Consider the following 57,671-nt stretch of genomic DNA (forward strand, 5'->3'; position numbering starts at 1 on the left):
CGAGTATGCTTCTAAATAACACAGGTGGCGCGATCGCTCGTTATCCAAAGCCTCAGCAGCATCGCTTCCCATGTAAAATTCCCCGCCCGGAATTTCAATCGCCGACGAATCGGTAATTGGGCATCGGGAATTGGGCATTGGGAATTGGGCATTGGGAATTGGGAATTTCTGCTGCTTGATTCCTCTGTGTTGTAGAGAATTAATCCGTGTATCCGTGTCCAAATCCGTGTCGTGCCTTGCTTCCTTCTTCCTGTGCATTTGCAACACGAAAGCAACAGTTTCGCAGTGCTGGCTTTCGTGCTGAATAATAAACCGCCAGAGGCGTTCTTGCTCGTCGATCGGCGCTACTTCCAAATAATCTAACACCTTTTTTCTCACCGCGTCCAGATATAATTCAACTTCAGGTAAAGTCGGCAGAAAAACCCGTTGTTTTTTAGGCAAAATATCAGCAGCAAACAGTTGGTGATACTGAGGCAAGACAGGTTTCAAGCCAGCACATCGTTGCAACAGCCACAAATCTTCAGTATAAGCAATGTGACCTAAGTGCCAGCCAACAGGACTGAAATCAGGATGAGCTTGGCGGCAAAAAGTATCATAATCGATGTCTGCAAATAGCTTGAAAGTGCCGCGGCGACACTGCTGCAAATCGCGATAAATTGCCTCTCTACAAGATTGGATAGATTTGGATATCACGATCTACTCCGGTACTGATAATGCTCTGGACTGGACACTCGTGCCAATTGCCAGGAAATAAAGGTTCAGAAGCAATGACGACAGAATCCGGGAAATTCAAATCGTCTCGCAGCCAATAGAGGGAAGGAGGGGTTTTGTGGGAAGCAAAGCGAGAGGCAACAAGCTGGTGTCCGTCGCTGATAATGATATTAGCTGAAAATTCTACTTCGTGAAAGTTTGCTAACTCTGCCACAGTTTTCAGCGTGTTTTGCAAAGCAGCTTCTAGAGTCACATTGGCGGCTGTCAATTCATTGACAAACAAGCCGAAAATATGTTCAGAATCTGTAGTGCCGTTAATTGATTGATAAATGGTATCGCTAAGTCGATCGCGAATTGGTCTGTAAAGAGTTTGACGAAAATTCTTCACGAAGCCGTTGTGTACGAACAGCAGGCGATCGTTCTGAAATGGCTGACAGTTGCTCAAATCTACAGCTTGTCCAGAAGTTGCACTGCGAACGTATCCGATCGCGCATCCAGATTCAACGTATCGACTGATACTCGGAAGGTTAATGTCGCTCCAAATTGGCTGTACATTTTTATAAGTAAACGGGTCAGTATCTAGGTGCGGGTGATACCAACCAAGACCAAAACCGTCAGCATTGAGTACGCCAGAAGTCATTTCGCGGGGCTCGTAACTCTGCACAATTAGGGAATGTTCCGGCTTGTACAGAATAGCATCGAGTAAAATCGGCTCCCCGAGGTAGCCAAGCAAACGGCACATAAAATTTTTGCAGCAATGTGATTAGCATTGTAAGTCATTAGCCAAAAAATTGCCCGTTAGCGAAGCTTGCAGAAGAGGATCGGGCATCTTCAGCGCTGGAAGGTTTTTTGTAGCCCGCTGCCAGCATCGCAGTACAAACGATACAGTTAAGGTAGAACCCCTGCAGCACAAGGAGACTCTTGAATGTTCCTCGACGAACTCATCCCAATGGCGAAAGAATTGATCGAACAGCCGATCGCCTTCGCGGGCGGATTTTTATCTGGCCTGCTTCGACTCAACCTTCACGAAGATCCCGTTAAAAGCTGGATCGACGAGCAAGCTGGTTCAACTTCCTACACTACTCCCCCAGCCGAACCCACCAACGGTAAAAGCACGGGGCCTCAGTCAATCTCGATCGACTAAGGAAAAGCAGTAACATCCTCCCAACGCCAAACTGATTACAGTTATGGCGTGGGCTTCCAAACTTCACAGTTTCGCTTTTCGCGTTTTTCCCTTACGGGATTTCCACACTTGGCTAGACTTAATTTCTCAGTGCCCGCTAGAAAGTCTGCACTGACACTTTCGATTCCCGTATAGGCTTTCTCAGATAGATGAAGTACAATAACAGCAGTGTGTCAACCAGTTTCAAATATCTTGCTTAGAAAGTTGACGGAATGAAAACTTTATCACCTTTCGTAATTATTGATAATTTTTTGTGTTGATAAAATTGAAAATATTTTTAAGTTTTGACCATAAATTCTCCGGCTTATGATAAATCGGGCGAAGGGGGCGACAAGTATATTACTTTCGCCCTTTTTCTTGATGACTTTATTTACTTATTTTGCCTATTGGTCGGGCTATTTTCCATCACTAACCAAGCATCTTTGCATATTCCTTGTACGTTACCGGAGCAGAAAATTCTCAAATATAATTGTATCATTTTTTGCTTAATTAACTTCACTTAAAATTTTATTTTTGACCGTTATATGTAGTTTCGGTGAGATATTTTTACAGATTTATTCGTTCTTTTCTTGCATTTAAACCTTTTAGGGATATAGTTAACAATGAAGTTATTCAATAGTTGAATCATTCTTCTTTTCAATCGGCGCTAACATTATCAGTTGTTCTCCCTTAATCTTGCAGGGTCGCCTAAATTAGCTACCCGATCAATAGTTTGGGTTTCAGAAGCCTGTTTAAGTAATTTTTTTGACAAAACTGAAAACTCCCAAAAAACAGTTAGCTATGGATTTTTGTGAGATTGTTTCGGGAATAATCAACATCGATAATTTCTGGTCTCAAATCAAGATAATAAGCTTTCATTGCTAGTAATGTATGATGTTTTCGATGCTTGGTGAACAAAAGAGAGGTCAATGGATGTGGGTTCCCCTCCACTGCTGGTGAGGCTGTGACTCTTGAGCGAATTAGAGTTCATTTATCTTATATTGTATATTTTACCGTTATGAATACGTCAGCAATATGATACCTCATCTGTCTCACAAAGCCTATATATGTGTAATCCAAACTTAATTATAATCCTACCATTTTTATAGTGGGCGTCGGCAGGCTTGGTTTGTGTAACGCCAGGTTTTAACCGGTAGACTAAAGGGGTTTATAAAAATGAATTCAGCATCATGACGACCACAAAGCTACCGTAACTGCGTCGTCACCCAAAATCGATAGCGACTTTCAGGCTCAGGAGTCACTCATCAATTAATTACTAATTTTAAAATGTAAAATCTCCAAAGTAAAATCCTAATATGTACTTTAGCTACCTGAGAAAAGCTATAATATACAAAATCTGTTCATGAGTGCAGCGAGGATAACTGTAGTAGAAGGAAGCAGAAATAGTATGTTGAGAAAAATGAATTTACAAACCAGACTTATCAGTGCATTTTTGATAATGGGAGTGTTAGTATTTTTTGTTGCCTGGGTAGGATGGAATTCAACATCTAATCTCAGTCAACACATAGAGACTCTCGGTAAGAATAACTTACCGAGTATTGAAGCTTTATTGAAAATTAACGAGGGACAAACCCAAATAGAGTCATCCGAGAGAGCGCTAATTAATCCGGCACTCAGTCAAGTAGAAAGGCAAGAGGCATTAAATAGAATGGACAAGGCTTGGCAGCAGATTAAAGATGGGTTTAAAGCATACGAAGTCCTTCCTCGTACCTCAGAGGAAGATGCACTCTATCAACAAATGCTTAAGTATTGGGAGGAGTGGCAGCAGGAAGATCAAGAACTACTGCGAATTAATCAAGAATTTGAGACCGTGGGAATTTTGAATCCTTTGGCTTTGCAGCTAAACCTAATTAATCAGGGTAAAAGTAAGTCGCCAGAAATGGCAAGAGCTAAGACAGCTAGTAACCTTTTGAATAAACTTAGGCAGCAAGCTAAATTAATTCGCTTTAAATTTATTAATTCAGAAAACGCCACTTTAGCAGTAGTTGACTCCAATAGAAAGCAAGCAGATCAAGCTTATGAAACCGCATACAAGGATAGTAAGAATACTCAAGTAGCTGTATTGTTGGGGATGACAGTTGGGCCGCTAATAGCGATTATTTTAGGTATAGCTTTAAGCATGGCGATCGCCAAACCTTTAGATAAAGCGCTGAAAGGTATTATTAATATGATTGTCAGTTCTTCTACCGAGATCGCTGCTACAATTGAGCAACAAGAACGTATTGCTGTACAACAAGCTGCTTCTGTTAATCAAACAACTACCACAATGGATGAATTGGGCGCATCATCAAGGCAATCAGCTATGCAAGCCGAATCAGCCCTTGAAAATGCCAGTAATGTCTTAAATATGGCAGCAGAAGGCAGTAAAGTGGTGAATAAAACCCAGCAGGGAATGTTGAGTTTGACGGAAAAAGTCGGAGCGATCGCCGAGCAAGTTTTACATTTGAGCCAGCAAACCAATCAGATTGCTGATATTACCAATTTAGTCAGCGATTTGGCAAATCAAACTAATATGCTGGCAATTAACGCTACAGTGGAAGCAGTACGCAGCGGAGAACAAGGAAAGGGGTTTGGGGTGGTGGCGACGGAAATTCGCAGACTGGCCGATCAAAGCAAAAAATCGTCGGATCAGATTAATGATTTGATAAACGGCATTAAGAATTCCATTAATAAAACAGTGATGGTAACAGATGAGGGCAAGAAAACTTTAGATAATAGCCTAAAATTGACTGAAGGTACGGCGGATAATTTTAACAATGTTGCCAATGCTATTAACAGTGTTGTTGTGAGCAGTCAGCAAATTTATCTGAATACCAAACAGCAGGCGATCGCTATTGAGCAAGTGGTAGATGCGATGAATGTTCTGAATAAAGGAGCAACGGAAACAGCCAGCGGTATTACCCAAAGTCGAATCGGCACTCAAACACTTAACAAAGCTGCTTTAAATCTCACATCGTTAGTTTAAATGAGAAAAGTAATATACTAAACTGGGGATTAAAGAGATGGAGAGAAAATCTTCCCAATTCCTCATTTCCAATTTGCAATTCCCAATTTTGCCCAAGGATTGAAGGTGACATCTCCCCGTTTAGGAAAGGGGTGGGGAGATGTGAAGTAAGTTTGCTCAAATGCCTGTCTAGATGTGTATAGCAATTCTCAAGTTAATGAGGTACAGATTTAAATTTTAGATTAAAGAATGGAAGAAGTGGGGAATTGGTAATTAACTGCCAAGTACCTCACGAAAGTTGAAAACCGCTATATCAAAGATGATCGCGATCCAGAGCAACCTAATATATTATACCTTGTTACTCGCTTTATTTCCGAAGATGCTTGGCGATGCGTCGCCCACCTATCACTGATCTGATTAAAATCAAGTATTGTTCAGGCGTGGGATTCATCGCCGCCCCAAACCTCATACCCTGACTCGCCCTGCGGATGAGTGAGGATATAAGTTTTGATTAAGCTAACTATTGCAGCCAGTACCAAGGGTTAGTCAGTGTGGCAAACCCTTTTAGTCCAAGTCGATTGGCCAGTTGTATGCCAGATAGCACTTGACAGTTAAATTAAAAGGTTATTATGTATAGCACAACAAGTTCAGTTCGATCGACATGACTATCTACATTGGAAATCTGTCTTACCGCGCCACCGAAGAAGACCTGAAAGCAGTATTTGCAGAATACGGCACAGTCAAGCGAGTTGTCTTGCCTACCGACAGGGAAACCGGTCGGATGCGCGGTTTTGCATTTGTTGAGATGATGGAGGATGCCCAAGAAGACGCTGCAATTGCCGAATTAGACGGTGCAGAGTGGATGGGACGCCCCTTGCGAGTGAACAAAGCTAAACCGAAAGAAGAGGGAAATCGAGGCGCTGGTATCAAGAGAAACGACGGATATTAGTCTGCGATGTGGCGGTTGACATCCTCTCGAAACCCACCTGATGCACCAGTGCGCCAGTAGCGCCGAATTGCAAACACCAGTTGATTTTGGGGATGCAATGTCAAATCCGCTGCACAAAAATATCGATTTTTTGTGGGCTGCACTTGATTCATAACTTTTTGAGAAAGACAGAATTTATGCACGCTAGTCTAGAAACCCGATTTCTTCCGCGATACGTCGCTGCTAAAAGCAAAATTTATCAGGAGAAACCGGGTTGATGAGCGTGAGTCTTAGAAAGAGTAAATTCGCCCTTTTTCATCAATATAAACTGACCGGTCTTGCCTAGTGCGGGGATCTGATCTGGTGATGCGAATCGTCACAAGGTTTGTCTGCGAGTCAACGTTATAGTCGTATTTCAAAGTTGCGCTTCCTCCTGTGGTATTAATCGGAATATTGGCAATGTCGCCGGTGCGATTGCTGATACGAACAATGATGTTTTTGCTGGCTCCGACGGGCAAGGATGACAAGTTGGCACCTGATTGACCGTATTCTAGGTTTAATCCCGTTTCATTTAACAGTCTGAGGGTAATGTTGCGAGTATTGTCAACCTGCGCTTGAGGTTGCCAAAATCCGGGTTTTGTCCCGCCGTCAGTTGCAGGTTGAGATAATGCTGGGTGAGGATGCAGACAGCCGAGGGCGGCAAGTATTGCTGCGGTTGCAATAATTTTTGATTTCACTGTTTGTACCTCCGGGTCAAGAATTGGTGATATTTCTATCCTAGCTTTAAAATCGGATGTTAGTGGAAGGAAGAAGGAAGTTCGGCAACGGATTATTTAACGGATGTAACGGATGTAAAGGATAGAAGGAAGAGGGAAGTTCGGCAACGGATTATTTAACGGATGTAACGGATGTAACGGATAGAAGGAAGGAGGAAGTTCGGCAACGGATTATGTAACGGATGTAACGGATGTAAAGGATAGAAGTCCGATGTCCGTCGGAATAAGGAATAAGGAATAATGAATAAAAGCAAGGGTTTGACCAATTAAAACTGTCCTCACCGTCTGGGCGGTTGTTATATAATTAGAAACTGGGTTTCTGTAGTTGTGAATAGTCTTGGAGCCACGGGTTGTCTAGAAACTGGATTTCCAAGGAGGTGGCTGCTTGCCAAAGCTATGATTGAGATTAGAAACCGGATTTCTGGGGTCAAGTGAGTCGGGTAGTGGTTAATTGTTAATTATCGATCGAGCGGCTTCTAGCAGCAGGCGCTGTTCGGCGCGGACGATCGCCCTGGAAGTTTGTTCTGCAGCATCGACATTGACCGAAATAGAGGAAATTCCCCACCGCACGAAGGATTCCACTGTTTCGGGATACAATGCGGGAGCGTCGCCGCAGATTGAGCAAGGAATGCCGGCGGCCCGGGCCTGTTTGATTAATTGTTCGAGCGCCCTCATCACTGCTCGATCGCGCCCGTTGAAAGCACCTGCTACCTGGTCGGAGTTGCGGTGAACTCCTAATAGCAATTGGGTTAAATCGTTGGTGCCGATGGAAATTCCTTGAACTCCTGCTTTTACGTAATCGGGCAATAAAAATAACACCGAAGGAACTTCGGCCATAATCCACATTTGAAACTCGGTTGAGCGGTTTTTCCAAACAGTTTCTAAGCGCTGGCGGCAGTATATAAACTCGTCAACCGAGCGCACGAAAGGCAAAATTAAATTAACATTCGTATGGCCTGACTCGCAGACTTTTTGAAGTACGCAGAGTTCCCAATCAAATAATTCCGGTTCAAAGGTATAACTGAAGCTGCCGTGGGCGCCTGACTCCCGTAAATCGAGCGATCGATAAAATATTGGCCGCGGCGAAACGGCAGCAGCAAATAAGCTGAGGCAATCCGCCATGCGATCGACAAATTCCGATTGGCGGCCGTCTTGTAGCCAAACTTTGGGGTTTTGACAGTCCAAAGCTTCTAATGCCATTAATTCAGATCGCAGCAATCCGATGCCGTCTATTGGCAGATTTTTGAGGCGGTCAATCGAACTTGTTTGGCTGACATTAACTAGCAGTTGAGTCGCCGTTGGTGGGCCCCAAACATATTGAGTAGACTCAGATTGTCGAGATTTAGGCGCCCAATTGGACGATCGATCGGAGATAGAAGATTGGTGCTTGGCTATTGACATTTTCGCTGCTGTACTGTATATATTTGTCTTTTTTGCTGTGTCCCGAAGTCGGCCGCTGTCTCCTGTCTCGATCGCATCCTGTTGGGCGAGGGCAAAAACTTCTCCGCTGTCGCCGTCTACCAACACGGAATCGCCCGAGGCGATCGCCCGGGTGGCCCCTGCGACTCCCACAACGGCGGGAATCCCCAATTCTCTCGCTAAAATGGCGCCGTGGCAGGTCATGCCTCCTTGTTCCGCCACCACCCCAGCAGCAACCTTCAGCCAAGGCAGCCAATTCGGATCGATTGTCGGGGCTACCAAAATGCCTCCGGCTAAGAATTCCGCGTTTTCTGGGTGGGAATTAGTCATAACTTGGGCAATTGCTTCGGCTTTTCCTGATGCTGCTCCCACACCTCTAAGTATCGCAGGAGTTCGGGCTGGGGCGATCGAGTTTGGCTGCGGGAGGGATCTCGAATTTTCCTCTAGTGGCGCGACTTTTTCCCCTTTCACAAGACGAACTTGAGTGAAATAAAACTGCTGTTCGCCGCTGTTTGCTGTCTGGTTTAGCGTCCACTCTAAAATTAAATCTGAGTCAAATTCTGCGCTCGCTTTTTTACTCAATTCAATGATTTCTTGCAGTTGCGATTCCTCTAAAACATATTCTGTTTGTGCTTCCTCTCCCAGCGCTAAAACTTGCACGCAACAATCAGCAAAATCAGGAATTATAAATGGAGAATCGGAAATTGGGAAAGCAGCAAACTTGCCCAGCAGCCGTTTTTTTTTCGGTTCACCCTCGCCGATTTTGAGATTGTAGGCTAATGTTTTGTAACCGATCCGCTGGAATTTAACCGCGCTTGTTTCTGGCTGCACTTGATAGTAATCGGGGATGGTTTCTCCCCTAGCGAGGGACAATCCCAAACCGCTGGTGGCTTGGATTTCCCACTGTGCACCCGCCTTTGTTTTCACCTCGCCTGCGGCAATGGCTTCTTGAAGTGGCTGCACCAAAACTGCGGGATTGATTTGCTGTACCCGCAGGCCGCACCGCTGCCAGTAAAATAGACTTCGGGCTCTGAACATTTCTGCCCAAGCTCGTTTGAGTCCGTCCCCAATGGCTTCGGGTTCTGCCCGTACTGCCTGAGATGCCAGAATGCCGAGTGTTTTCGGGTTCCAGGAAGTCAGGGAAGGGCGAAAAATTAAGGCTGTGGAGTTTAAGTTTGACTTGGAGTTGAGTTGAGAAACAGCAGACTCTAGGGTGGAGAGCAGTGAATCTGGCAGTTTGCCGGCGAGGATTTGGTGGCGGATGCTGCGGGCGATGGATTGCAGTTGTCTGGGTTCATCGACATTCAAGTGCAGGGAAGAGTGTGGCCAGTCAGCAAACAGCGGTTCTAGGCACTCGATCGACTCTAAAAACTGCCAGAATGTGGTAGCCGGTACGACAAAACCCGGTACAACGGGGTGATTTTTCTGGAGCAAACAGCTCAAGTAAAATGCTTTTTCTCCCACTGCATCTCTGTCTGAAGGTTGAATTTTGTCTAACCAGTAGAGGTTTTTCACGCTGCGAGCCTGTCGGTGGAAACTGATTGAAGCTAAATGTTTTTCCCATTAATCACTTACGACAATTTTAGGATGAACAAGCGACAATGGACGGGATTAGTCAAATCTTTTCTCAATCTATTTCTTAAGTCTAACTGTCCTCTTTGTCAGCGACCGGCCGCCGGAGAGTTTTGTTTGTACTGTCACAAGCAACTTCAGCGATGTCAGTTAAGCGATTCCGGTCGATTTTGGAATTCACAGCAGCGTGTTTTTGTGTGGGGGGAGTATGGCGGGGCTCTCAAACGGGCGATCGCAGCTTTGAAATATGACGGCAATCCGCAATTAGCCAAACCTCTAGGCGGCTGGCTGGCAGAAGCTTGGCTGAGTTTTCCCGAATTAGCTATAGACAATCTAACAGTTGTACCGATTCCCCTGCACAAAGAAAAGCTCAAGGAGCGCGGTTTTAACCAAGCAGAACTTTTGGCTGAAAGTTTTTGCGAGCTGACTGGTTTGCCTTTGCAGCGGCACGGTTTGGAGCGGGTGAAAAATACTCAAGCTTTATTCGCTCTGACGCCACAGCAGCGCCAAGCGGAAATGAAAAATGCTTTAAGTTTGGGGAAAGATTTTCGTCGTCGCCTTCCGCGCGATCGAGTGCTGTTAGTTGATGATATTTACACTAGCGGTACTACGGTTAAGTCGGCAATTCAAATATTGGAACAGTCGGGAATTTCGGTTTATGGAACTGTGGCACTGGCAACTCCGAATAAGATTAATCGGTCAATCGATTTTAGATTTTAGATTTTAGATTTTAGATTAAAGAATTGAAGCATTGACCCGACGGATAAATTGGGGGCAAGTTTATCGGATACAGGTTTTTTATTTCTCCACCACGGATGAATCCGGGGCTTGTATCCTTGATGCTTTCGGTAAGTTGTGACTGGCTTGAATTTTCAACAGGTTTGTAGTGAGGAAATGATATTTATCAGGATTCGCTAATAAAAAAAACTGGGAAAACGAACCGCGAAGACGCCAAGTCCGCGAAGGAAGAGAAAGAAGAGAGAGAGTTTAGGCCGAAAGCGGGAAGTGTTTGCTGATGTTCCAACGGCTGCCGTCGTGAAGCAGTAAAGTTAACGCGGAAGCGGTAAACTCAAAGTGGAGCGATCGCCCGGAGAATTCCAACCAAGCCGTTTGAAAATTCTCCTTAGTTAAATCGCGAAAGGCTACTGTCATGTGCGGTACAAATGGGCGAGTCTGAGAAACTCGATCGACTATTCCCAAAGTTGCCTCCATATAACTCATCAAATCTTTGTGAATCTCCAGTAATTCCGGCGATTTGACAACATCAGCGTAAATGACGCGCGGCGCGAAAGCAGCAAAACCGGATAGAGTAACGGGGATTTGCAGCCGATTTGCAGAAAACTGGTTCAAACTTTCCTCTAATTTGGGAACATCCTCCGCTAACGAGTGAAAAGGAGGTTGCAGCGTGATGTGCGGCGGCGAATTCAAAGCACTACGGCTGTTGTAGTGTTCCGCAAAATATAGTTTAATCTCAGTAATGTGCTGTTGAATATCGTCCGGCGGCACTAGGGCAATAAAAAATCGCTGTTTTGACGGGTTCATAGGATACCATCGCAGTGAGGAAGAAATGGCGGAGTATGGAAAATCGAGTATTTACTCAAGGCTTGTACCAAAAACTCCATTCCCAATCTACAATCCAAAATCCAAAATCTAAAATCTAAAATTTAAAATGCCTTGGTTTGTCAAAATTGAGCAAGGAATTGTCGAAAAGCCTGTCTTTGACCAATACGTGCCAGCTCACAGAGCTTATGTCCGAGAGTTGATTTCTAAAGGACACCGAGCGAAAACTGGCTACTGGGGGCGGCGGGGCGGCGGTATGTTGCTGTTTGAGGCGGGTTCGATGGATGAGGCGAAGGCGATCGTCGCTGAAGACCCGCTGGTCAAGAACGGTTGCGTTATTTATGAAATTTATCACTGGTGTGTGGTTGAAGAATAAATAACTGTGTTATACTCATTTATGAACTGGACCCACGCGATTCCAACGCCCAAATCTTGTCAGGACCGGAAGGTAGCAGCAACACGGGATGCTTGTAATAGGCGTGGTCTCCGGTTCACCCAGTTTTATGAGGTGTAGCTCCTATGCCTGGTTTTGGAGATATTTTACAAAAAGCAGTTTACCTTGGTGTCGGGCTAGCTTCTTACGCTGGTGAAAAAGCTGGCAGCAAGTTAACTGAATTACGCACTGAAGCCCAAAAGCTGGCAGACGAATTAGTCAAGCGTGGCGAGATGTCAACGGAAGAAGCTCGCCGCTTTGTTGATGACATGGTGCAACAGGCTCAGCAGCAGCCCCCCGTAGCATCGGCTGGGAACGAAAAACCCGCTGAACCTCGGCGGATTGAAATTGTTTCTGAGGAAGAAGATGTCTCGGCAAAAGAGGCTAAAGAGACAGGCGGCGTAGACAAGCTCCGCGAACAGGTACAGAATTTACAAGAGGAATTGCGGCGGTTGAAGCGCGATTAAGCAGGAAAAAGCTCGCTCAGCAAAGCATGAAGGGAACTCAGGATAATAATCTTGAGTTCCCTTTTTGAATATCTCCCCTGTCAGATGTGGACGGATATCAGGCAATAGGTAATAGAATTGAAAGTAGGTGCGATCGCTTCGCATGAGGCTGGCTGCACTTGTCTGTAAAATATTTTGTAATAGCCAACTGTCAAATTCATGGAAGATTGGTCTAAAGATTTTTTCGGAGCAATGGAAAATGCTGTTTCTGAAGTAGAGCATTTTTTCAGCGAAATGGGCGAAGAGTTTGTCGAAATGCTGGACGTTTTGGCAAAAATGTCGGAAGAGTTTACAGAACAAGTACAAAATAATCTGATTAATGACATTGACGGTTATTTCAATGAATTTGACGGTTTATTGAATGAATTTATCGAACCGATAATTGAAATTTGCCGCGACTTCGACCCGCAATTTGATGAGATAGATTTGTCGATGGTTACTTATGTAGACCCTTCGCCGACGCAGCAGCCGGCTTGTCGCGGTTGTCGCAACTATCACGGTCAAGTTTACGGGGGAAATTTGTTGGTTTGTGCGATGCACCCTACTGGTGTGGAATCGGAGAGTTGTGCTGATTGGGAAACAGACGGCGATGCAGATTTTTGATGGCCCAGTTGAGTTGTTGAGGGGTTAATGGCTTATGGTAACGTCAATTCAGTCTCCGTCAAAGATTTCTCTGGAAGAGTTTCTGCTATTGCCAGAGACTAAGCCGGCTAGCGAGTATGTTGACGGTCAAATTTATCAAAAAGATATGCCGCAAGGAAAACACAGCACGTTACAAACTCGTTTTGGGAATAGAATTAATCAGGTGGGAGAACCGCAAAAGTTAGCTTTTGCTTTTTCAGAATTGCGTTGCACTTTTGGGGGACGTTCTATTGTTCCAGATATAGCAGTGTTTGAGTGGTCGCGCATTCTTCTCAATGCTAAGGGAGAAGTAGAAAACAGGTTTGAAATTGTGCCGGATTGGACAATTGAGATTTTATCGCCGGAGCAAAATCCAACTCGGGTCATTAATAATATTTTGTTTTGCTTAAATCACGATGCTAAACTAGGTTGGTTGATTGACCCGGCAGAAAAATTAGTTCTTGTTTTTAAACCGCAGCAGCAACCAGAGGCGAAAGAGAATCAGGATATTTTACCTGTGCTTGATGTGCTGTCGGGTTTGCAAATGTCGGCGGCGGATTTGTTTGGGCTGTTAAGTTTCGATCGCCCGTGAGCTACAGTTGAGTATAGGGAATTTTGCATCTAACGGCATTTAAAGGTGAATCGCTCAACGGCTAATAATTCGCAATTTGGATTTCCGAAAATGCCGCCATCGCTGCAATTGCGACAGTATCAGCGAGTGGCGGTTGCTAATTGGTTTGCGAATCAAGGACGCGGTACGCTGAAGATGGCGACGGGTAGCGGCAAGACGATTACTGCACTGGCGATCGCCACTGAATTATACAATAAAATTAACCTGCAAGTCCTGCTCGTAATTTGCCCTTACTGCCACCTGGTGAATCAGTGGGCGCGCGAATCGGAGAAATTTGGTTTAAAACCTATTTTGGCTTTTGATAGCGCCCGCAGTTGGCAGAATAAGCTGGCTGCGGGTTTGTATGAAGTGCGTTCTGGCGAGCGAGCATTTCTCACAATCATCACTACCAATGCTACCTTAATGGGAGATAGTTTGCGATCGCAACTGCGCTATTTCCCAGAAAAAACCCTGATTATTGGAGACGAAGTTCACAACTTAGGCGCGCCCCGTTTAGGAGAAAGTTTGCCGCGCAATATTGGACTGCGACTCGCCCTTTCCGCCACCCCAGAAAGGCATTTCGACGAACAAGGAACCGAAGCTATTTTAGATTATTTCGGCCCGGTTTTGCAGCCGGAACTCACCTTAGCCGACGCCATCCGCCAAAAAGCATTAGTACATTATTTATACTATCCAATTTTAGTAGAATTGACAGAAGCCGAAACCCGCAAGTATTCCCGCTTAACTCAAAAAATTGGCTGGGCGCTTTGGGGCGATGAAAAAGTAGAAGAAAATGATGCTTTAACAACTTTATTAATGCAGCGAGCCCGGTTGATTGGGGCTGCGGCTAATAAATTAACAGCTTTGCGAGAATTAATGATTCACCGTCTCGACACTGCCCACACTTTATTTTACTGCGGCGACGGTGCGATCGAAGGAGGTGCGCGCCGAAATAATAACCGCCAACTAACAGAAACCGCGAAGTTATTGGGTTCAGAATTAGGCTACCGAGTTAACACTTATACTGCAGCAACTCCTTTAGCAGAAAGAGAACGATTGCGCCAGCAATTTGAGAGTGGAGAATTGCAAGGTTTGGTAGCGATTCGGTGTTTGGATGAAGGCGTTGATATTCCAGCAATTCGCAATGCTGTAATTTTAGCAAGCAGCAGCAATCCGCGCCAGTTTATTCAGCGCCGGGGACGCATTTTGCGGCCACATCCGGGGAAGGAAAGGGCAACTTTATTTGACATGATAGTTTTGCCTCCTGATTTGGGCAGAGAAACCTTAGAAGTCGAGCGCAATTTGCTGCGAAAAGAGTTGAAGCGGTTCTTGGAATTTGCCGATTTAGCCGACAATGCGGGCGAAGCTAGAGTCAAATTGCTGCAACTTCAGAAGCGTTACGGGCTATTAGATATTTGACATTTATTAAGGTTCGGTTTATGTTTGAGAATATAGAATTATTCGATCCCAGTTTGAGTTGCTAGTTTTTAATATTTGAAAAAAAATGACTGAAAATCTGCATGAAAATCTGATTATGGCATTTAGATATGAAGATAGTGCGATCGCAGCCGTACCGACAAGCATTTTAGCAGAAAAGCGTTCTTCTTATCAAACTCATCAAGAATTCAGCGACGTACAGGAACCTATTACTAGCGCGCCACCGGAAGTGCGACAAATTATTGAGCGGGTATTGGAAATTGAAAAAGATAAGTTGTACATGAGAGCTCCCCGCCACATTAACGATGACATTTTAAAAATCATTAAGGAAGCAATTGTATGAAGTTAATCTCAATTACTCTGTGCAACTTTCGTCAGTTTTACGGCAAAAGCCCCGAAATTAAACTAGCTTGGGGTCGGCAAAATATTACAGTAATTCACGGTAATAACGGCGCTGGAAAAACGGCATTGATGAATGCCTTTACGTGGGTACTTTACGGACAATTTAGCGCGGCTTTTGCGGCGGAAGAACAATTAGTAAACAAGCGCGCTCTGGCTGAGGCGGAAATGGGAAAAGCCGTAGGTTGTTGGGCGGAAATTGTGTTTGAGCATGACAGCACGCGCTACCAAGCAAAACGCATATGTCGTGCTTATAAAAGTGAAAATACTGTAGAACATGGCAAGGCTGAATTGTTTCTGAATGTAGCAAAAGATAACGGTCTCTGGCTGAAGCCGGATCAGCATCCTGATGATATTATCGGGAGGATTTTGCCGGAAAGTTTACATAAATATTTCTTTTTTGATGGGGAGCGAATCGAGCAAATTGTCCGCTATGACAAGAAGGCAGAAATTGCGGAAGCTACTAAGGAGTTGCTGGGGGTGGAAGTGTTGAATCGCTCGATCCGGCATTTACTAGAAGCAAAAAAATCTCTAGAGACAGATTTAAATATAATTGGTAATGCTGAAACGAAGAAACTTTTAAAAGATAAGCAAAAACTTGAGCAAGAAGCTGAGCAACTTGCGAGCAGACAAGTAGAAATCGAGCGGGAATTGGCGAACCAAGGGGAGTTAAAAAAAGCCGTTAATGGTAACTTGTTGGAACTTAGCGGTGCTGCAGATTTACAAAAGTTGCGAGACGAATTGGAACTGCAAAAAAGTTTATTGAAGCAACAAATTGTACAGGCTACAGATGCTCTAAAACGAGCAATATCGGTGCGCGGGTACGCCGTTTTTCTGTCAGATGCGGCGGCTGAATTTCAAGTAATAGTAGGAGGTTTGCGGGAAGGTGGCTCGTTGCTTTCGGGGATTCAGCGACCGTTTTTGGAAGAGTTATTAGCACAGCAGCGGTGTATCTGCGGTGCGGAATTAGTGGAGGGTTCTGAGTCTCGCCAACAGGTTAGCGGTTGGGTTGATAAAGCGGGAGTTGGGGATGTGGAAGAAACAACTATTCGGATTAGCGATCGCGTAAATGAAATTGATAGGCAAGTGACTGATTTTTGGGATGAAATTGACCGACAGCAAGGCAATATCAGCCGCGACAGAACCGAACTTTCTCGCGTGGAAACGCAGTTAGACGATATTCACAACAAGCTGCGAAATTTTCCTGACGGCGATGTCAGCCGCTTGCAAAAGCGCTTGGATGAAATTGAGGTAAAAATTGGCGATTTGCACCGGGAAACAGGCTCTAACCAGCAGCAGATTGAGAGTTTGAAGGCGTCGATCGCGAATCTCGACAAGCAAATCGACAAGCAGCAACTGAATGAGCAAAGGCAAGTATTAGCCCAGCGCCGGATTGCTGCGACTCAGGATGCGATCGATCGCCTAACTGAAGTGCGATCGCGCTTAGAAAAACAGTTTTGTTCTCAGTTGGAAAAGCGGGTGCAAGATATTTTCAGTCAAATTTCTTTTACTCCTTATATCCCCAAGTTGAGCGATAAATACGAACTGACGCTAGTAGAAAACACGTCGGGCAAAGAATCTTTAGTTGCAGCCTCTACGGGAGAAAATCAAATTCTCAGCTTATCGTTTATCGGCGGAATTATTGAGGGCGTGCGTGAGTGGAGTCAAAAAAATACTTTGATGGGCCCGGATAGCAGTACCTTTCCAATTGTGATGGATTCTCCCTTTGGCAGTTTGGACGAGATTTATCGCAAGCAAATTGCAAATAAGCTGCCGAAGTTGGCGAATCAATTGGTAGTTTTGGTAACTAAAACTCAGTGGCGCGGAGAAGTTGCTCAAGAGATGGAAAGTTGCACCGGCAGGGAATACGTGCTCGTGTACAATTCTCCGAAAGCTGATTGTGAAGAAGATGCGATCGAACTTAGCGGGACGCGCTATCCTTTAGTTAGGCGCAGTCCAAATGAATTTGAATATACAGAAATTGTAGAGGTGGATTATGACTTCTAATTCGGCAATTACGCAAGTTTTGGAAACGGATATTTGGGTGAAGGCGACGTGGGAAGAGTTTCTCGCCTTCGCTGACGATTCAGCATGGGAAAAGGGCAACTTTTATTACTATCAAGAACACATGAGGGTAGAAATGTCACCAGTAGGGCCATTGCACGGTAGCGATAATTCGATTGTTTCCTATGTGGTTATTCTGTTTGCTACGTTGAGAAATATCCGAGTAGTTCAGTTTGCAAATACCAGTTTTCGCAAAGCAGGTATCCGCGAGTTTCAACCCGATCTAGCTTACTACATCGGTTCAGATTTGAGAGTGCCTCCTAAAGACAGCAATTCACCTGTTAATTTGGATCAATACGATCCGCCTAATTTGGTAATAGAAATTGGTGCATCTTCTTGGAATGATGATTTAGGCAGTAAGCGGTTGCTTTATGAAGACGCAGGAATTAGCGAATATTGGGTGGATCGTGCGAATACGCAGGAGGTTTTTGCGTTTGTGATTAATGGCGGAGGTAGCGGGAGAATTCAAGAGTCGCGGGTTTTGCCGGGGCTGGAAATCCGGTTAGTTGAGGAAGCTTTGAACCGGAGTCAAACGCAAGATGATGGGGAAATTAATCGCTGGTTGATTCAAACTTTTAGTCAAGGTTGAAGGGAGTTGGACGTGGAAAAAGAGTATCATAAGTTGGTGCGCGATCGCATTCCTGAAATTATTCGCCAAAGTGGGAATGAATGCGAGGTTGTAATTTTGTCGGAGGCAGAATACCGTCAAGCTTTGCGGCAGAAATTGATTGAAGAAGCGAGGGAAGCGGCGGCGGCTGATGAGGAAGATTTGGTGGCGGAATTGGCGGATTTGTATGAGGTGATAGATGCGGTGATGACCAGTTTTGGTATTTCGGGCGATCGACTTTTAGCCGAACAAACGAAGTGGCGGGAAGCCAGAGGAGGTTTTGCCCAAAAAATTATGTTATTGCGGACATTCTGAAAAATATCTGCGTTAATCTGTGTTTATCTGCCTCAAATCTGCGGTTACTCTATCAAATTACTCACTTTAAATTACATATTAATCCCAATGGCTGCTAACAAAATTAGAATTGCTAAAGATAAAGCCGATTTAGTCAAATCCTTAACTTTATCGGATAACAACTCCGCGCCATTTCAGACTTACGCCGATGTCATCGCCTTTGCTGCAGCGTTGGGAAATCAGCGGAAAAAACGATCGCCCTTGGGTGAAATTTCTAAACGAGAACCGGGGGCGATAGATGTTGATATCTTTGTATCCAGGGGTTACGATATGGCGATTAAGTTAATTGCGATCGCCGAAACCAAAAATCCTCAAATTCTCTCCCATCTCGACGAAAAATTGGAAGCAGAACGCTTGCAAATTTTTGAAGAATATGCTAATGGTGGACTGGAAATTTTGCGCGAAGAGTTGCGGGGCGCGGCGGATTATACCGATCGCCTTTTGTTGGTTTTGGTTTCTGAAAGAGACAACCAACATCGGTCAAATGAAGAATTCGATTTAAGCAAGTTTTTATTTTAATAGGTTCCCAATGAAGCACATCCCAAAAGATATAATCAAGAGATTCTTAAAGCAAGCTGCAAAATTTCTTGCTTACAGTTACTCAGCATTTATTATCTGCTATTTCCTTCTCAAACTAATTTTTTGGGATAGAATAGGAATTATTGCCTTAATTAGCACTTTTAGCCCCTTAATTTTCTTCCCTACTTTCCTGCTTCCCATCATCGGATTTTTAATCATCAAAAAAAGATGGTTCACTGTTATTTCTGCGATCGCCTGCATTCTCCTCATAAGTTGGCTGCACATTAAATACTTTAGCCCAAAACCAATAAACATCACAAATTCGCAGCCCAGCATCAAAGTTTTATCTCATAACCTCAGTTGGTATAAAACTCAGTCACCAACTTTAGTTAAACTGATTCAGCAGCAACAACCAGATATTATATTTTTACAAGAAATCGTTCAAAAACATACCGAAAGAGCTTTCACCTGGTTAAAAACGGACTACCCCTATCAAATTGGCACTCACCCTGTAGGAATTCTCAGTAAATATCCAATTGTATCGAGCGAAATACTGCACTTAGCCGGCCATCCAGAAACGCAGCAGCGGGCAATTATTAAATTTAACGAACAAGAAGTAGTGATTTACAATATGCAAGCTACCGGGCCGTGGTTGAAAATATCTAAAAAATGGGGTTTTCTCAAAGTTCCAGTTTACAAATATGACAAACGATCGCCTGAAATTCAAGACTTAGTGCAGCGAGTTGAGCGAGAAACTCTGCCAGTAATTGTCGCGGGCGATTTTAATATGACAGACGAAACTCAAGACTATGACAGGGTGCAGAAAGTCATGCAAGATTCTTTCCGAAAATCTGGATGGGGGTTTGGTTTTACCTGGCCTCACGGTTGGGAACTTAAATTCTTGGTAAAAAGGTCGAATTGGAGATTAAATTATCCCGTTTTCCGGATTGATTATATTTGGTATTCCAAGCACTGGGGTGCTAAATCGAGTTCGGTTTTGGAGGCAACCGAGTCCGATCATTTGCCTGTAGCAGCCGAACTTATTTTGTTGGAATAAAGCGATATATTGTATGTAAATTGATAGGTAAACTTGGGTGCATTCTCAATATGTAGTAGTATTGGAAAGAGAAAAATTGCTAAAGGCGATGATACAAATATGCAGTTTTCCTTGACTTATGTGTTAAGATAAATATTAGGTTGAGTGATTGACAAATGCCTACTGCTGCCCAGCTAGAGAGTTTATATCGCATCAGTTATCAACTGACCTACACGATGCTTCAGCCTATACATCTGATTTGTGTTGACGATCGCACTCATAACGTATACATATTGGCTGGGTACGATGAAGAGCTTGAGTTCCAAATTTTACCCAATGGGGAGTTTGCTGATGAGCCAAGTTAACTATAACGCCATGTCGAATACTGAATTGAAACAGTATTTTCTTAAACATCGTGGAAATCGAGCCGCTTTTCAGGCGTACTTGGACAGAATCAATCAGCATCCGCTGAGGATTATTGCAAGTCCCGGCGATCCAGATTTTGATGAGAAAGTTCAAGCCGCAATTCGCCGCAAGTTAGAAGCGACAAGAAATCGCAGCACTTGAATGAAGCTAGGGATACGGCACTGCCGTATCCTGTATTTCCTCATACTCGATCCAAGAAAAACTTAGCTCAGCACTGGTGGCAATCCTACCTCTTGCGGCTGCACAAACCGGCCATTAAAACTAATAGCTTTATCCTCAAAAGTCCTCGCTTCCGCTACCGCTTGCCGCAAATGAGCTCGCTCCATATCGTCCTGAATTCCCCCCACCAAATATACAATTAACTTCGTCGCTAAATCCTTTCCAGAAACTAGCACTCGCTTTTTATTCGGATCGTACAAAATCCCGTACCAGGCAGACTCAGGATTGTCCATGTGGCTAAATCCTTCATCGACATCGAATCTGCGGAGTTTGTCGAAAATAGATTTCAGGGAAAGTTTCTTTCTAAATACTAGAATTCCCAAAGCATTAGCTAAAGCAATTTGACCCACTGGACGGAACAAAATATTTCCCTCGCCCCCTGGTTTCTCAAAACTAAATCGGCGCAATTCGGCCGTTTCTTCGCCGCTTTCAATTCTTTGATAGCTGGGTAAAGTTGCTAAATGATCGAACAATTTTTTAAACTCTTCAATTCCCTCTTTCAGTTCTTCATCTTCGGGACGCATGGGAATTAAACCTTTTCGTTCCGGCTTCCAATGGGGGAATTTGTATTCTAAATACCGTTCGGACATATCTTGCAGCGCTTGCAATGTGGTTAACACAGTTGATTTTGCTGCGACTGTGGCGCTGTCCCAGTTGACGCGGGGGTTTCTGTCATCTTGTTCTTTTAATAAGGGATGGGTGACGGCAATTTTTCGGGCTGCGATCGCAAATCCGTTGTCCTCGTTCAATAATGCTAGCTGGCCCTGACTCAGCGTTACGGCCATTAGGTTAACGTGCACAAAGATCGATCGCACGCGCCGTTGTGCTTGCTGTCGCGTTTCCCCCGCTACCGCCGCCGGGATAAACTCAATTCCGATTTTTTCGTGAGCTAATTTATACACTGTTTCGGGGTTGATTTGATACTCTTCTGCTAAATCTTCCAGAGTAATTGCAGCGCCGACAGGTTTTTTATTTTTGTTGTATCTTTGCAGGATTCCGGTTTTAATTAAACTCATTAAACCTTGAACTCCCATCAGCCGATGCTGACCGTCTAAGGCAAAAATTGAGACTTCTTTAGAAACATTCAAAAGCCCTAAGTTCTCGTTTTTATCAAAGGATGTAAATTCAGTCGCGGATTTTGTTGCTACGCCATTTTTATCCCATTCCTCGGCGTGAGGATTGTCTACCCACGGGGGACTGACGACTACTAAAACTGCGGGAAATTTGTGCGATTTTCGGGCTGCTAAATATTGAGTTAGGGTGGCTTGGCGCGACCAATCTAAGGGACGCTGGATAATTTCGTCAATGGTTTCGTCGTCGCGGACGATGTTGTTGGTTTGGAGGTCGAATTTTTGGCGGAAAAGCGGCATCTGGGAGGCGAAACGGACGCGAGAGTCTAACCATTCTAGGGTGACTGAACCGATGTATGCTTCAGTGTTTCCCATCTGGGTTTTTTGTACGAAAATGCGATCGTCCTTTCCTAAATAATTATCTAATAAAAGTGCGATTTCCTGTCTGTCGCTATTTTCTTTTTCTAAAATCTTACTAGCGAGGTCATCCGCTGGGTGGGTAGTCATCGGCGGTTTTTATATAAGTAGGCTATTTTTTAAAAAAATATCATTAGTTAAACTTTATGTCAACTCTTGTTTTTTAAAAAGTTTCGTGAAATACTTAAAATACTAATAATTTCAACCTGACATATCATTTAATGTTTTATTTGTCAATAGCTGAGGGGCGATCGGGCTTGATGCAGATGCGTCTGGGTCTCACGCGCCACCGTCTGAGTCCGCCAGGGGTTGAAAACCCGCCACCATCGGGACCCGCCAGGGGTTGAAACCCCTGTCTCATAGCAAAAGTCCTCTGAAGAGGACTGAATATGGATCAATTTCGAGGTTTATGTTTAGTCGGTTTTAACCGACTTTCGCTATGAGACGGGGGTTTCAACCCCCGGCGGAATATCGGGGAAGCGAGTGAATTGACGATGGCACTTGCCCCTGATTTCTTCATACTTCGCACCTGCAACCAACAAAAAAATATGTCTACTCCTTCCTTTGAATACATTTTGCCGGTCATCCGGGGAATTCAAGCGGGCCGTGAATATTACGTGTCGATGTGTCCGGTGCGTTTTTTGCCGAAATTGTTTCCCTTTGAATCTGAAGATTTGCCGCCGTCTATGCGGGCGAAACGCGCGCTTAACAAAGCTAGGATTCCCGAAATTTCTGATTATTTTGTCAAGAATCCTACAAATTATACTTGTGGGGCAATTGCTGCTTCGATTGATGCGGATATTAGTTTTGAAGCAGTGGGAAATGAGGCGGAGGAAAGGAAAATCGGTCGCTTGCGGGTGCCGATGGATGCTAAGTTTACTATTAATGACGGACAGCATCGGCGCGCGGCTTTTGAGATGGCTTTGAGGGAAAATCCGCAGTTGGGATATGAGACGGTGGCGCTGATTTTGTTTCTCGATATTGGGTTGGAAAAATCGCAGCAGATGTTTGCTGATTTGAATAATTTTCAAGTTCCTTTGGAGTCGTCGCTAAGTGTACTTTACAACCACCGGGACGATCGGGCTTTTGTGGTGAAGGCTGTTGTTAAGCAGGTTGAGGTTTTCCGGTGTTTGACTGAGATGGAGAGGGGGAGTTTGAACGGGCGATCGCACAAATTGTTTACGCTGAGTGCGATCGATCGTGCGATCGTGGCTTTGCTGTCCAACATCCACAGCAGCAAACACGCGAAACCCTCTCGTTACCGCGCCACAAAACAGGAAAAAGAGGAAGAACTTACTCAGCAAATACAACAGGCGGTTAGTTATTGGAATGCGGTTTGCAGTTTTATTCCAGATTGGCAATTAGTTCTGCACAAGCAAGTTGCGGCGGGGGAAATGCGCCGGGATTCCGTGCACTGTCACAGTGTTGTGCTTGAGAGTTTGGGGGAAGTTGGGGCGGCTTTGCTGTCGGTTTTTCCCGATCGTTGGGAGGAACGTTTGAGCCTTTTGCAGCAGGTTGATTGGTCGATTTCTAATCCTGATTGGGAGGGAGGGATTTTGTTGAAAGGGGGGATTTCTAAGTCGAGGGCGAGTGTTAACTGGATGACTGATTATTTGAAGGCAAGGTTGGGTTTGGAAAGCGCAAGTGCACGCGGAGAGTGATATGATTATCTCCGGTTTATATTGGGGAATTACTTTTTAGTTTGCTGACACTGCTTAAATTGTCGGGTAATTGGGTTATGGTTGTGCCATTGTGTGCTTAACCATCTGTTGAAAATAGTGTAAAATTTGAATTGGGATTGTAGGGAATTATAACGGGGGCACAAAATGACTAGGGGAGAAGAGTCCCAAAATAAGAATTTAGCTTATTATCGCAAATGTTTTGCGGAGCTTAATGTAAGCCGTACACGCCAACGGGGTAACGCTCATCATAAGCCAATATTACTATTATCAATCATCGACCTAATTGCTCAAGGAATAATTAAGGACAATAAAATTTATGTTTCAGATGATTTGGTTAAAACATTTAACAAGTATTGGGATGTCTTAGGTTCTGACTCTCACCAGCGTGGTTTGCACTATCCATTTTGGCATTTGGAAAGCGATGGATTCTGGCATAACACACTTAAGTCTGGATTTAATGGTTCAAAACCTAAAACAACTAACAAGCTAAGAGAAGCTGTAGAATACGGGAGTTGGGATAATGAATTATTCAATTTACTTCAAGACCCAAATTCTCGCTCGGAATTAATAGATACACTGGTAGCTGTATGGTTTTCATCAAATAAGGATGATCTCGGAGATATCTTGCAAGTTAATCAAGACTTTGAAAATGTTACCCAGACAGAAATAGAAATATTAGCCCTAGCAGGGAATCTTGACACAGAACCGAGGTTCTATTTAACAAAGTCGGCTGTTAGAAATGCTGTTTTTAGGAAAGCCGTAGTACATACATATGATTACAAATGTGCATTTTGTCGATTAAAAGTTACCAGGAATATAACTCAAAATATTGTAGATGGCTCACATATTAAGCCATTTTCAAAGTTTTATGACAATCAAATTAATAATGGGATATCTTTGTGTAAAAATCATCATTGGGCTTTTGACCAGGGTTGGTTTGCTATAGATGACAATTACAGAATTATCGTCGCTAATGACTTAGAAGAGGAATCCCCCAATGCCAGAACTATGAAAGATTTTCATAGTGAAACTATTCTCCTGCCAACTTCAGACCAATATCTACCAAGACTTGAATCCCTAGAGTGGCATCGGCTGAATGTATTTAGAGCTTAATTACTTAACTGAGGTTGAAGACATGACAGAAACAATGCTACCACTTTTTCCACCCCGTACCGTTAGGGACTTAGTGGAAGAAATAAAAAAATTAAGTCAAGAAATTAGAGATTTATATTGTTTAGATGATATTCCGTGGGTGGTAGGATATTCAGGAGGAAAAGATAGCACTACTGTAGTGCAGCTTATCTGGTATGCAATAGCAGAATTACCACCTGAAAAAAAAACGAAAAAAATCTATGTAATCACAACAGATACACTGGTAGAAAACCCGATTGTTTCTGCTTGGGTACGTCAGTCATTGAAACAGATGAATTCTGCTGCTATAGAGCAGCATATCCCAATAGAACCTCATATGCTTTATCCCGATGTCAAAGATACTTTCTGGGTAAACTTGATGGGAAAAGGCTACCCAGCACCGAGACATGGATTTCGCTGGTGTACTGAACGCCTGAAAATCCTTCCTTCTAATCGGTTTGTTCGTGATGTAGTGAGAATCAATGGAGAAGTGATTCTGATCCTGGGTACTCGCAAGGCTGAAAGTATTAAACGCGCTGTTTCAATGGAGAAACATGAAATAGGTCGAATGAGTGACCGTCTCAATGATAATTCTAGTTCCATTAAATCTCTGCTTTATCAGAGTCCTAGTCTCCCTAATTCCCTAATTTATAGTCCGATTGAAGATTGGCGAACTGATGAAGTCTGGATTTATCTGAATCAGTGGCCTAATCCTTGGGAAAATAGCAACAAAGATTTATTTACCATGTATCGAGGTGCAACAGCAGACAATGAATGTCCTTTAGTTGTCGATACTTCTACTCCTAGCTGCGGCAGTTCTCGCTTTGGGTGCTGGGTTTGCACAATGGTAAGCCAAGATAAATCAATGGAGGCAATGATTCAAAACGATGAGGAAAAAGAATGGATGCAGCCTCTCCTCGATATTCGCAACGAATTAGACATAAAAGACGATCGCCCAAAAAGAGACTTCCGCCGCATCTACGGTAGAGTAGAACTGTTTGAACGCAACATGGGCGACGACACAACCTCCGTCGAACCCATCCCAGGGCCCTACACCAAATTCTGGCGGGAACACTGGCTGAGACGTGTCTTGGAAGCACAAACCCAAATCCGCAAAACCGCACCCATAGAAATGCGCGACATCACCTTAATTACCCCAGAAGAACTTAGCGAAATCCGCCGAATTTGGCTGGAAGAAAAACACGAATTTGACGACAGTTTGCCCCGGATTTACGAAGAAGTCACGGGCGAACCTTTTGAAGATTCCCGTCCCGCCGCCGAAAGAAAACTCCTAGGTAGCGACGAATGGGCTGCGATCGAAGAGATTTGCAGCGAGGACAAAATGCACCTCGAATTGATGGCAAAACTCCTGGATACAGAACGCCAATACTACACAAAACCCCGCCGTACAGGCATTTACGCGGATTTGGACAAATGCTTTGAAACCAGTTCGCGATCGAAGGAAGAAGCGATTGGCAACGCCCACTACCAACGCAATTTAAAAAAAGCGGTGGAAGATATTAAAGCAAATCCGACGGAAAACATTCAGCAATTCAAAGATGCGATCGCCCAAACCAACAGTTCCGCCAAAAACGATACCGTTGATATTGCCAAACTTAAAGAAGAACTCGAAAGCAACAGCAATCAAAGTAGGCAGCTATCTTGGGCAGACATCAAATTTTCACCGCCCCATTCAGGAGAGGAAAATAGCAAAGATTAGCACGCAACCGCCTGCGGTTAAACCCCAAAATTGTTGACAGCCACTCCGTGCGATCGCATATAATGGTTGTCAACTAACCCCAGCATTATCAAACCCTCATCGTTTAAATTACCAAATTTTTACGACCATGATAGATCCTAATATTCCCCATCAGGATATGACATACAGCATCATCGGATGTGCAATGAGAGTACACCGGAGGACGCAAAAAGGTTTAAGAGAAAAACATTACCAAAGATCCTTTGATGCAGAAATGCTTGAATCTGGAATTACCACAGAAATGGAATATCCCAAACAAATTTACGACGGTCAAGTTTGGATGGGAATCCTCTATCTAGACCATTGGGTCAATGAATGTATTGTAGTAGAGGATAAAGCCGTAAATTATCCAATGACCGACAAAGATAAAGCTCAAATAATAGCTTACCTAGCAGCTACAGGATCGCAAGTAGGTTTATTTATAAACTTTGGACGCAGCAAATTAGAATATCACCGCATCCTCCCACCAAAATCTGTACAAGGTTGGCAGAAACACATTCAACCATACTTGTGGACGCCGAAAACAAGTGGCAGGGGTTGGACAAGAGGAAGTTCAGGAACCTATGAAGAAACAGATGCGGAACTCCCCTTACCTCCCAGCATTGCGCCCCGGAACCAGGAGGAAGATTCAACAGATGTAATTGATTGGTAGCAAGGGGGGGTGGTTAGCAACGGATTTTGTAACGGATGTAACGGATGATTAGCAACGTATTTTGTAAAGGATTTAACGGATAATTAGTCACTGATTAATTATCAAATCTAATTCCTTCCTAATATGTTCCCACCAACCAGCAACCCATCCGTTACATCCGCTACAAAATCCGCTGCCGAACCCCCCACCAACCAGCAACCCATCCGTTAAATCCGTTACAAAATCCGCTGCCGAACCGCCCCCCCACCAACAACCCATCCGTTAAATCCGTTACAAAATCCGCTGCCGAACCCCCCACCAACAACCCATCCGTTAAATCCGCTACAAAATCCGCTGCCGAACCCCCCACCAACCAACAACATCTACATCTACAATGCAATTCCTCGAACTCGTCCTCAAAAACTTCGGCCCATATTCCGGCATCCAAACCATCAATCTCCGCCCCGAAAAAGACGGAAATCCCTGCCCAGTCATTTTATTTGGCGGCATGAATGGCGGCGGCAAAACCACCCTCATGGACTCCATTCGCCTCGCCCTCTACGGTGGCCGCGCCCAATGTTCCACCAGAGGCAATTTAAGCTACAGCGACTTTCTCAATCAATGCGTCAACCGCCACACACCCCCATTAGAAGATACCCGCGTCGAACTAACATTTGAACAAGTCCAAGACGACAAATTAGCTCAATTCAAAATAGTTAGATACTGGAAAAAAGCCGACATCAAAGATAACTTAAGCATTCTCATATACAGCGAAATAGTCAGCGATTGGTGGTCAGACAAAGCAATTACTAACACCTGGGACGAATACATCGAAACCCTTTTGCCCGTCGGAATATCCAACCTATTTCTGTTTGACGGCGAACAAGTAAAAGAACTCGCCGAACTCGAAACACCGCCAGAGTTTGTCGTCGGGGCGATTAAATCTCTTTTAGGTTTAGAATTAGCCGAACGCCTCGCCGTCGATTTAGAAATATTAGCCGGCCGCAAGCGGAAAGAAATTGCTGGCAAAAAAGACTTGGCTGCTTTAGAGAAAATCGAAGAAACTTTTAAGAAAATTACTGAGGAAATAGACGTAGCTAAGCAAGAACAAGCCAGCTTTAAAAACGAGTTAGACAAAGCTCAAAAAAATCAGCAACAAGCATCAGAAAAGTTTATTTATGAAGGCGGGAAAATTGCAGCCGATCGCAGTCAGCTAGACAGCAAGCTAAACGACTACAGAAATCAGGCAGACAAAAGCCGTCAAGCCATGATGGAATTGGCATCAAATACACTACCACTAGCCTTAATTTCGCCCTTGCTAAGTGAAGCAAAAAATCAAGCAGAAACAGAAGCCAGCCAGCAGCAAGCAAAGATTGCCCAAAATGTTATCAAACAAAGAAGCGATCGCCTCCTCAACTACATCGCGGAAATCTCATTAAATCCCCAACAGCTAGATAAAATTCAAGAGTTCATCCGCCAAGAAAACCAAGAACTCGAACAGCAAGCGGGAACAGACGTTCCGCCCTGGATGAACGCCGACAACAACAGCATCCAGCAACTAGAAAACCTCCTTAGCTACCAAATCAAAGCCCAACAAATCCTAGCCAACGACCAAATAGAAGAAATCAAAAGTATCGAAGCAGAAATCGACTTTACAGACAGACAACTCGCAGCCGCCGCTTCCCCCGAAGCCTACGAAAAACTAGAAGAAGAGGTTAGGAAAGCCCAAAAAGCAGTCGCTATCGCAGCCGCAGCCTGTGAATCAGCCAACCGCCGCGTCGATGAATTAGAGAGAGAATTAGCCAAAAACCAAAAAGAACTAGAAAACTACAGCAGCGAATTCATCACCATCAGAAACAGCCAACACGTCATCGCCTCCATCGCCAAAGCCCAAGCTACCCTGAAACTCTTTAAAGAAAAACTCACCCTCAAAAAACTCAACAAACTCGAAATAGAAATTACCGACTGTTTCCGCTACCTGTTGCACAAAACTGACCTCGTGCACAGAGTTGCGATCGACACTCAAACATTTAGCCTCTCCATTTACGATCCAGAAGGCAAACCGGTACCCAAACACCGACTTTCAGCCGGGGAAAAACAATTGCTGGCGATCGCCTTTTTGTGGGGATTAGCCCGAGTATCCGGGAGACAATTGCCAGTGGCGATCGACACACCCTTGGGCCGCCTCGACTCCTCCCACAGAAACAACCTAGTCGAACGCTATTTCCCCTCGGCCAGCCACCAAGTCATCCTGCTTTCTACCGACACGGAAATTAGAAAAGTAGAATACGAAAAACTCCAAGAATTAGAGGCGATCGCCCACAGCTACCTCCTCAAATACGACTCCGCCAAACACCAAACTACCGTCGAAAAAGGTTACTTCTGGGAATGAACCGCAGATGAGGGCAGATGAACACGGATGAACGCAGATTGGATGAGATGGGATGGGGATTTTTGGTATAGTTTGGGATGTGGGATTTTTTTAACCGCAGATGAGGGCAGATGAACACGGATAAACGCAGATTGGATTGGATGGCATGGGGATTTTTGGTATAGTTTTGGATGTGGGATTTTTTTAACCGCAGATGAGGGCAGATGAACACGGATGAACGCAGATTGGAATTGAATGGGATTACGGAAAAAATTATTGGTTGTGCTTTTAAGGTAGGAAATACTTTAGGTTGTGGGTTTTTGGAGCAAGTTTATCAGAATTCTTTGGTTTATGAACTTCGCAAAACAGGAATGCTGGTTGAACCTCAGTTTGTAATTTATGTCCATTATGAAGATATAATCGTTGGGAAATTCGTACCAGATGTGTTGGTGGAAAGATCCGTGCTTGTAGAACTCAAAGCTATCAAATCACTGGGGGAAAGAGAAATGGCACAGTGTCTAAATGTCATAAAAGCTACAAAACTAACCGTCTGCTTGCTCATCAACTTCGGCAACCCTAAAGTTGAAATTCAACGAATAGTCAATAATTTTTAAACCGCAGATACAATCTCATGCTATTATCTGCGTTCATCCGTATTCATCTGCCCTCATCGGCGGTAACAAAATTATCAACCTATGGAACCACCAATCGATCGCATCCGCCTCTCTCAAACCGGCAAAGACCAACTATCAAAACTCAAACGATCGACCAAAATCGATCAGTGGAATATTCTCTGCAGGTGGGGATTTTGCCGATCGCTCGCCGAACCCAGCATCCCATCCCCAGTACCAATTCCCAGCGACAGCAACGTCGAATTAAGCTGGGATGTCTTCGGCGGCGACATGGCCGATATCTTGATAATTGCCCTCAAGCAGCGGTGTCACCAAGACAATTTAGGCACAGAAAAAGAAACTCTAGCCAAACAGTTTCGCCTGCACTTGCACCGAGGGATTGGTTATTTGGCCGGCGATCCGAATATTAAGAAAATCGAAGACTTGGTGGCGATCGCTCTATCGCCTGAGAAATTAAGAAATTAAACGAACCGCGAAGACGCAAAGGACGCGAAGGAAGAAGGGAAAAGAAGGGATGAGTTCACAATTTACTTCAGTAAAAGCGGGAAAAAATGACCTACTGGCCCTTGACCTTCCCCAATATCCAAAGCATATTTGAGAGCAGTAGTCACATAATCCTTAGCCAATGTCACCGCTGTAAATAAATCTTTACCTAATGCTAAATTAGCGGCGATAGCAGCACTCAAAGTACAACCAGTCCCGTGAGTATTCCCAGTATCAATATTTTCAGTCTTCAACACATCCAACCGCGTACCGTCAAACCAAACATCAATTCCCCGCAAATCCCCCTTCATCCCGCCACCTTTCACCAAAACCGCCTTCGCCCCTAAACTGTGAATTTTCTCCGCAGCCGATCGCATATCATCCACAGAATCAATCTCGAAACCGCTCAAAATTTGAGCTTCAAAGCGATTCGGAGTCACGACAGCAGCCATTGGAATCAAAACATCCCGCAAAAAGGCGATCGCCCCCTCATCAATCAATCGATCGCCCGATCGTGAAACCATCACCGGATCGACAACCAAATTCCCTATTCCCAAAGCTTCCACCTGTGAAGCCACCGCCGCCATAATTTCCCGATTCAGCAGCATCCCAGTCTTCACAGCATCCACCCCAATATCCCCAACTACCGCCTCAATTTGAGCCGCCACAGCCTCCGCAGACAAAGCATCCACCCGCGTCACCCCCAAAGTATTTTGAGCCGTCACGCAAGTCAAAGCACTCGTACCGTGCACACAGTGAAACGCAAAAGTCCGCAAATCCGCCTGAATTCCGGCCCCGCCACCACTATCGGAACCAGCCACAGTCAAAGCCACAGGAATCTTCGATTTAATCATCTTTTTTCAACCGCAGATAAACGCCCATTTTCCCCAGACACATCCCATCTTATCCGCGTTCATCAGCGCTCATCCGCCCTCATCTGCGGTTAAAATTCCCAAACAAAATTAGCTATGATTAAACTAATTGTAAAGAATTATTGCAAACAACTGTGAAAATCACCCGAATCGACCTCAACTCTTGGATCTTCCACATCGCAGGCCAAACCATCCTCGTCGATCCCTGGCTGGTCGATCCCCTGGTATTTTACGGTCAACCCTGGCTGTTCACCGCCTACCACAACACCCCCGTAACCTTCACTCCCAGCACCTTACCGCCGATCGACCTCATCCTGATTTCCCAAGGATTAGACGACCACTGTCACAAACAAACACTTGAACAGCTCGATCGCACAATTCCCGCGATCGCCTCACCCAGCGCCGCCAAAGTCCTCAGCAGTTTAGGATACACTAATATCACATCTTTAGCAAATTGGCAAGAGTTAAAATTTAAAGAAAAGTTACAAATTACCGCCGTACCCGGAGCCGAAATCGGGCCCGGACAAGAAGAAAACGGCTACTTGCTCAAAGATTTAAGCAGGGGCGAGACACTTTATTACGAACCGCACCTGCCACCATTAGAAAAAGTCAAACAGAAAATAGACACAGTAGACGTAGCCATCGCCCCAGTCATCGGTCAAATCTTCCCATTCCTCGGACAAGTCATCATCGGCCCTTCGGAAGCCCTCAGCCTCGCCCAAACACTCAAACCTCGGTTTTTCCTGCCTACAGCGGCGGGAGACATCCGAGCCACAGGCATTTTACCAATGTTAGTGCGATCGATCGGCAGCATCCCCGAATTTCGCGATTTACTCGCAAAATCCGGCCTCTCCACCCAACTCCTCGAACCCGAACCAGGCCAAACCCTAGAAATTTTAGATTTTAGATTTTAGATTTTAGATTTTCGATTTTCGATTTTCTAGATTGGAGATTTTAGATTTTAGATTTTCGATTGGAGATTCAATCCAAAATCCCAAATCCCAAATCTAAAATCTAAAATCTAAAATCTAAAATCATCTTGGCGGGCGACGGTTACGCAAAAACTCAGGAATATCCAATCCCAAATCCTGTGGCGGTTTCGCTTTCGGATCGGGCGTCTGTTGAGCAGGAGTCACCGGCACAGTTGCAGCCCGCCAAGGAGCATTAACATTTTGCGTCCGCCCCGGAGTCGGAGGCGCCGAAACTTCCCCCGAAAAACCCGTAGCGATCACAGTAATCTTAATTTCGCCCTGAAGCCGCTCGTCAATCACCGCTCCAAAAATAATATTGGCATTTGGATCGACAACCTCGTAAATCGTCTCAGCCGCCGCATTCACCTCGTGCAGCGTCATGTCAGTACCGCCAGTGATGTTAAACACCACACCTCTAGCGCCCTCAATAGACGAAGCTTCCAGCAGAGGCGAAGAAATAGCCTGCATCGCAGCCTCTCTAGCCCGCGACTTGCCAGAACCCACGCCGATGCCCATCAAAGCCGAACCCGCATCAGCCATTACTGCCCGCACGTCAGCAAAGTCAACATTCACCAAACCGGGAATAGTAATAATGTCAGAAATACCCTGAACCCCTTGGCGCAGGATATCGTCAGCAACTCGAAAAGCCTCTTGTACCGGCATTTGTTCGGAAATCACAGACAGCAGCTTGTCGTTAGGAATTACGATCAGCGTATCCACCCGGGTTTGCAAAGCCGCAATCCCTTCCTCAGCTTGGCTGGTGCGCCGCCGTCCCTCAAACGTAAAAGGCCGCGTCACTATGCCCACAGTCAAGGCGCCCATTTCCTTAGCCACCTCAGCCACGATCGGAGCCGCGCCTGTGCCCGTACCGCCACCCATGCCGGCGGTGATAAATACCAAATCCGCATGATTCAGAGCATTAGCAACCTCGTCGCGAGATTCCTCCGCAGCCTTTTGACCGATCGCCGGATTGCCCCCCGCCCCCAAACCGCGCGTCAACTTCTGTCCGACTTGCAAGCGTTTCGGAGCATTTGAGAGAACCAGAGCTTGGGAATCTGTATTCACGCACCAAAACTCGACACCAGAAACCTCGCTGGCAATCATCCGGTTAACGGCGTTGCCCCCACCGCCGCCGACGCCAATTACTTTGATTTTGGCAGCACTGCTGGGCATTATGTCTTTGGGATTGACCATAGGATCGATATCAATACTATCTACATTTACATAACCAGACTTGCGTCTAAAGGGATTGGCGGAATCTGCAGCCACCGGAAAATTTTTTACTTCTTCCGAAGGGGGACTGTCTTGGTCAGACCCCTGTCTATTATTAAGCTTCATTAGAGTCGGGGATAGTAGATTACAGCTTTTTAACTAAACGCCAATTCACAATCAACTATAGGCTAAGTTGCGCGAAAAACTAACACTGGTCGATGCTTAATGTTAGCAATCTCGGATTTTGGCGACCTCGCTAGCCCAGACCTCGCTTGACGCCATCCAGGTACTTGACCGGATTAAGGCAGTTGTAAGCAAGGCAGAAGGAAAAAAATGGATACTAGCCTCAGAGGCATCGGGATGGAAAGAAAAATCAGATTTTTTTTCCCGACTCGATATCAAAAAACAGTCCTTATTTCCAGCGCTGCGTATTGATCCTGATGGCTAAAAATTCTGCCGTCCGATCGATACCTTCTACCTTTTGTTGACAGAGGATCAATTTCGGGCGCGAGTGGGTGCCGGAGTTGAACTCTCCAAACTGCCGGGTAGTTCTGGCAAATGGACGATCGGCGAAGCAGGATTTTTCAAGTCAATGTAGGCTATTTTGCTTGAATCTAGCTGTTTTGGCAATTGTCGCATTCGGTCTAAAACCTTAAGTTGCTCCGCAGTCTTGGAACTGTACGGCCCTAAGTGTACGGTACCGATCTCTGTTTTCAAGATCAAGTTGTTCGGGTTTTGCCAATTAATCTCAAACACTTTCACCGTCAAGCCGCTGAGTCCTTGGTAAAACTTGGGCCAATAGGCGCGATACTGTTCCAAAGGCCCGATGACTTTTAAAGTGGGCAAAGAACGCTGAGGCTGCGTTCCCGGAATGCTGCCGGGCCCGATCGAACTATTCTGCGATCGTACAGCAGTATAACTATCCGACGGCATCCAACCTCCGCGAGCGTCCAGCCACCCCACTTTTTCCTTGTCACTGTTCGATCTCAACACTGCAGTCGGCTGCGCCACCGCTACCGGCAGGCGTTCTGCCACTTCTACAGTCAAACTCGGCGGAAACAAGTTGCGAGTCACCTTAGCTTGGGCGATCGGCCCGGTTGACTCCAGCTTTTCTGCCAGGGCTTGCGGTTGAATCCCCCACAGCGACTGCGGGTAAGACAGCGGCACCAAAGACCGCACCGCCTTATCTGAAAGCCACTGATTGCCCTCCACCTTCACTTGTTCCGATCGGGCAATTAACCAAGCCGGCTGAGCAATCCACCACAGCAAACCTCCAGCCATTGCGCTCGCTGCCAGCATTTGCCACACAACAGCCGCCAATCGAGCGCGCCTCTGCTGCCGCAACTTTTGGCGCCTGCGCCCTAACTCTGTTTGAGAAACCGCTCCAAAACTAGCCATCTACCTCTTGACAATATAGTAATTAAGGATTAGCACAAATTCAAAACTGTTTAATCTTTGTCTCTTGAGCCCTGTTTTCCCCTACCATTTAACCAGATCCCCGCAAATTTACCCAGCCTCCTGCCAATATCAGTAATATCACTGATCCCACTAAGTAATAAAAAATTATTAATTAAAAATTCCCAATTCCCGCGCCGGGAAAACCCCTTGCCCGATCAAGGTTGTTTGGGTATTTAGGGCATTACCCCACAGGGCAAAAGGTTACAAATCAAACTAAACTCAACTAAAGAAAGTTTAGACTTTCGATTAACTTTTTTAACTTTTATTCGGCTTCAATTGTGATCGCACTCGAATTAGACAGATTCTATAAAGCCTGCAACCCGAGCAAGACCCTTGTTGCCGGAGACCCAGGAGATTATCAATACTACATTGATTTTGGTTCCGTGCGTGGCGGCAAAATCATTGAATCTTTACAGCGAACCATTACCCGCATCTCCCCCAACGAGCCAACCTGTCAGCTATTTACAGGACATATCGGCTGTGGCAAATCTACGGAATTGTTTCGACTGAAAGCTGAGTTAGAGCAAGAGGGTTTTTGCGTCGTCTACTTCGAGTCTTCCCAAGACTTAGACATGGGTGATGTAGACATCAGCGATATTTTGCTGAGCATTGCGCGCCAAGTCAGCGAAACTATGGAATCAGCTAAAATCAAACTCAGACCGAGCTATTTTACCAATCTGTTTGCAGAAGTGGCAGAATTTTTGCAGACTCCCATAGATTTGTCAGCGGAAGCCGAGTTATCTGTAGGCATTGCAAGAGTTACTGCTAAAACTAAAGACTCTCCCAAATTACGATCGCAACTCAGGCAATATCTCGAACCCCGCACCAACAGCATTTTGCAGTCGATCAACGAAGAACTCCTCAACAAAGCTAACGCTGAACTTAAGCAGCAAGGCAAAAAAGGGCTCGCAGTCATCGTTGACAACCTCGATCGCCTCGACGCATCCCTTAAACCCAGCGGACGCACACAGCCAGAATACTTGTTTTTAGACCGTGGCGAACAGTTGAAAAAACTTAATTGCCATGTTGTCTACACGATTCCCCTGACTTTGATTTTTTCCAACGACTTCGGCCGCCTCGCCAGTCGATTTGGAGTCAAGCCCAAGGTGATGCCGATGGTACCGGTGCAAATGCGATCGGGCGACGACCACATTGAAGGAATGGCACTGCTGCGGCAGCTAGTATTAGCTAGAGCTTTCCCCGCAGTTGCTCCCCATCAACGCATTGATTTGATTTCCCAGGTGTTTGACTCTCCCGAAACTTTAGATCGGCTTTGTCGGATTAGTGGCGGTCACGTTCGCAATCTACTGATGCTTTTGTATAGCTGTTTGCAGCACGAAGACCCTCCCTTCTCTCGCGAATGCCTCGAAAGCGTCATTCAAGAATATCGCGATGACCTTTTGGGAGCCATCAATGACCTGGAATGGGAATTGTTGTTTCAAGTCGTCAAGCGACAAAGTGTAACCGGCGAAGAAGAGTCTCAAATCTTGTTGCGAAGTATGTTTGTCTTTGAATACCGCGATCAAGAAGGTCGTTGGTTTGGGATTAATCCAGCCCTAGCAGAAACCAGAAAATATAAGGAGTGGCTGCAGCGCACTGAAGCAAAATAGTTAGGATTTTTGAGGTAGCTTCGTGACTCTAAGCACCCTTAACAACGAGGGACTTAGAAAGTATTTAACTGAAAACTCATCGCTCACAACTCCGAAATCTTACCATCCAATACAGAAATCAGTCAGCGGTTTTTGCCACTGGCTGATTTCTGTTGAATGCTGGCTATAGGCGGTGAATGTTATTGTCGTGTAAAACTTTGCCACCACTAAGGACGTTGCCCACTCTCAACTCTCATATCTGCAATGTCAGACCCCCTATTTCTGTTTTTATCTGTTGCTCTTAATTTCACATAATTTGAGCCCGAACAACATTTTTTTGGCGGTTGTTTTAAATGCCTGCTACAGATATATCGAAGTTGTTTACTAATAGCTAGCAGTCGGTACGATCGTGAACTTAGCAGTTGCCTATTTACGAGCTGTAGTCCTTTATATGTAGCTGAATCAAAAAATCTAAGGATGACCTTAAATTTTTATTGGGAAGTCTAGCATTCTCTGAGATGGGGAGGTATGATATCTTTACATTGGCTCTAATAACTATGTAAGTATTGATAGGACAAGTACGGAAAACTACGTATTTATACAGAGATAAAGCGTCAGACAGAGACGGCCATGTCTAAGTAGATACGCTTTCAGTCACGATTGGCGAGCGTTAGGTAATTGATTAATGCAAAAGAGGTGCACGCATGACCGATCTAATTAAGGTACAAGAAACTGCCAACTACAACGAGCGCTCGCTCAAAACTCTGGTCAGGTCCATCACAATGTCTCAACACCAATTCTCGCTAATTTTGGTGCGCTGCAACTACGAGCAGTTGCGCCAGCAAATAGCGCAGCGGCTGCGAGAAGTGTCCCCAGTTCCAATTAAAGATCTCGTCCTGCCAGCTTCAGTCAAAACCCTTTACACTACTCTGCTCTCAAGCACTTTCCAGGAGGGGTACTCGCCTGTCGGTGGCGCCTCGGCTTTGATGGTATTCGGTTTAGAAACAGTAGTAGCGATCGACGAACTGATGGCCTCTACCAATCAAGTGCGAGACGAATTCCGCAAAAATTTTTCCTGCCCAGTGATTTTGTGGGTAACAGATGACATCGTGACCAAAATGATTCGTCTGGCCCCGGATTTCAAAAGTTGGGCCGCCGCCACAATTAAATTTGAAATGGGCGTTGACGAATTAATTAATTTCCTCGCTAGGCGGGCCGATACTATATTTAAAATAGGCGAACTCAATCAAGAACTCGCCAACAGCAACGTCAGCAGCATAGCTAATTGTGAGACCTGCGAAACCCCGTGCGAAAAAAGCGCCCTGGAGCGCGAAATCAGCCCTGGAGAACGCTTTCTAACTTTTAACTCAGGGCCCCAAAACCGACGACAATCAGATGTCCACTCGTATTCGCCATTGAGTCCAGGCAATACCTTCGATTTGGCGATAGGCTCTTTGCCACGCCGAGAACTAGAATTAGCTTTAAGAGATTTACAAAATCGCGGTGAAGAATTAGAACCCGCCCTCAAAGCCAGCCTGCAATTCGTTCTCGGTCGAGATTACTATGTCAGCGACCAAACCGAAACTGCCTTAATTCACTACCAAGAAAGCTTAGTATTTTGGCAGCATCAAACGGGCAATTGGGAACTGGCAAACTGGGAAAATTCCGAAAACCCAGAAACCCTCTCCTGCTCATTGTCCAATCCTGTCCCCAACATCCTATTTTTAGAGAGAGAAGGGATAGTGCTATTTCACATAGCCCTGTGTCACCGCTTGCAAGCAGCCAGAAATCCGGTAGCCAACCGCCAGCACTGGGAACAAGCTTGGATGAGCCTAGAACAATCTAGAAACGCTTTCTCCCTTGCCTCACGCCCGGAATTGGTAGCTGAGGTGACAGCACACCTCGGAGAAGTGCTGCAGCGCCTGAAAGCGTGGGGAGAGTTGCAAGCATTAGCTGAAAATTCTTTGCAGTTGCACTTCACTTACGGTACTCCCAGCCAACTAGCTCAAGATTACGGCTTTTTGGCTGAAGTTGCCCTGCAAGAGTCGAGGTGGAGTCAAGCCCGCCAGCTAGCGGAGTTGGCTTTGGCGATTTTGGATCAAACGCCTAATGATTTGAGATTGCTGATTGAAGATTTGAGATTGGGGTTTGAGGGAAATTATCCAGAAATTGTGGGCTCTAACGAGTTAAGTAACGAACCCAAATCTAAAATTCAACATCCTAAATCCGACAGGAGTTCGTATCTTTTACTTTTAGCCAGAAGTTTGCGACAGCTAGGGCAGTGGGAGGCGGCGGTTCATTCTTTGGAGTTGGCTCAATCTCAAAGCGAGCCGAAGTACGACCCCCGACTTTACATCGATATTTTGACTGAACTGCAAGCGGTTTATTTCGAGCAGGGAGAGTATCTTAAAGCGTTTCGGATTAAAAAAACCCAGAGGTCGATCGAATATCAATACGGATTTAGAGCTTTTATCGGAGCCAGCCAATTGCAGCAGCAGCGCCAAGCGGTCAATCCTTCGGGTCCCTCAGCTCAAAACCAAGCTGCCATCGCAGCGTCCATGACAGCTTACTCGCGCCAAAAAGATATCAATAGCTTGCTAGAAAGAATTAGCAGGGACGACCATAAATTAACTATTATTCATGGGCCCAGCGGAGTCGGGAAAAGTTCTCTAGTCAATGCCGGCTTAGTACCAGCTTTGAAAAATATTACTCCGGGCGCGCGGGATACATTGCCCGTAGTAGTCAAAGTTTACACCGACTGGCTGGTGGAGTTAGAAAATGCTTTGAACAGCGCACTGTACGACAAACAAGCCGAAGAGGAAAGTAAATTAATCTCGAAAGGACTACAGGAAATCCACAAAAAAAGTTGCTCGATTATTCCGGCTCGCAGCTCCGAAGTCTCTTCTTTTATTATAGATCAGTTGCGCGAAAATGCCACAAATAATTTGTTGACTGTGCTGATTTTCGATCAATTTGAAGAGTTTTTCTTTGTTTCAACTTCAGTGGCACAAAGACAACTTTTTTATAATTTTTTGCGGTTGTTTTTGAATTTGCCTTATGTCAAGATAATTCTGTGCTTGCGCGAAGATTATTTGCACTACTTACTAGATTGCGATCGCTTCCCAAATCTTGACGCTATTAACAATAATATTCTCGACAAAAGTATCCGCTACCAACTGCGGAGTTTTTCTATCAAAGACGCGCGGGCTGTCATCGGACACTTAACAGAGCGGGCCGAATTTTATTTAGAGCCGGCACTGATAGATGCCTTCGTAGAAGATTTAGCAGACGAACTGCAAGAAGTGCGACCAATCGAATTGCAGGTAGTAGGAGCGCAACTGCAAGAAGAAGGTATTACCAGTCTAGCACAATACCAGCAATTGGGGGACAATCCCAAAGCGGAATTAGTGAAAAGGTCGCTCGAAGGAGTCATCTCTGACTGTGGCCTGGTTAACGAAGATGCAGCGTGGAAAATCTTGTTTTCCCTGACCGATGAAAGAGGCGTTCGCCTGATAAAAACCAAACACGAACTCTCGCTAGTGACAGGCCAACAGCCAGCAGAGGCGGGCGAAAAAGAATTATCGGCGATCGGCAGAAACAGAATTTCTCTACAGCGACAGTTCGCAAAAGACCCAGAAATCCAACAAAAGAAAACCGACAACCTCGACTTAATTTTAGACATTTTAGTTGGTCATGGTTTGCTATTTCTGCTACGGGAAGCGCCCGAAGACCGCTATCAATTGGTACACGACTATTTAGTGCGACCGATCCGCCAAAGATTCGGCTTAGAAGCCAGACTGCACAAAGCAGAAGCAGACAAAAAAATGAGTCAAGCACAGCTCTACCGAGCCAATACTTTTCTCAAACAACTGCTGGGAGTAGCAGTGATTGGCGTCATGCTGCTAACCAGTTCCACCATCGCCGCCGTCAACTTTTGGTGGCGGGCGGTGGGTCAAAAACAGCTAGCGGTCGCTCAAACTCAGCGAGCGGAAATCAGTACCCTGACTGCCGCTTCTGAAGCACTTTATTTCTCAAACAACAAATTTGACGCCATGATGGAAAGTTTGAGAGCTGGTAAAAAGTGGAAACAGATCGAACACTCCCAACAAATGTATACTCTCAAAGACACCGAAATTCTGATTTCTGCTGCCCTCCAGCAGGCAGTTTATGGAGTCAAAGAACGCAACCGCTTGGAAGGACACGGCGATGTAGTTTGGGGTCTTAGCTTCAGTCCAGACGGCGAAACAATAGCTTCTTCTAGTGTAGATAAAACCGTCAAACTTTGGCGGCGCGACGGCAGTTTGTTGGCCACTTTCAAAGGCCATACTAACAGTGTCTCCTGTGTGGCGTTCAGTCCCGACAACAAAACCATAGCCTCGGCAAGTTTAGATAAAACTGTCAAAATTTGGCAAACTGACGGCAGTTGGCTGGCAACTTTCAACGGGCATACTAACAGCGTTACCAGCGTTGCTTTTAGCCCTGACGGTCAAACGATCGCCAGTGGCTCTACAGATAAAACTATCAAACTTTGGAAAACCGACGGCACGCTGCTGCGAACGATCGAACAATTTGCTCCCGTAAATTGGCTAAGCTTCAGCCGCGACGGCCAAATAATCGCTGTGGCGAGCGATGACGGTACTGTGAAACTGTGGAGTTCTGACGGCAGGTTAATCGCTAATTTGTGGCACAGCGAAAACAGACAACCCTCGAAAATTTACACTGTCAGTTTCTCCCCCGATGGTGAAACGATCGCCAGTGCGGGTGAAGATAAAACGGTGAAAATCTGGAGCATCGCTGCACTCAAACACCCAGCAACAGAAAATTCAACACAAGCAAAAAAAGGTGAACTGCTAACAACTTTGCGGGGACACAGCAAGTGGGTATTTGGTGTCAGTTTCTCCCCCGACGGTCAAACACTTGCTTCTGGAAGTGCAGACGGGACTGTCAAACTCTGGAGTCTGGCTGGTGTTGGCGACAAACGCCCAACCCATGCTAGCAACATTAAACCAGAGAGTCGCTTACTGAGAACTTTTGAGGGACACGCCGATCGAGTTACTCAGGTGAGTTTTAGCCCGGAAGGCAAAACCCTGGCTTCGGCAAGTTTTGACAAAACTGTCAGGCTGTGGCGACTCGATGACGTGCCGCTCAAAACCCTTGACGGTCACCAAAACCGGGTGCAAGGCGTTACTTTTAGCCCCGACGGCCAAAGGCTGGCTTCTGCTTCTACGGACACAACTATCAAACTCTGGAGCCGCACGGGAGTTTTGCTAGAAACCTTGGAAGGACACACTCAGAGAGTCGCCAGTGTCAGTTTCAGCCCCGACGGCCAGCTACTTGCTTCTGGGAGTTACGACAAAACGGTGAAAGTCTGGAGTTTGACAGAAGATGGGATGAATAATATTCTCCCCTGTCCTTCGGCTCCGCTTTTCCCGTGTTCGCCTTCTGTGCTGTTCACTCTCGACGCCCACGCCGACAGCGTGATGAGCGTGAGTTTTAGCCCCGACAGCGAGATACTGGCTTCGGCGAGCAAGGATAAGACTGTGAAACTCTGGACTAGAAAAGGCAGGTTGATTAAAACTTTGACGGGACACACTGGCTGGGTGACTGGGGTGACTTTCAGTCCCGACGGCTCGATGCTGGCTTCTGCAAGCGATGACGGTACTCTCAAACTCTGGAATCGGGATGGTCGTTTGCTGAGAACTTTTGAAGGAGCTCACAACAGTTTTGTGTTGGGGGTTGCTTTTAGCCCTGACGGCAAAATGCTGGCTTCGGCGGGTTACGACAATTCGGTGAAATTGTGGAAGGTGGACGGGACTTTGGTGGCGACGCTGCTGAAGGGTTCTAGCGACAGCGTGACTAGCGTGGGTTTTAGCCCGGATGGTTTGTTGGTGGCTTCGGGCAGTTATGACCATAAGGTGAAGCTGTGGAGTCGCAGCGGGACTTTGCTGAAAACTTTGACGGGTCACAAGGATAGCGTGATGAGTGTGAGTTTTAGCCCGGATGGGAAGGTTCTGGCTTCGGCTGGCCGGGATAATCGGGTGATTTTGTGGAATTTGGATCTTGACGATTTGCTGGTGAGGGGCTGTGACTGGGTGGGAGATTATCTGAGAACTAATCCTAATGTGAGCGATCGCGATCGGCGTCTCTGTGAGGGGGTTGGGGCAAAACCAAATCGATTTTAGATTTTAGATTTTAGATTTTAGATTGGGGGATTGAGTCGATTTTAGATTTTAGATTTTAGATTTTCGATTGGGGGATTCAGTGGATTTTCGATTTTCGATGTTACTCACCCCCTTGAGGAGCTCGATCGCTAATTTCTCCCCCCTTCCCCCTCTCTCCCTCCCCCCCCTCCCCTCCCCCTTTATCAAAAACTATTTTTTCCTTCCCCTTGCTCTCGGCTTCCTGTAAAGTAAATAATTGTAAAGAAATATGAGTTTTCTCTTATCCTCTGGTTAAGACCGCCAGCTAGCATTCACAATTAAGACCCGGATTATAAGTTCCTATGTCACAGCTTTTCCCGCGAAAATTTCTAGCCTCTGTTGCTGCATTTTGTCTGGCTTTGTCCGTGTGGGCGATCGCACCTGCGGCCCACGCTTTCAATAATCCCGATTTGTTGCCTTCAACTCAGACGCCGATCATTGACTTAGCCAAAGCCCTTACGGATATTGAAGAACAAAATTTGGCAAAAAATTTAAAGGCATTTGAAGCCGAAACCGGCTGGAAACTGCGAGTGCTGACTCAGTACGATCGCACGCCCGGTTTGGCTGTCAAAAGCTATTGGGGGCTAGATGACAAGAGTGTGTTATTAGTTGCTGACCCCCGAGGGGGCAATTTGCTCAATTTTAATGTGGGCGACTCGCTGTATCCGCTGCTGCCGCGCACTTTTTGGGTGGAACTGCAAACCCGCTACGGTAATCAATTTTTTGTGCGGGACAATGGGGAAGATCGAGCGATTATTGAATCTTTGGAGTCTATAGAAGGCTGTTTGCGTCAGGGCGGATGCCGCGTGGTTCCCGGTTTGCCGAGGGAACAGTGGGTTCTGACGTTAATTACGTCGGTGGTTGGCGGCGTCATCTGCGGGTTTGCGGCTCAGCCTCGGAAGCCGGGACAGGTTGTGGCTTGGCAGTGGGCGCTGATTTTTTCGCCGCTGTGGGGCATTCTGTTTTTCGCCTTCGGACTTGGGCCGGTGGTGACTCGGACTTCTGACTGGTTGCCTGTGGTTCGTAATGTGTCCGGTTTTGCGATCGGAGTTTTGGTGGCATTCCTGACTCCGGTGTTGGGCAAATCTTCTTCGTCGTCGGAAACTTAGTTGTCAGTTGGCAGTTGGCAGTTGCCAGTTGCCAGTCAACAGTCATCAGTCAACAGTCATCAGTCAACACTCAACAGTCAACAAATGACTAAAAGCTGGTAAGCTGATACCTGACAACTCACAGGCGACAGCTATCCAACAAATGGAATGGCACGTAAGCGATGCCCAGAGTCTGGGATTAATCGATAACGAAATTGGCGACCACGGTTTTTCAGCGGCGGAGTACGAAATAGTCCGCCGCGTGATTTATGCGACTGCTGATTTTGAGTACAAGTCTTTAATTAGTTTTTCCGATCAGGCTTTGCAGGCTGGGGCGGCGGCTTTGGCTGCTCGGACTACGATCGTGGTAGATGTGCCGATGGTGCAGGTGGGCATTACGCCCCTAATCCAAAATACCTTTGCGAATCCGGTTTACTGTTCGATGGAGGCTTTGACGCGCCCCCAAAAGGAAAGGACGCGGGCGGCTTGGGGGATTGAAACTTTGGCAAGACGCTATCCTGAAGGGATTTTTGTGGTGGGCCAGGCTCAAACTGCTTTGTCGGCGATCGTAGATTTGATTGAATCTGAGGAAATTCGGCCGGCTTTGGTGATTGGGACGCCTTCTGGGTTTGTGGGGGTTGACGTGGCTAAGTCGCGGCTGCATGATTCGATGATTCCTCACATTCGGATTGAGGGCCGCAAGGGATCTGCGGTGGTGGCTGTGGCTATTGTTAACGGGCTGGTCGATTTGGCTTGGCAAGCTTACGGCCAAGAGGGGAACAGTTGATCGATAAGTTAAGTGTCATGAGTCATGGGAGTTTAGATTTTAGATCCCGCTTTGGGCACCCTCTACTTTCACAATAGGTTTTTTCAGAATTTGGTGAACAAATTAAGTTACTTTTTATAACGCGGGATTCTGTGAACCATCATAGATATTCCTGCACGTATGAGAGTCCAGAAACCGGGTTTGATGGACGAAAATACAAAGGTTACAGCCACAGATTCGGTAAAAAACCCGGTTTCTTTGTCGGCGTGGGTAAGTCTTGATAGAGTAGCATTCTCTAACAAATTAAGGAAATGTGCCGATTGCAAATTCGCGAAGATGACCTCAGAGGTAGAAAGATCGCTGACTTTCTGTGCGAACATCTCGAAAATATGAAGGAGATTACACCACCTGAAAGCGTTCATGCTCTTGATTTAGAAGCATTGCGCTCGCCCGATATTACTTTCTGGACGGCTTGGGAGGGTGATGAATTACTCGGATGCGGAGCACTAAAAGAACTAGATTCAAGAAGTGGTGAAATCAAATCAATGCGTACTGCCAAGGCTCACCGCCGTAAAGGTATCGCCGGGAAAATTCTTGAACACATTATAAAAGAAGCCGAAGGGCGTGCTTACGATTGCCTGAATTTGGAAACAGGGGCTTTGCCTGAGTTCGCCCCGGCACGAGCCTTGTATATACGGTATGGGTTCAAGTACCGAGGCCCCTTCGCTGAATACATTGATGACCCGAATAGCGTGTTTATGACGAAAAAGCTCTAGAAGCGACTTCTCTAAATTGGTGTATTTCTTGAAAATCTCGCAATGACGCTTAACTATTATTAGACATCTCCAGAAATTAAGTTTTTGCCTGGGTTTAACTTGCCGTCGCTCTTACAAGTGGCGGTTATTTATTAATAATCAGCGGGCGATCGCCTTTTTACATCTCTGCTTTGATTAGTGCGATCGCGGTCTTTTTTTCTGCCTTTTTTAATTTGCTGGCTCATCTCGACAAACAAATCTCTACGCAGATAAGGATAGTCGCTCACCCACACGTCACGGCTGGGAATATAAATATCTGAAACTTTGGCAATTCTGCCTAAATCTTCTTGATTTGACATAATTAACATTAAAGCAGCTTGGCCGGGGACAATTCCTTGGTGATCTTTCCGCAATGGAGCTCGAAGTGTAGTAGTAAATCCGGTTTTGTCGCCGACTTCTAAATTAATTCGCGGTTCTAGGTTGTCAACTATTACGAGTTGTCCTTTTTGATTGACTGTTTCTTCTTGACTTGTGACTTCATCTGTAATATATATATCCAAAACTCGTCCTTGCCAAAAACCACAGTATTGATATTTGCGGCATTCTGCATTCCGCAAACTCGCCCACAAAATCGGCCCCCACAGCCAGTACAAACCAGCTATCAATCCGGTGATTAAAACTAGCGGCCCGACATCTGAACCGGCGAAGTTGTAGAGTACCAGGAGGAAAACTACGCTGACTGCAGAGATTAACATTCGCCTCAAAAAATCGGGCGGTTTTCCCCAGATATATTTGTATTGCGCTCCCGTGGCGACGGCGGGAATTAGTTCTTGAAAGGTTTCGCGGGTTAAGGGAATTAGCATAATTTGTGATTAGGAATTGGGAATTGGTGATGGGGAATTGGTAATAGTCTGGCGTGTTAAATATGAACCGAAAAAAAATTAGTAGGGTGCGCAATGCGCACCGGTGCGCATTGCGCACCCTACATAATTAGGCTATTAGTTATTGGTTATTAGTTATTGATTATTGGTTATTGGTTATTCACTCCCAATGCCCAATTTCCAATTACCAATTACCTACAGTATTTTTTCTAGGCCGTAAACGAGCGATCGCAATTCAAGGACTTTGCGTATAGACAGCAAGACTCCGGGCATATAACAAGCGCGATCGCTCGTATCGTGTCGTAAAGTATAAACTTGACCGGCGCCACCAAAAATTACCTCTTGGTGGGCAATTAAACCGGGTAAACGGATGCTGTGAATGCGAATCCCTTCATCCGCCAGTGAACCTCGAGCGCCGGCTAATTTTTCGGTTTCCTCAACTTCTGGCGGATTGAAAGTTTTTCCCATTTCTGCTAACATTTGGGCAGTTTGAATTGCCGTACCGCTGGGGGCGTCGGCTTTTTGATTGTGGTGCAGCTCGATAATTTCTACGTGTTCAAAATACTGAGATGCCGTGACGGCGGCTTGTTGGAGCAAAACCATGCCGATCGAGAAATTGGGTATGATTAAACACCCGATGCTCGCTTTGTCAGCAAATTCAGCTAAGTTTTCAATTTGCTTGCTGCTCAATCCGGTAGTGCCGACTACTGGGCGAATGCCGTAAGCTATGGCCGATCGCACGTTTTCATAAACAGACGAAGGGTGCGTAAAATCTACCATCACGCCTAACTGCTTTTCCTGAGCTGCTAATACCAGCATTCCTTGCAAGTCGTCAGTGATGGGAACTTCTAACGGGCCGCATCCGGCTAATTCGCCGGCATCGGCGTTGAGGCACGACTGAGAGCGGTCTACAGCCCCAAATAAGGTCATGTCACTAGCATGGGCGATCGCCTTAATTACTTCGCGGCCCATTTTGCCTGCTGCACCGTTAACAATCACCGGAATCGGAAGTTGATTCGCCATCATCTCAAAAATATCCTGAAAGTTTGATCGACTAAATTTTAACGCTTGTACGAATTTGGGGAAACAAGCAATGAAAGACAGGAGTTGTCGGCAAATCTTCAAAAACCCGGTTCCCATTCGAGAAATACTTTGCCAAATCGAGTAATTAGCTTAAAGAAACTCGGTGGCGGCACAAGTTCTGAAAAAATTACATTCAATCTCATATTAAGCTCAATTCTGTAAGAACAGACTTGTGCAAAGCTAATTTGCACCGACATATTTTTTCTGTGACTGCCAAATTCTCTCGAAATCTTCGATATGTCATGTCTGTCGCAACTGGTCTCAACCTGAGTTCTCAAAACCGACGGGTCAGGATTTTGCCTGCAATGCTTGCGGGCGTGACTGTAACGCTGCTGAATATGGGAGTTAGGCATTTGGGAGGCCTGCAGAGCTTGGAATTGGCGAGTTTTGACTCGTTAGTGCGGTTGCAGCCTGATTCGGGTTCCGATCCGCGACTGCTGGTAGTGGGAATTTCTGAGGCCGATATTCAAGCTTTGGGGAGATTTCCGATTTCCGACGGTGCGATCGCTCAAACCTTGGCAAAACTGCAAAAGTATCAGCCAAAAGTCATCGGTTTAGATTTGTACCGGGATTTGCCTCAAGCGCCGGGACACGAAGAATTGCTGGCCGGGCTGAAAGCACCGAATGTTGTGGCGATCAACCAATTGAGCGATTCAGAAAGTCCGGGAGTGCCTGCGCCTCCGGGGATACCGCCCGATCGGGTTGGTTTTAACGACTTCGTGCTCGATCCTGATGGCGTTGTACGCCGCAATTTGCTCTCAGTCTCGCAACCAGACAAAAAGATTGCTTTATCGTTTTCTGTGCAAGTGGCTTTGCTGTATCTCAAAGACAGAGTACAGCAGAAAAATAGCCCTGTTCATCCCCACCAAATCAACTGGGGAAAGGCAGAATTTGTGCCTTTAACTTCTGACAGCGGCGGCTATGCCAATCTTGACGCCAAAGGCTACCAAATTCTGCTCAAATACCGTTCTGGTAAGGAGGTGGCGCGACAAGTCAGTATCAGGCAGGTATTGAAGGGGGAAATTGACCCAAGCTGGGTTAAGGACAAGATTGTGTTGATTGGGACGACGGCACCGAGTACCAGAGATTTGTTTTTGACGCCTTACAGCCCGGTTAAAAAGCAAAGTCCGAAAATGCCGGGGGTGTTGCTGCACGCGCAAATGCTTAGCCAAATATTGAGTGCGGTTTTGGATGGACGATCGCTGTTTTGGGTATGGCCGGAATGGGCGGAAATTTTGTGGAACGGTTCTTGGGCGGTGATTGGCGGGGTTTTGGCTTGGCGGATTCAGCATCCTGTGAGGGCGGGATTGGCTGGGGGTGCTGCTTTGATGGGACTGTTGGGGATTAGTTATGCGATTTTTACTGGGGGTGGGTGGGTACCGTTAGTGTCGCCGACTTTGGGTTTGGTGGTGACTGGTGTGGGTGTCAGTGCTTACAGGAAGCTTTACGATGCTTTTCACGATTCTCTAACGGGTTTGCCGAACCGGGATTTGTTCGTGGATTGCCTGGGGCGGGCGATCGCCAATACTAGGGGCCGCCGCAGCTATCTGTTTGCGGTGCTGTTTCTGGATTTAGACAGGTTTAAGGTGATTAATGATTCTTTGGGTCATTTGGTGGGGGATGAACTGCTGATGGCGGTGGTGCTGCGGTTGAGGGCGATTATTGGCCCTGGGGATACTGTGGCGCGGGTGGGGGGCGACGATTTTGCGATTTTGGTGAGGAATATTGATGTTGACAGTGCTGTGGATTTGGCCGATCGAATTCACCAAGCTTTAATTGTGCCTTTTGAGTTGAACGGACAGGAGGTGTTTGTGACGGCGAGTATCGGGATTGCGCTGGGGGGCGAACCCGCTGCTACTGTCAGGGAACAGCCGGAACACTTGCTGCGGGACGCGCACACGGCGATGTACCGGGCGAAGGCTTTGGGAACGGGAAGGTATCAGGTGTTTAATGCTTCGATGCACGCTTTGGCTGTGGAGAGGTTGCAGTTGGAGACGGATTTGCGGATGGCCCTCAAGCGTCAAGAGTTTTTGCTGCACTACCAACCGTTTGTATCTTTGGCAAGCGGGAGGATTATTGGCTTTGAGGCTTTGGTACGTTGGCAACACCCGCTGCAGGGTTTGATTTCGCCGATGAAGTTTATTCCGGTGGCTGAGGAAACGGGGGCAATTGTGCCGCTGGGTGAGTGGGTGTTGGAGGAGGCTTGCCGGCAGTTGGAGGTTTGGGAGGGAATGTTTGATTTGGATCAACCTTTGATTATGAGTGTAAATTTATCTGGGAAGCAGTTTGCTCAGCCGGATTTGGTCGATCGCCTGAAGGTGATTTTGGAAACAACGGGTTTGAGTGCCGAGAGTTTGAAGTTGGAGATTACTGAGAGTGTGGTGATGGATGATGTGGAGTCGGCGATCGCGGTTTTGAAGCAGATGAAAGCGTTAAATGTCAAGTTGGGAATTGATGATTTTGGCACTGGTTATTCGTCGTTGAGTTATTTGAGTCGGTTTCCTACGGATACTTTGAAGGTTGATAAGTCGTTTGTGGGGCGGATGGAGATCGAAAGCGAGGGGGAGAATGTGGCGATCGTGCGGACGATTGTGGCGCTGGCTCACGCTTTGGGGATGGATGTGATTGCTGAGGGTGTGGAGACGGCGGCACAATTAGCTAGGTTAAGGGCGATCGGCTGCGAATACGGTCAGGGTTATTTTTTTGCTAAGCCGTTACCGAGTGAGGCTGCGACTGCTTTGATGGCTTCTGAGCCGCAGTGGTAGTGATGAGTTATTAGTTATTAGTATCAGTAGGGTGTGTCAGCTCGGTTTTTTTGGGGATAATTGATAATTTAATAGCTGACGCACCATCGATCGCTCTTAATATCAGGTATCATTAAAAAGCCGAGTCAAGAAACTTACTCTAATAGTTAAATCTCATGAGTGTTAAAGAATTGTTCCTCAAAGAAGTGGAAAACCTCCCCGAAGTTGCCTTAGAAGAAGTTTGGGATTTTCTACAATTTGTCAAATCCAAATATCGGCAAGATAAGTTAGAAGCAAGCCGACTCAGTGAATCTTCTCTGCAAAAAGATTGGTTGAGACCAGAGGAGGATGAGGCATGGCAGAATTTGTAAATGGTGATGTAGTAATTGTTCCGTTCCCATTTTCAGATTTAACACAAACCAAACGACGACCCGCCATAGTTATCGCCACTTTGGAAGGAGACGATTTAATTCTTTGCCAGATTACTAGCCAGACGATTAGCGATCGCTATGCTATTACTATTCAAAATAGCGATTTTAGTGAAGGAGGACTCAACCAAACTAGCAACATTCGACCGAATCGCTTGTTTACGGCCGACAGAGGAATCATAATTTATAAAGCTGGCCAGCTTAAACCGGACAAGTTGAACGAGGCAATCGCTAGAATATTTGAGATTATTCAGCAGTAATTATTTATTGTCAAGCATTACCTCTGCTCAAAAGGTGGTTGGGCTGCATTAAGAGAGTGCGATGTTTGAGTAATTTTATCTGAACTCGACGACCCTCTGATTTTCCTCAACTTCATAAATTTTAGAAAAAAATATCAGCTACATAATCGTCAAATAAGTATCGACAGATTCCGAGGGTAAAACCTTTAAAGTTTGGTGGCGCAAATCTGGTTCTAAACCGAGGGCTTCGAGAGGAATTACGCCAATTAAAGCATCTCGCCCTCCGGGTAATTCCAGACACTCAAAAGTGCCTTCTCTACCGCAAAGTGAAATCTTAGCATCTTGAAAGATGCGTGCTTTGCTGAGTCCCGTTGCGGTGGCCACATCCACTTCTTTAAGCAGTTCGAGGCCGAGTTGGGCGATCGCACCTGGAGGCAAGCATAATGTAGTAGCACCGGTATCTACCACCACGTTATCTAGGGTAATCGAGCGTATTTCCTCAGTTGGAATGAATCCCCGTGCAGCAGCGGACTGGTCGGCACGATTGGCAACTGTTAGCGTAACTAAAACTTTGCCCATCGATTTGTCGGAAGTTGCGTACATTGATTCATCCTCCCAGTTACTGTATCTTAATTATGGCAAATTTTCTAGGCTTCAAGGGAGCTCGTCCTGCGATTGAGAAGAGTTTGGGGCGATTGAAAACAGCAGGCTAAGCTGGTGTGAATCTAATTTTAACAATCCTGTTTTTTAAACTCTTGTGGGGTGGGCAGGAGAGCCCGCCCTCAAAGTAAAAATCAACTGCCGCAACAGCTTAATAGTTGTATAATAGACCAACCAGCCTTAACAGAAAGTAAAAACCTATGTCACAGGCAATCCTCAACCAAATCTTCACTCAGCTTGAAATGCTAGATTGTTTAGAATTACAAGAACTCGCTCGCGCTATCCAAAAATATCTTGCTGACAAACAGCTAATCAGTCAACAGGGTAAATTCCCAAAAAATCCTAATCAGCAACAATTATTTAGACAGTGGGATGCCATTTCTGATGAATAAGCGGCGGCATTGAAAGCTGAGTTTACCGCTGAAGATTTAGCTTTTGCGGAAACCGCTTTAACAGATTATCTTCCTCAACTTCAGAAACAGGATAAAATTTGATGTTGGGAGAAGTTTATTTGGCAGATCTTAATCCAACTAGAGGTTCGGAACAAGCGGGGATTAGACCAGTCATTACCTTACAGCGAGATACGTTAGACCGCTTTACTACAACAGTAGTGGTAGTTCCCGTAACCAGTAATCTGCGGCGTGCCAAGATACCGGGGACAATTATTTGATCGGCGGGTGAAGGCGGTTTAACACAAGATTCTGTGGTGCTTTGTTATCAACAAGTGGTAGCCCTGGATAGGCAGCGATTAATCCAAAAGTTGGGCAATGTTTCAGCAGATTATTTATCAAAATTAAAGGTGGCATTGCAGTATACATTACAAATGGATGAGCCTGGAGAAGAATAAATTGAGTTGCTAGCGATCGACCTTTCCATATCAAAAAGATCGATACGGCTGATGCCACGCTTCGCGATCGACCTCTCCATTCCCAAAAAGAGCGATCGCACTGTAGAATCGTTAGTCAAGCTTGGGGTTGCAATCGGCAAAGGAGAGAGCCTCTTCATCGAGATAACCGGCGATCGCCATTTCAATTACTGCCAAAACTGGATAATTCATTGTTTTAGTCGGCATGGACAGTGCTTTACGAATTGTTTCGGGTAATCCTTATAGAAAAATTTGTGCTAATTCCGGTGACAGATGTCCGGTGATCGCAGGCTGAGTTTGCATAGAATTAGTCCCTCGCTGGATTTTTCACGTACTGCCTATGTGAATGTTACAATAGGAGGTGATTCCGCATTGTGCGAGAAAAAATTATGACTCAGATGCCTATGCCATCGGTAATCCAAGAACATATTGAAATTACTCCGGGTATTTGTGGCGGTAAACCGCGTATAGCCGGACATCGGATTAGGGTTCAAGATGTTGTAATTTGGCACGAAAAGATGGGAATGTCTCCTGATGAAATTCTGTCGCGGTATCCCACAATTACTTTAGCAGATGTATACGCAGCCTTGACTTATTACCACGACCATCTTGAGGAAATTCGACAACAAATTCGAGATAGCGATGCTTTTGTGCGGGAACTGCAAGGAAAAATCACTTCCAAGGTGCAGCAGAAATTGAGAGGGCAGAATCTTGGAAAAGATCCGATTTCATTGTGATGAACAAGTCGAACGGGCGATCGCAGAAGCTTTGAGAAGGCGCGGTATTGATGTTACGACTACACCGGAAGCACGACTTTAGGTGCTGCTGAAGAAGAACAATTAGCTTTTGCAATTTCTCAAGAACGAGTAATCTTTACCCAGGATGACGATTTTTTAGCACTTCATCAGCGCGGTTTAAAGCATTCCGGTATTGTTTACTGTCACCAAAATAGTCGTTCACTTGGTGAAATTGTGCGCGGCGGTTTGATTTTGATTTGGGAGCTACTTGAACCGTCAGATATGCAGAACCATGTAGAGTTTATTTGAAAAGGTCGATAGCCAGTTTTTGAGAAAAATTAATAAAGGTCGATCGCCCGATCGCACTCACGACAGCCCACCGCACTCAAAAACCAACCGTCACTTATATATCAGGGGCGACGCGCTAGTTTTATGCGAAATTTAGCCTGAACTTCAGAAAACTTTACAAATCGGAGATTGTTTGGGTTTTGCCAGAAGTGTTTGGACACAGAAGGATGAGGGAGTGCGATCGCACTTTTTGACTAATTCCAAAAGAGCGATCGCTTGGGGGTTCAGAAACCGGGTTTTTGCATTCATATATCGGTGTATAGGCAAAGGTTATCTGAAAAACCCGGTTTCTTTTGTTTGGGCAAAGGGCGATCGTATTACGTGGGATCTACTCTTTTTATAGATTCCTTAATTTCCAGTAGGCTTCAACAGGGCTTATTGACTTAGCCTGGTTGTACGTATGACCTTGGTGAACTTCCAAATGTAGATGTGGAAACATCCAATAATTACCCAAGTACGCACCATCGAAAACTGTACCAATCGTAGTACCAGCTTCTATCCGCTGACCAATCCCCACTGAATATTTTTCTAGATGTCCATAAATCCAAAGATTGCCATCATCACCTCTGACACCTATAAAGTAATTACCAGCAATATTTTGCACTCGAGTAGTTGTACCTCCAACTACAGTTTTCACTGAGTTACCAGCGAGACCAGCCATATCAATGCCATAGTGTAGACCACTATAATTAGTGGTATCAAAGTATCCTGCTGTCATTGCTTTATAAGAGCCAAAGATACCATTAGAAAGATCCGAGTAAACTTGTTTGACTGATGGTAAGCTTTCTCCATTTCCAGTTTGACCATCAAAAAATAAGTTATCCTTACTTTGATAGTTCCAGTTAGCCTTTGTCAAAGAAGCGAGATCGGGATAATATTTTCCACCTCCACCTACACCTGGATCGGGTTGTGACTGCACAGGCGGAGTAGGACGGTGGACTGTTGCTGTTTGACCATTGAAAGTAATGTAACCCCCTTCAAAGTTTTGACGAGTAACTCCTCCTTCCTGAAAAGGATCGCTAGTGGGATAACCTAACCAACCGGGGGCACCGTTGTCTGTGTTACGATAAGCTTCCCAAATTTTGCCAGAAACATAATAGAAGACCGTCGTATTGTGACGGCGCATCAGAATGCCCCAACCATTCGCCCCGCCATCAAAGTCTTGGACATAACCATTGCCCCACAAATGAACGTTATTAGTCGGTACACCAACTCGGTCATAGCCACCATGTTTATTAAAAACATCAGGCAATTCTATGCTCTGGTTATTGTTAGCTTCAAGACCGACAACAAAATCAGAAGCTTTCTCCATGCGAAGTTGAGCCGTTGCACCGCCACCATACTCCCGATATTTTAATTCCACTGGATATTGACCGGGCTGAGTAAAAGTTCCATAGCCAGTTGTCTGTGTTGCAACTTCTATCATCTTGTCAATGGGAACCTGACCATTTACTTCTACCTTAAAACCGTCATCGTGGTTGCCAACAAAGCGATAGGTTCCTCTGTCAAACGGTCGATTCGTCGTCCAGCGCACGGAGAAATTATCAGCTTGCACCCCAGGCCCAGGGCTACCAACCATCCATTGTTTATCCAAATTACTAGCTGAAGCACTATCACCGCGAACCATAGCAGGACTTCCTGCCCAATCCAAATTATTGAAATATTCACCCCGCCAACTATCAGCAGGAATAGTCAAATTGTTGTTGAAATATTCGTAGTAAGTAGGATTCGTCATTCCCGGTGCCCAGAACAGCTTCCCATTCGGCAAATCCAGCTCATAAGCGCCATTGCCCAAATCCTTTTGAGAAGACAAAGGATAACCCAAAGCATTAGAACCACCAGCTTTTTGATAAGCTTCCCACAACTTACCGAACACATAGGTAACAGTGGAACTTCCTGCTTTTTTCAACAAAGCTCCCCGCCCCAAAGTACCTCGGAATTCCTGAATCTTATTGCTCAAAGGATTCGGTGGCAATTGAGTAATCGGAACTCCGATCGCGCTCGCACCTAACTGAGTTGCCCAACTATTGTAGGTAGACTGCAAAGCAGGATCGATCGAGTAATTAGGGATATTAGGAGAGTAATCCCAATCTAAATTCAGATAAGCTGCCCCACCAATTTCCGAATGTTCTACTTGCAGCGTGTGGATTCCTGCTGGGAGAGTAACTTCTACTTCGTGAGGAACAAAAGGGGGATTGTCCCATCGGTCAATCACCTTTTCACCATTAATATATAGCCGTGCCGCGTCATCACCTTGCAACTTAAACTTATAAGTGCCAGCAGGCAATTGTCGGTGAGTTGTCAGCCGCGATGAGAAATTATCCTGGTTAATTCGGCTGTCAGGGCTGCCCCCACCCCAGTTTAAATTAAATCCTGCGGTAGTAGAACCGTCGGTGCGAGTTACAACAGGAGTCCCGCTCAAATCTCGATTATTGAAATACTCAGCAACCCAAGGTTCCTGTTGAACTAAACCGATAACACCTGGAACGGGTACTGGCGAAAATTGTAACTTCTGCCAACTCAGTTTATTCACTGCACCACCACCATTTTCAAAATGCTCAACTCGAATTCTGTGATAGCCTTTATCGAGTGAAACTAGCACCTCATTGCTAACTAATGGTTGATCGCCCCACTTATCAATTACCAGCTTATCATCCACCCAGACCCGGACACCATCATCGGCTTGGCTGGTAAACTTGTAAATTCCCGGCGAATCGAAATAGCGAGTTGTTGCCCAACGATCTGAAAAATCATCATCTCCAATGGCAATGCCCCCTTCATGGCTATGTCCCCAATCCTTATCTAAGAAACCCGTTCCGCCACCGCGATTTCCAGCGAAGTTGTTATCATTTAGATCCTTCCCTCGGTAGAACTCGCCAGCCCATTCTTTAGGAGGATTTGCTTGTTCCCACTTCAGCGTATTCGCGGCCGCACCACCATTCTCAAAATACTCCACCATGACCTGATGGTATCCAGGCTCAATAGCTGCGAAAGCTGTTTTCTTTTCAAACGGCGAGTCTTTCCATTTGTCAATAGTCAGTTTGCCGTCAACATAAACCCGCACTCCGTCATCAGCTTGATTGATAAAGTTATAGATGCCACCGTCAAAATAGCTAGTAGTAATCCAACGCGCCCCGAAATTATCTTCTTTAATTCCTCTGGTATTGGGCGGCCCTCCTTCACCAGCAGCAAACCGCAATTCACCTTTCTGTTCGTATTGCGACCACTGCGGAGAGCCAATTAAATCCTTATTGCTCCAATATTGACCGTGCCAGTCAGAAGTGCTGCCATGAACGCTATCTGGAAAATTTTCTATTGCTTTAGTATCGTAAGCAATGGTTGGCATTCCATTTTTGTAAAGAATGTAACCTCCCTCAAAATTCTGAATAATCCAACCGTCACCCAGACCTATTTCACCGCTGGTAGGGAATCCCAGAAAGCTGTTTTCCCCTCCTAGCTCGAAATACTTCCCAGCCATGCCGCCAAAGATAGGGAAAGTTCCGTTTTTAGACTTGAGAATCGCACCGCCTTGGAAATTTTGTCGTTCGCCAGACTTAGTGATATAGCGGTCAGAAGTCGGATATTTTAAGATACCGTCAGCACCGCCACTTGCTAAGAGAGTTGTCCAAAAATCGTTGCCAACCCAATAAGAATTATCGTTGGCGTTTGACTTCATAATCGCGCCTTTGCCGTCAGCTCCTCCCTCAAAATCTTGAGTGTAGCCTGCTGCCCAAGGATGGACTTTATTAATCGGATAGCCGAGTTTTGAAATAGCGCCATTGCGCTGATAGGTGTTGAGATAAGTGTCGTGAACTCCTGCGCCGTCGTAACCGACAGGGCGCAATTCACCTGTCCAATTTTTTAGAAGATTTGATGGTTCCCACCGCAGGTTATTAACTGCATTTCCAGCATTTTCAAAATATTCGACAACTACCTTATGTTGACCATTCGGTACGGCGAGAAAAGCATCATTGCGGACAGCAGGTTGATCTTTCCACTTGTCAACAACTTTGACACCATCAATGTAAACTCTGACACCATCATCTGCCTGACTGATGAAGTTATAAAAACCGCCTTCAAAATGGCTCGTGGTTTCCCAGCGGGCTGAAAAGCCATCCGCAGGAATTCCAACAGTCCCGGATGGAACTCCCCCAGCAGAAAATCGCAATTCTCCTGGTGGTTCGGCGCGAGTAAAAGTTGGATTACCTGAGAGATTTTTGTTATTCCAAAATTGCACTTGCCAGCCCCCAGTGCTGCCGTAAGGGGACAAGGGAA

Annotated in this window: 53 protein-coding genes, 1 other RNA gene and 1 pseudogene (2 of these 55 cut by a window edge); 39 read left to right on the top strand and 16 right to left on the bottom strand. The window is 45.6% G+C overall.

Annotation, left to right across the window (positions count from 1 at the left end; genetic code table 11):
• Both QUB77_RS19130 and egtC read right to left on the bottom strand, forming a co-directional pair.
• Nucleotides 1-693: the 5' portion of an ergothioneine biosynthesis protein EgtB gene (locus QUB77_RS19130; protein WP_333176018.1), read on the bottom strand. 630 nt of this gene lie to the left of the window's left edge; only the first 693 of its 1,323 coding nucleotides appear in the window; the start codon lies at nt 691-693; its stop codon lies beyond the left edge, outside the window.
• Nucleotides 665-1,453, bottom strand: coding sequence for an ergothioneine biosynthesis protein EgtC (gene egtC / locus QUB77_RS19135; protein WP_333176016.1), 789 nt, complete (start codon nt 1,451-1,453; stop codon nt 665-667). Before egtC ends, QUB77_RS19130 begins: the two co-directional genes overlap by 29 nt.
• A gap of 183 nt (nt 1,454-1,636) precedes the next feature.
• Between egtC and QUB77_RS19140 the strand changes: the two genes are divergently transcribed.
• From QUB77_RS19140 to QUB77_RS19150, 3 genes are all read left to right on the top strand, one after another.
• Entirely contained in the window at nt 1,637-1,855 is a 219-nt protein-coding gene (locus QUB77_RS19140) for a hypothetical protein (RefSeq protein WP_190736419.1), read from the top strand.
• A gap of 1,381 nt (nt 1,856-3,236) precedes the next feature.
• Entirely contained in the window at nt 3,237-4,859 is a 1,623-nt protein-coding gene (locus tag QUB77_RS19145) for a methyl-accepting chemotaxis protein (protein ID WP_333296018.1), read from the top strand.
• A 640-nt stretch (nt 4,860-5,499) separates the two neighbouring features.
• Entirely contained in the window at nt 5,500-5,787 is a 288-nt protein-coding gene (locus tag QUB77_RS19150) for an RNA recognition motif domain-containing protein (RefSeq protein WP_015179076.1), read from the top strand.
• Here the strand turns inward: QUB77_RS19150 and QUB77_RS19155 are convergent.
• From QUB77_RS19155 to QUB77_RS19165, 3 genes are all read right to left on the bottom strand, one after another.
• Entirely contained in the window at nt 5,784-5,939 is a 156-nt protein-coding gene (locus QUB77_RS19155) for a hypothetical protein (RefSeq protein ID WP_333176012.1), read from the bottom strand. The two genes, QUB77_RS19150 and QUB77_RS19155, sit on opposite strands and share 4 nt — an antisense overlap.
• 117 nt (nt 5,940-6,056) lie before the next feature.
• Entirely contained in the window at nt 6,057-6,503 is a 447-nt protein-coding gene (locus QUB77_RS19160; protein ID WP_333176010.1) for a hypothetical protein, read from the bottom strand.
• A gap of 486 nt (nt 6,504-6,989) precedes the next feature.
• Nucleotides 6,990-9,476 (bottom strand): putative PEP-binding protein, encoded by a 2,487-nt coding sequence (locus QUB77_RS19165; RefSeq protein WP_333176008.1) that lies wholly within the window; start codon nt 9,474-9,476, stop codon nt 6,990-6,992.
• A gap of 72 nt (nt 9,477-9,548) precedes the next feature.
• Here QUB77_RS19165 and QUB77_RS19170 point away from each other — a divergent pair, with 72 nt between their 5' ends.
• On the top strand, nt 9,549-10,253 hold the full coding sequence (locus QUB77_RS19170) for a ComF family protein (RefSeq protein WP_333176006.1): 705 nt from the start codon (nt 9,549-9,551) through the stop codon (nt 10,251-10,253).
• A 267-nt stretch (nt 10,254-10,520) separates the two neighbouring features.
• Here QUB77_RS19170 and QUB77_RS19175 read toward each other — a convergent pair whose 3' ends face one another.
• Nucleotides 10,521-11,075, bottom strand: a complete 555-nt coding sequence (locus QUB77_RS19175; protein WP_333176004.1) for a 2'-5' RNA ligase family protein — start codon at nt 11,073-11,075, stop codon at nt 10,521-10,523.
• 127 nt (nt 11,076-11,202) lie between these two features.
• On the opposite strand from QUB77_RS19175, the gene QUB77_RS19180 reads away from it, so the two are divergent.
• The 14 genes from QUB77_RS19180 to QUB77_RS19240 all read left to right on the top strand — a co-directional run bounded on the left by QUB77_RS19180 (nt 11,203) and on the right by QUB77_RS19240 (nt 20,246).
• Nucleotides 11,203-11,469: a YciI family protein gene (locus QUB77_RS19180; RefSeq protein ID WP_006632991.1), complete on the top strand. Its 267-nt coding sequence runs from the start codon at nt 11,203-11,205 to the stop codon at nt 11,467-11,469.
• A gap of 23 nt (nt 11,470-11,492) precedes the next feature.
• An RNA gene (ffs, locus tag QUB77_RS19185) (signal recognition particle sRNA small type) lies at nt 11,493-11,589 on the top strand.
• 23 nt (nt 11,590-11,612) lie between these two features.
• Nucleotides 11,613-11,993, top strand: a complete 381-nt coding sequence (locus tag QUB77_RS19190) for a phasin-related domain-containing protein (RefSeq protein ID WP_333176002.1) — start codon at nt 11,613-11,615, stop codon at nt 11,991-11,993.
• Nucleotides 11,994-12,191: 198 nt separating this feature from the next.
• The gene (locus tag QUB77_RS19195; protein ID WP_333040709.1) at nt 12,192-12,635 is read left to right on the top strand and encodes a hypothetical protein; all 444 of its coding nucleotides are present in this window, start codon (nt 12,192-12,194) and stop codon (nt 12,633-12,635) included.
• 34 nt (nt 12,636-12,669) lie between these two features.
• Complete coding sequence (locus tag QUB77_RS19200) at nt 12,670-13,245, top strand: Uma2 family endonuclease (protein ID WP_333176000.1); 576 nt, start codon at nt 12,670-12,672, stop codon at nt 13,243-13,245.
• A 90-nt stretch (nt 13,246-13,335) separates the two neighbouring features.
• Complete coding sequence (locus QUB77_RS19205; protein WP_333066876.1) at nt 13,336-14,682, top strand: DNA phosphorothioation system restriction enzyme; 1,347 nt, start codon at nt 13,336-13,338, stop codon at nt 14,680-14,682.
• 85 nt (nt 14,683-14,767) lie between these two features.
• Nucleotides 14,768-15,043, top strand: coding sequence for a hypothetical protein (locus QUB77_RS19210; protein ID WP_333175998.1), 276 nt, complete (start codon nt 14,768-14,770; stop codon nt 15,041-15,043).
• Nucleotides 15,040-17,106 (top strand): AAA family ATPase, encoded by a 2,067-nt coding sequence (locus QUB77_RS19215; RefSeq protein ID WP_333175996.1) that lies wholly within the window; start codon nt 15,040-15,042, stop codon nt 17,104-17,106. The genes QUB77_RS19210 and QUB77_RS19215 overlap by 4 nt, the downstream gene beginning before the upstream one ends.
• Nucleotides 17,096-17,752, top strand: a complete 657-nt coding sequence (locus QUB77_RS19220; RefSeq protein WP_333175994.1) for a Uma2 family endonuclease — start codon at nt 17,096-17,098, stop codon at nt 17,750-17,752. The genes QUB77_RS19215 and QUB77_RS19220 overlap by 11 nt, the downstream gene beginning before the upstream one ends.
• Nucleotides 17,753-17,764: 12 nt before the next feature.
• Entirely contained in the window at nt 17,765-18,085 is a 321-nt protein-coding gene (locus tag QUB77_RS19225) for a nucleoside triphosphate pyrophosphohydrolase (RefSeq protein ID WP_333323312.1), read from the top strand.
• An 87-nt stretch (nt 18,086-18,172) separates the two neighbouring features.
• Complete coding sequence (locus QUB77_RS19230; RefSeq protein ID WP_333175990.1) at nt 18,173-18,643, top strand: DNA phosphorothioation-associated protein 4; 471 nt, start codon at nt 18,173-18,175, stop codon at nt 18,641-18,643.
• 10 nt (nt 18,644-18,653) lie between these two features.
• Nucleotides 18,654-19,700, top strand: coding sequence for an endonuclease/exonuclease/phosphatase family protein (locus QUB77_RS19235; protein WP_333175988.1), 1,047 nt, complete (start codon nt 18,654-18,656; stop codon nt 19,698-19,700).
• Between the two features lie 155 nt (nt 19,701-19,855).
• Entirely contained in the window at nt 19,856-20,044 is a 189-nt protein-coding gene (locus QUB77_RS31815; RefSeq protein ID WP_445251760.1) for a DUF6888 family protein, read from the top strand.
• On the top strand, nt 20,031-20,246 hold the full coding sequence (locus QUB77_RS19240) for a DUF6887 family protein (protein ID WP_333077085.1): 216 nt from the start codon (nt 20,031-20,033) through the stop codon (nt 20,244-20,246). Before QUB77_RS31815 ends, QUB77_RS19240 begins: the two co-directional genes overlap by 14 nt.
• Nucleotides 20,247-20,308: 62 nt before the next feature.
• Here QUB77_RS19240 and QUB77_RS19245 read toward each other — a convergent pair whose 3' ends face one another.
• Nucleotides 20,309-21,901, bottom strand: coding sequence for a DGQHR domain-containing protein (locus QUB77_RS19245; RefSeq protein WP_333175986.1), 1,593 nt, complete (start codon nt 21,899-21,901; stop codon nt 20,309-20,311).
• Nucleotides 21,902-22,359: 458 nt separating this feature from the next.
• Between QUB77_RS19245 and dndB the strand changes: the two genes are divergently transcribed.
• From dndB to QUB77_RS19265, 4 genes are all read left to right on the top strand, one after another.
• A complete protein-coding gene (gene dndB / locus QUB77_RS19250) occupies nt 22,360-23,472 on the top strand; it encodes a DNA sulfur modification protein DndB (RefSeq protein ID WP_333175983.1) in 1,113 nt (370 codons plus the stop codon).
• Between the two features lie 165 nt (nt 23,473-23,637).
• Nucleotides 23,638-24,606 carry an HNH endonuclease gene (locus tag QUB77_RS19255; RefSeq protein ID WP_333175981.1) on the top strand — a complete coding sequence of 323 codons (969 nt, stop codon included), beginning with the start codon at nt 23,638-23,640 and terminating at the stop codon, nt 24,604-24,606.
• Nucleotides 24,607-24,628: 22 nt separating this feature from the next.
• A complete protein-coding gene (gene dndC / locus QUB77_RS19260; RefSeq protein ID WP_333175979.1) occupies nt 24,629-26,344 on the top strand; it encodes a DNA phosphorothioation system sulfurtransferase DndC in 1,716 nt (571 codons plus the stop codon).
• A 127-nt stretch (nt 26,345-26,471) separates the two neighbouring features.
• Nucleotides 26,472-27,035, top strand: coding sequence for a GxxExxY protein (locus QUB77_RS19265; protein ID WP_333175977.1), 564 nt, complete (start codon nt 26,472-26,474; stop codon nt 27,033-27,035).
• A gap of 160 nt (nt 27,036-27,195) precedes the next feature.
• Here QUB77_RS19265 and QUB77_RS19270 read toward each other — a convergent pair whose 3' ends face one another.
• Nucleotides 27,196-27,387 carry a hypothetical protein gene (locus tag QUB77_RS19270; RefSeq protein WP_333175975.1) on the bottom strand — a complete coding sequence of 64 codons (192 nt, stop codon included), beginning with the start codon at nt 27,385-27,387 and terminating at the stop codon, nt 27,196-27,198.
• 21 nt (nt 27,388-27,408) lie between these two features.
• Here QUB77_RS19270 and dndD point away from each other — a divergent pair, with 21 nt between their 5' ends.
• The 3 genes from dndD to dndE all read left to right on the top strand — a co-directional run bounded on the left by dndD (nt 27,409) and on the right by dndE (nt 30,482).
• The gene (gene dndD / locus QUB77_RS19275; RefSeq protein ID WP_333175973.1) at nt 27,409-29,406 is read left to right on the top strand and encodes a DNA sulfur modification protein DndD; all 1,998 of its coding nucleotides are present in this window, start codon (nt 27,409-27,411) and stop codon (nt 29,404-29,406) included.
• Nucleotides 29,407-29,609: 203 nt separating this feature from the next.
• Complete coding sequence (locus QUB77_RS19280; RefSeq protein WP_333040677.1) at nt 29,610-29,999, top strand: GxxExxY protein; 390 nt, start codon at nt 29,610-29,612, stop codon at nt 29,997-29,999.
• An 81-nt stretch (nt 30,000-30,080) separates the two neighbouring features.
• Complete coding sequence (dndE, locus tag QUB77_RS19285; protein ID WP_333175971.1) at nt 30,081-30,482, top strand: DNA sulfur modification protein DndE; 402 nt, start codon at nt 30,081-30,083, stop codon at nt 30,480-30,482.
• Nucleotides 30,483-30,544: 62 nt separating this feature from the next.
• Here dndE and thiD read toward each other — a convergent pair whose 3' ends face one another.
• Nucleotides 30,545-31,354 (bottom strand): bifunctional hydroxymethylpyrimidine kinase/phosphomethylpyrimidine kinase, encoded by an 810-nt coding sequence (gene thiD, locus QUB77_RS19290; protein ID WP_333175969.1) that lies wholly within the window; start codon nt 31,352-31,354, stop codon nt 30,545-30,547.
• A 152-nt stretch (nt 31,355-31,506) separates the two neighbouring features.
• On the opposite strand from thiD, the gene QUB77_RS19295 reads away from it, so the two are divergent.
• A complete protein-coding gene (locus tag QUB77_RS19295) occupies nt 31,507-32,286 on the top strand; it encodes an MBL fold metallo-hydrolase (RefSeq protein ID WP_333175966.1) in 780 nt (259 codons plus the stop codon).
• Nucleotides 32,287-32,406: 120 nt separating this feature from the next.
• On the opposite strand, the gene ftsZ is transcribed toward QUB77_RS19295, so the two are convergent.
• On the bottom strand, nt 32,407-33,681 hold the full coding sequence (ftsZ, locus tag QUB77_RS19300; protein ID WP_333175964.1) for a cell division protein FtsZ: 1,275 nt from the start codon (nt 33,679-33,681) through the stop codon (nt 32,407-32,409).
• A gap of 118 nt (nt 33,682-33,799) precedes the next feature.
• Between ftsZ and QUB77_RS19305 the strand changes: the two genes are divergently transcribed.
• A complete protein-coding gene (locus QUB77_RS19305; protein WP_333175962.1) occupies nt 33,800-34,003 on the top strand; it encodes a hypothetical protein in 204 nt (67 codons plus the stop codon).
• 47 nt (nt 34,004-34,050) lie between these two features.
• Here QUB77_RS19305 and QUB77_RS19310 read toward each other — a convergent pair whose 3' ends face one another.
• On the bottom strand, nt 34,051-34,953 hold the full coding sequence (locus tag QUB77_RS19310; RefSeq protein WP_333175960.1) for an FtsQ-type POTRA domain-containing protein: 903 nt from the start codon (nt 34,951-34,953) through the stop codon (nt 34,051-34,053).
• 338 nt (nt 34,954-35,291) lie between these two features.
• On the opposite strand from QUB77_RS19310, the gene QUB77_RS19315 reads away from it, so the two are divergent.
• The 5 genes from QUB77_RS19315 (at nt 35,292) to QUB77_RS19335 (ending at nt 45,432) form a co-directional block, all read left to right on the top strand.
• The gene (locus tag QUB77_RS19315) at nt 35,292-36,623 is read left to right on the top strand and encodes a P-loop NTPase fold protein (protein ID WP_333175958.1); all 1,332 of its coding nucleotides are present in this window, start codon (nt 35,292-35,294) and stop codon (nt 36,621-36,623) included.
• Between the two features lie 683 nt (nt 36,624-37,306).
• Nucleotides 37,307-42,784: a WD40 domain-containing protein gene (locus QUB77_RS19320; RefSeq protein ID WP_333175956.1), complete on the top strand. Its 5,478-nt coding sequence runs from the start codon at nt 37,307-37,309 to the stop codon at nt 42,782-42,784.
• A gap of 320 nt (nt 42,785-43,104) precedes the next feature.
• A complete protein-coding gene (locus QUB77_RS19325) occupies nt 43,105-43,911 on the top strand; it encodes a TPM domain-containing protein (RefSeq protein ID WP_333175954.1) in 807 nt (268 codons plus the stop codon).
• A gap of 142 nt (nt 43,912-44,053) precedes the next feature.
• Complete coding sequence (locus tag QUB77_RS19330) at nt 44,054-44,677, top strand: precorrin-8X methylmutase (protein ID WP_006632961.1); 624 nt, start codon at nt 44,054-44,056, stop codon at nt 44,675-44,677.
• 290 nt (nt 44,678-44,967) lie between these two features.
• A complete protein-coding gene (locus QUB77_RS19335; protein WP_333175951.1) occupies nt 44,968-45,432 on the top strand; it encodes a GNAT family N-acetyltransferase in 465 nt (154 codons plus the stop codon).
• Nucleotides 45,433-45,563: 131 nt separating this feature from the next.
• Here the strand turns inward: QUB77_RS19335 and QUB77_RS19340 are convergent, their stop codons facing one another.
• Complete coding sequence (locus tag QUB77_RS19340) at nt 45,564-46,274, bottom strand: phosphate ABC transporter permease (RefSeq protein WP_333175949.1); 711 nt, start codon at nt 46,272-46,274, stop codon at nt 45,564-45,566.
• Between the two features lie 213 nt (nt 46,275-46,487).
• Nucleotides 46,488-47,315, bottom strand: a complete 828-nt coding sequence (dapB, locus tag QUB77_RS19345; protein WP_333176100.1) for a 4-hydroxy-tetrahydrodipicolinate reductase — start codon at nt 47,313-47,315, stop codon at nt 46,488-46,490.
• A 302-nt stretch (nt 47,316-47,617) separates the two neighbouring features.
• Between dapB and QUB77_RS19350 the strand changes: the two genes are divergently transcribed.
• The 3 genes from QUB77_RS19350 to QUB77_RS19360 all read left to right on the top strand — a co-directional run bounded on the left by QUB77_RS19350 (nt 47,618) and on the right by QUB77_RS19360 (nt 50,807).
• Nucleotides 47,618-50,140 carry an EAL domain-containing protein gene (locus tag QUB77_RS19350; RefSeq protein ID WP_333175947.1) on the top strand — a complete coding sequence of 841 codons (2,523 nt, stop codon included), beginning with the start codon at nt 47,618-47,620 and terminating at the stop codon, nt 50,138-50,140.
• Between the two features lie 155 nt (nt 50,141-50,295).
• Nucleotides 50,296-50,490, top strand: coding sequence for a hypothetical protein (locus tag QUB77_RS19355; protein ID WP_333175945.1), 195 nt, complete (start codon nt 50,296-50,298; stop codon nt 50,488-50,490).
• Entirely contained in the window at nt 50,475-50,807 is a 333-nt protein-coding gene (locus QUB77_RS19360) for a type II toxin-antitoxin system PemK/MazF family toxin (RefSeq protein WP_333175943.1), read from the top strand. The genes QUB77_RS19355 and QUB77_RS19360 overlap by 16 nt, the downstream gene beginning before the upstream one ends.
• A 138-nt stretch (nt 50,808-50,945) precedes the next feature.
• Here QUB77_RS19360 and QUB77_RS19365 read toward each other — a convergent pair whose 3' ends face one another.
• The gene (locus QUB77_RS19365) at nt 50,946-51,389 is read right to left on the bottom strand and encodes an aspartyl protease family protein (RefSeq protein WP_333175941.1); all 444 of its coding nucleotides are present in this window, start codon (nt 51,387-51,389) and stop codon (nt 50,946-50,948) included.
• A 257-nt stretch (nt 51,390-51,646) separates the two neighbouring features.
• Here QUB77_RS19365 and QUB77_RS19370 point away from each other — a divergent pair, with 257 nt between their 5' ends.
• From QUB77_RS19370 to QUB77_RS19385, 4 genes and pseudogenes are all read left to right on the top strand, one after another.
• On the top strand, nt 51,647-51,838 hold the full coding sequence (locus tag QUB77_RS19370; RefSeq protein WP_333175939.1) for a hypothetical protein: 192 nt from the start codon (nt 51,647-51,649) through the stop codon (nt 51,836-51,838).
• Nucleotides 51,839-51,939: 101 nt separating this feature from the next.
• Nucleotides 51,940-52,293 (top strand): annotated as a pseudogene (locus QUB77_RS19375) (type II toxin-antitoxin system PemK/MazF family toxin).
• Nucleotides 52,294-52,700: 407 nt separating this feature from the next.
• The gene (locus QUB77_RS19380; RefSeq protein WP_333175937.1) at nt 52,701-53,048 is read left to right on the top strand and encodes a DUF433 domain-containing protein; all 348 of its coding nucleotides are present in this window, start codon (nt 52,701-52,703) and stop codon (nt 53,046-53,048) included.
• A gap of 132 nt (nt 53,049-53,180) precedes the next feature.
• Complete coding sequence (locus QUB77_RS19385; RefSeq protein ID WP_333323315.1) at nt 53,181-53,357, top strand: hypothetical protein; 177 nt, start codon at nt 53,181-53,183, stop codon at nt 53,355-53,357.
• A 144-nt stretch (nt 53,358-53,501) separates the two neighbouring features.
• Here QUB77_RS19385 and QUB77_RS19390 read toward each other — a convergent pair whose 3' ends face one another.
• Nucleotides 53,502-53,645 carry a hypothetical protein gene (locus QUB77_RS19390; RefSeq protein ID WP_333175935.1) on the bottom strand — a complete coding sequence of 48 codons (144 nt, stop codon included), beginning with the start codon at nt 53,643-53,645 and terminating at the stop codon, nt 53,502-53,504.
• A gap of 88 nt (nt 53,646-53,733) precedes the next feature.
• Nucleotides 53,734-57,671, bottom strand: the end of a protein-coding gene (locus tag QUB77_RS19395) for a PA14 domain-containing protein (RefSeq protein ID WP_333323314.1). 5,134 nt of this gene lie beyond the right edge of the window; the window shows 3,938 of its 9,072 coding nt (coding positions 5,135-9,072); its start codon lies off the right edge, out of view — the gene reads right to left on this strand; the stop codon is at nt 53,734-53,736.

This window comes from Microcoleus sp. AT9b-C3, assembly GCF_036705485.1.
In the GTDB taxonomy this organism is placed as follows: Bacteria; Cyanobacteriota; Cyanobacteriia; order Cyanobacteriales; family Microcoleaceae; genus Microcoleus.

Coding starts and splice junctions, on each gene's coding strand:
- QUB77_RS31815 (WP_445251760.1), top strand. CDS start 19,856: ATGCCTACTGCTGCCCAGCTAGAGAGTTTATATCGCATCAGTTATCAA.
- QUB77_RS19205 (WP_333066876.1), top strand. CDS start 13,336: ATGCCGCCATCGCTGCAATTGCGACAGTATCAGCGAGTGGCGGTTGCT.
- dndE (WP_333175971.1), top strand. CDS start 30,081: ATGGAACCACCAATCGATCGCATCCGCCTCTCTCAAACCGGCAAAGAC.
- QUB77_RS19155 (WP_333176012.1), bottom strand. CDS start 5,939: ATGAATCAAGTGCAGCCCACAAAAAATCGATATTTTTGTGCAGCGGAT.
- QUB77_RS19380 (WP_333175937.1), top strand. CDS start 52,701: ATGACTCAGATGCCTATGCCATCGGTAATCCAAGAACATATTGAAATT.
- QUB77_RS19175 (WP_333176004.1), bottom strand. CDS start 11,075: ATGAACCCGTCAAAACAGCGATTTTTTATTGCCCTAGTGCCGCCGGAC.
- QUB77_RS19255 (WP_333175981.1), top strand. CDS start 23,638: ATGACTAGGGGAGAAGAGTCCCAAAATAAGAATTTAGCTTATTATCGC.
- QUB77_RS19245 (WP_333175986.1), bottom strand. CDS start 21,901: ATGACTACCCACCCAGCGGATGACCTCGCTAGTAAGATTTTAGAAAAA.
- QUB77_RS19180 (WP_006632991.1), top strand. CDS start 11,203: ATGCCTTGGTTTGTCAAAATTGAGCAAGGAATTGTCGAAAAGCCTGTC.
- QUB77_RS19325 (WP_333175954.1), top strand. CDS start 43,105: ATGTCACAGCTTTTCCCGCGAAAATTTCTAGCCTCTGTTGCTGCATTT.
- ftsZ (WP_333175964.1), bottom strand. CDS start 33,681: ATGAAGCTTAATAATAGACAGGGGTCTGACCAAGACAGTCCCCCTTCG.
- dndD (WP_333175973.1), top strand. CDS start 27,409: ATGCAATTCCTCGAACTCGTCCTCAAAAACTTCGGCCCATATTCCGGC.
- QUB77_RS19170 (WP_333176006.1), top strand. CDS start 9,549: ATGAACAAGCGACAATGGACGGGATTAGTCAAATCTTTTCTCAATCTA.
- QUB77_RS19145 (WP_333296018.1), top strand. CDS start 3,237: ATGAGTGCAGCGAGGATAACTGTAGTAGAAGGAAGCAGAAATAGTATG.
- QUB77_RS19265 (WP_333175977.1), top strand. CDS start 26,472: ATGATAGATCCTAATATTCCCCATCAGGATATGACATACAGCATCATC.
- QUB77_RS19390 (WP_333175935.1), bottom strand. CDS start 53,645: ATGAATGCAAAAACCCGGTTTCTGAACCCCCAAGCGATCGCTCTTTTG.
- dndB (WP_333175983.1), top strand. CDS start 22,360: ATGTCTACTCCTTCCTTTGAATACATTTTGCCGGTCATCCGGGGAATT.
- QUB77_RS19350 (WP_333175947.1), top strand. CDS start 47,618: ATGTCTGTCGCAACTGGTCTCAACCTGAGTTCTCAAAACCGACGGGTC.
- dndC (WP_333175979.1), top strand. CDS start 24,629: ATGACAGAAACAATGCTACCACTTTTTCCACCCCGTACCGTTAGGGAC.
- egtC (WP_333176016.1), bottom strand. CDS start 1,453: ATGTGCCGTTTGCTTGGCTACCTCGGGGAGCCGATTTTACTCGATGCT.
- QUB77_RS19190 (WP_333176002.1), top strand. CDS start 11,613: ATGCCTGGTTTTGGAGATATTTTACAAAAAGCAGTTTACCTTGGTGTC.
- QUB77_RS19215 (WP_333175996.1), top strand. CDS start 15,040: ATGAAGTTAATCTCAATTACTCTGTGCAACTTTCGTCAGTTTTACGGC.
- QUB77_RS19340 (WP_333175949.1), bottom strand. CDS start 46,274: ATGCTAATTCCCTTAACCCGCGAAACCTTTCAAGAACTAATTCCCGCC.
- QUB77_RS19230 (WP_333175990.1), top strand. CDS start 18,173: ATGGCTGCTAACAAAATTAGAATTGCTAAAGATAAAGCCGATTTAGTC.
- QUB77_RS19210 (WP_333175998.1), top strand. CDS start 14,768: ATGACTGAAAATCTGCATGAAAATCTGATTATGGCATTTAGATATGAA.
- QUB77_RS19330 (WP_006632961.1), top strand. CDS start 44,054: ATGGAATGGCACGTAAGCGATGCCCAGAGTCTGGGATTAATCGATAAC.
- QUB77_RS19355 (WP_333175945.1), top strand. CDS start 50,296: ATGAGTGTTAAAGAATTGTTCCTCAAAGAAGTGGAAAACCTCCCCGAA.
- QUB77_RS19320 (WP_333175956.1), top strand. CDS start 37,307: ATGACCGATCTAATTAAGGTACAAGAAACTGCCAACTACAACGAGCGC.
- QUB77_RS19370 (WP_333175939.1), top strand. CDS start 51,647: ATGTCACAGGCAATCCTCAACCAAATCTTCACTCAGCTTGAAATGCTA.
- QUB77_RS19150 (WP_015179076.1), top strand. CDS start 5,500: ATGACTATCTACATTGGAAATCTGTCTTACCGCGCCACCGAAGAAGAC.
- QUB77_RS19220 (WP_333175994.1), top strand. CDS start 17,096: ATGACTTCTAATTCGGCAATTACGCAAGTTTTGGAAACGGATATTTGG.
- QUB77_RS19280 (WP_333040677.1), top strand. CDS start 29,610: ATGAACACGGATGAACGCAGATTGGAATTGAATGGGATTACGGAAAAA.
- QUB77_RS19335 (WP_333175951.1), top strand. CDS start 44,968: ATGTGCCGATTGCAAATTCGCGAAGATGACCTCAGAGGTAGAAAGATC.
- QUB77_RS19365 (WP_333175941.1), bottom strand. CDS start 51,389: ATGTACGCAACTTCCGACAAATCGATGGGCAAAGTTTTAGTTACGCTA.
- QUB77_RS19140 (WP_190736419.1), top strand. CDS start 1,637: ATGTTCCTCGACGAACTCATCCCAATGGCGAAAGAATTGATCGAACAG.
- QUB77_RS19235 (WP_333175988.1), top strand. CDS start 18,654: ATGAAGCACATCCCAAAAGATATAATCAAGAGATTCTTAAAGCAAGCT.
- QUB77_RS19200 (WP_333176000.1), top strand. CDS start 12,670: ATGGTAACGTCAATTCAGTCTCCGTCAAAGATTTCTCTGGAAGAGTTT.
- dapB (WP_333176100.1), bottom strand. CDS start 47,315: ATGGCGAATCAACTTCCGATTCCGGTGATTGTTAACGGTGCAGCAGGC.
- QUB77_RS19310 (WP_333175960.1), bottom strand. CDS start 34,953: ATGGCTAGTTTTGGAGCGGTTTCTCAAACAGAGTTAGGGCGCAGGCGC.
- QUB77_RS19240 (WP_333077085.1), top strand. CDS start 20,031: ATGAGCCAAGTTAACTATAACGCCATGTCGAATACTGAATTGAAACAG.
- QUB77_RS19360 (WP_333175943.1), top strand. CDS start 50,475: ATGGCAGAATTTGTAAATGGTGATGTAGTAATTGTTCCGTTCCCATTT.
- QUB77_RS19195 (WP_333040709.1), top strand. CDS start 12,192: ATGGAAGATTGGTCTAAAGATTTTTTCGGAGCAATGGAAAATGCTGTT.
- thiD (WP_333175969.1), bottom strand. CDS start 31,354: ATGATTAAATCGAAGATTCCTGTGGCTTTGACTGTGGCTGGTTCCGAT.